The organism is Arthrobacter sp. NPDC092385 (assembly GCF_044755105.1).
Classification (GTDB): Bacteria; Actinomycetota; Actinomycetes; order Actinomycetales; family Micrococcaceae; genus Arthrobacter_D.
This window is the reverse complement of the sequence record NZ_JBIVQL010000011.1, coordinates 1-45,703: the sequence shown is the minus strand read 5'-3', so window position 1 is coordinate 45,703 and position 45,703 is coordinate 1. Positions and strand designations below refer to the sequence as shown.

The following is a 45,703-nucleotide window of genomic DNA, read 5'->3' as shown; positions in this document are numbered from 1 at the left end:
AATCCCCGATCACCGACACCGAGTTCCCCGACACGTTCACCGGCACCACAACCTCAGGCGAGACCACGTTGCCGTCCAGGATGCCGCCGTTGAGCAGCCCGCCATCCGTCGTGCCACCGGTGCTGCCACCCGTGCTGCCACCGACCGTTGATCCGGTCGAACCGGCATCACCGGTCGAGGACGAATCCCCGATCACCGACACCGAGTTCCCCGACACGTTCACCGGCACCGCGGCTTCTGGACCGATGACGTTCCCGTTGAGGATTCCTGCATCGGTGTGGGCCGGCGCGATACCGCTCGTCGTAGCACCGGTCGTACCGGTGGTGACCGATTCTCCGGTCGAGGAGGAGTCCCCGATGAGTGACACCGAGTTCCCCGACACGTTCACCGGGACGACCATCTCAGGTACGACCAGGTTGCCGTTCGCGATTCCGCCCTCGAGCAGTCCGCTGTTGCCGGCACCAAGGTTCAGGTCGAGTGAACCCTCCAGGGCCACCGCGGCCTCCTGGATGATCGAGCCGCTCGTCGTGCCGGGCTGGAGGGGCGCCGTGATCACGGCGCTGAGGCTCGTATCGGCCCCGGAGCTTCCTGTTGACAGGTCCGCGGCTGTCGCTGTTCCTGCTCCGAGGACGACGACGCCCCCGGCTAGGAGGACTCCGTAAAGCCCTCGCTGCACGCATGTACGCATGATGTTCTCCTGTGGATCAAAGTGGATTGGAAAGTGCCCTTGGCACCATGAGCCGTCAGCCGCGCAAGAAGCACGGCGAGGCCACCACTAATCAGGAGATGAGCCGGGATCGAAGCTGGGGCTCGACGGTAGGACGGACCCGGCCGAGTGCCGACCGACGCCGGTGAGGAGCAGGAAGATCAGGAACGCCGCGCCGCTGAGGGCGACGAGGGGCGCTGCGGACCCGGTGCCCGTCATGGAAGACAGGACGCCGGCCGCGGACAGAGGGACCCCTGGCAAGCCCGGAATCTCCTGAACGGCCTGGGCCGCTTCGACCAACGCCGGAAGGACGGCGGCATCGAAGATCCCGGCCGGAACAGCGGCGCTGAAGGAATCCGCCGTCGGCAGGAATGCCCGCAGCACCGCGACGCCGTCCGCCTCGACACCCGTGCCTGAGCTGCCTGCTGCGGCAGAGCTGCTGGAGGTTCCGATGCTGGGCTCAGCAGGCAGGGGGTCGACGTCGGCGCCTGATACTTCCGAGGACGCCGGCGGAGAAGCCGAGGTCGGGACGGAGGGCGACTGGTCGAGGTCGGGAAGGACGTTCGTTATCGGAGCTGGACCAGGCACCACCGGAGCAGGCGAGGCAAGCTCCGGGACCGGCAGGGCGACGTCGACGACGGGATCGATGACGTCCACCACGGGTGCCACCACGTTCATCACGGGCTGGGTGACACCGCCGACCACACTGTCCACGGCACCTACGACGGGAGCGGTAACCCCTGTGACCGTTTCGGCGGGTATCACCGACTGGACGATGGGGACCTCTGCGACCACTCCGTCGACAAGGCGGGTAACCGGTGTGAGAACGGTCCCCGCCGGCTGGGAGGCGAGCTGGGGCACCAGCGCTGCGACGTCGGGCAGCACGGGGAGGTCCTGCAGCAGCGGCTGCGAGCCGGCGGAGGCAGGAAAGGCACGAGCCGAAGCCTCCTGCAGCGGGGCCGTCAGTGCCGACAGTGTGCTTGTGGCAGGTGCGGCGGCCGACTCGACTGCGCCGGTGACCGAGCCGAGGAGCCCGGAATCGGCAGGCAGTGCAGCAGCCGAGGCACCGGTGGCTCCGATGGCCATCCAGCCGAGGGCTCCGGCTCCTGCCAGGAGCGAAAAGCGCACAGTGGAGGCGAGAGACCGACGCTTTCGCATCTTCATCGCACTTCCACCCCCCGGCTGAGACCTGAGGCAACCATAGACCGGCACGGCGCGCGCTGTAAACACTTCTGGCTTAGAGACATCAGCCGATGCACCGCAGGAGCGGTGCATCGGCTGATGGATCAGGTGCGGAAAGCTACTTCGCGAGGATCGCGAGGACCTCGGACAGCTTCGCCGACGGACGCATCACCTCGGTGACCTTGGTGACGTCGGGGTGGTAGTAGCCCCCGATGTCGACGGGCGAGCCCTGCACGGCGAGCAGCTCGGACACGATGGTGTCCTCGTTGCCCGTCAGCGCCTCGGCCACGCGTGAGAAGCTCTCTGCCAGATCCCTGTCCTGCTCCTGCTTGGCCAGCTCTTCGGCCCAGTAGCGGGCGAGGAAGTAGTGGCTGCCGCGGTTGTCGATCTCGCCGACGCGACGGCTGGGCGACTTGTTCTCGAGCAGGAAGGTGCCGGTCGCCCGGTCGAGGGTGTCGGCGAGGATCTGCGCGCGCGCATTACCGGTCGACGTCGCCAGGTGCTCGAAGCTCACGGCGAGGGCGAGGAACTCTCCCAGGCTGTCCCAGCGGAGGTGGTTCTCCTTCACGAGCTGCTGCACGTGCTTGGGAGCGGACCCGCCGGCACCGGTCTCGAAGAGCCCGCCGCCGTTCATCAGCGGAACCACCGAGAGCATCTTGGCGCTGGTACCGAGTTCGAGGATGGGGAACAGGTCGGTCAGGTAATCACGGAGCACGTTGCCCGTCACCGAGATGGTGTCTTCACCCTTGCGGATGCGCTCGAGCGTGAAGGCGGTGGCGTCGACGGGCGTCATGATCTCGAGCGTGACGTCGTCGGTCCCGTGCTCCGTCAGGTACTCCGTGACCTTAGCGATGAGGTTGGCGTCGTGGGCCCGGCCCTGGTCCAGCCAGAAGACGGCCGGCGTCGCGGAGGCGCGTGCGCGGGTCACGGCGAGCTTCACCCAGTCACGGATGGCGGCGTCCTTGGTCTGGCAGGCGCGCCAGATGTCGCCCGGTGCGACGTCGTGCTCGATCAGCACCGTGCCCTCGGCGTCGATGACCTGGACCTTGCCGGCTGCCGGGATCTCGAAGGTCTTGTCGTGGCTGCCGTACTCCTCGGCCGCCTGGGCCATGAGGCCGACGTTCGGCACGGTACCCATGGTGGTCGGGTCGAAGGCGCCGTTGGCGCGGCAGTCGTCCAGGACCACCTGGTAGATGCCGGCGTAGCTGCTGTCGGGAATGACGGCCAGCGTGTCCGCTTCCTTGCCGTCCGGTCCCCACATGTGGCCGGACGAGCGGATCATCGCCGGCATGGATGCGTCGACGATGACGTCGCTCGGCACGTGCAGGTTGGTGATGCCCTTGTCGGAATCGACCATGGCGATCGCGGGGCCGTCCTCCATGCCCTTCGAGATGGCCTGCTGCACTCCTTCGCGCACGTCCTCGGGAAGCTTGTCGAGTCCGCCGAGGATCGAGGCCAGGCCGTTGTTCGGGCTCAGGCCGGCGGCCGTCAGCTGCTCACCGTACGTCTCGAAGAGCTCGGGCAGGAAGGCACGGACCACGTGGCCGAAGATGATGGGGTCGGAGACCTTCATCATGGTGGCCTTGAGGTGGGCCGAGAAGAGCACGCCCTCCTCCTTGGCGCGGGCGACCTGCGCCTTGAGGAAGCTGTTGAGCGCGTCGGCCCGCATGACCGTTCCGTCGACGACCTCGCCGGCCAGCACGGGGAAGGCACCCTTGAGCTCGGTCACCGTGCCGTCGGCGGCGACGTGCTGGATCGAGATGGTGCCCTCCGCGGGCAGAACGACGGACTGCTCGTTGGAGCGGAAATCGTCGCTCGTCATGTGCGCGACGTTCGTCTTCGACTCGGGAGTCCAGGCGCCCATGCTGTGCGGGTTCTGGCGCGCGTAGTTCTTCACCGACGCGGGAGCGCGACGGTCCGAGTTGCCCTCGCGGAGGACGGGGTTCACGGCACTGCCCTTGACCTTGTCGTAGCGGGCGCGGACATCCTTCTCCTCGTCCGTGGAGGGGTGATCGGGGTAGTCCGGAAGGGCGTAGCCCTGGGACTGGAGCTCCGCGATGGCCGCCTTGAGCTGCGGGATGGACGCGCTGATGTTGGGCAGCTTGATGATGTTCGCTTCCGGCGTCTTCGCCAGTGCGCCGAGTTCGGCGAGCGCATCCGCCATCCGCTGGTCCTCGGTGAGGTGGTCACCGAAGAGCGCGATGATGCGTCCCGAGAGCGAGATGTCGCGGGTCTCCACCTCGACGCCGGCCGTGGACGCGAACGCCTCGATGATCGGCAGGAACGAATAGGTGGCCAGCATCGGCGCTTCGTCGGTATGGGTGTAGATGATCTTGGCCATGGGTTGGCTCTCCCTGGTGCTCTTGCGTTGTGCGGTCGGGTTGGGGGTTGCCCATCGGCTCTAACTTACCGAGGTCTCCAGGCTGCGCCTAACGGCGGGCAGGCAGGGGACGACGGCGTTGACGGGCGGGTTTCGCAGGTCACCGGCCGTAGCAGCCGCCGGCGTCCTGCGGGAATCATCAGTGGAAGAAGTGCCGCGCCCCGGTCAGGTACAGGGTCACGCCGGCGGCATTCGCCGCGTCGATCACTTCCTGGTCGCGCACCGATCCGCCCGGCTGGACGACGGCGCGGACACCGGCGTCGAGCAGGATCTGCAGTCCGTCCGCGAAGGGGAAGAAGGCGTCGGACGCCGCGACGGAGCCACGCGCGCGCTCGGTCCCGGCGAGGGTGTTCGCCCGCTCGACGGCGAGCCGGCACGAGTCCACGCGGTTGACCTGCCCCATGCCCACGCCGACCGACGCGCCGTCGCGCGCCAGCAGGATCGCGTTGGACTTCGCAGCGCGGCAGGCCTTCCAGGCGAAGCTGAGGTCGGCGAGGGTGGCGTCGTCGGCCGCCTCACCGGCGGCGAGGGTCCAGCCGGCCGGGTCGTCGCCGTCGGCGTCGAGGGTATCCGCGACCTGCATGAGGACGCCACCGGAGACCTGGCGGAACTCCACCGGGTTCCGGCCGTAGCCCTCCGGCAGGGTCAGCAGCCGGATGTTCTTCTTCTGCGAGAGGATCTCGACGGCTTCCTCGGAGAACGAGGGGGCGATCACGACCTCCGTGAAGATGTCCTTGACGGTCCGGGCCATCCCGGCGGTGACCTCGCGGTTCGCGGCGATCACCCCGCCGAACGCGGAGACCGGATCGCACGCGTGCGCCTTGGCGTGGGCGTCGGCGATGGGATCGTCCGCATCGGCCGAACCGACGGCGACACCGCAGGGGTTGGCGTGCTTGATGATCGCGACGGCGGGCTCGGCGAAGTCGAAGGCGGCGCGGAGGGCTGCGTCCGCGTCGACGAAGTTGTTGTAGCTCATGGCCTTGCCGTGGAGCTGGTCCGCCTGGGCGATGCCCGGGGTCGCACCCTTCTCCACGTAGAGCGCGGCCTGCTGGTGGGGGTTCTCGCCGTAGCGGAGCACCTCCGAGCGCTCGAGCGCCAGGCCCGCGTAGCCGGGCCAGGTGAAGGCGTCGTCGTCCGTGTCGAACTGCTCCGCCGTCCAGGACGCGACGGCGGTGTCATACGCGGCCGTGTGCGCGAAGGCGAGCGCCGCCAGCCGACGTCGGGCCCTGAGGTCGAAGCCTCCTTCGGCGGCGGCGGTGACCACGTCGCCGTAGCGGGCGGGGTCGACGACGACGGCGACCGACGGGTGGTTCTTGGCCGCCGAGCGGACCATGGCGGGGCCGCCGATGTCGATCTGCTCCACGACGTCGTCGGGCGCCGCACCCGAGCGCACCGTCTCGACGAACGGGTAGAGGTTCACGACGACGAGGTCGAACGCCTCGATGTCGAGTTCCGCGAGCTGGTCGACGTGCTCCTGGCGGCGGCGGTCGGCGAGGATGCCCGCGTGGACCTTGGGATGCAGTGTCTTGACGCGTCCGTCGAGGGTCTCGGAGAAGCCCGTCACCTCGGACACCTCCATGACCGGGACACCCGCGGCGGCGATCCGCTGTGCGGTGGAGCCGGTGGAGACGATCGAGACGCCCGCGCGGTGGAGGCCCTGCGCCAGCTCCTCCAGGCCTGTCTTGTCGAACACCGAGATGAGTGCTCGACGGATGGGGACACGGTCAAGGTGGGTCAGGCTCACGCAGATCTCCGTCAGTAACGTCGCTTGGGGGTCGCCCCAAGTCTATAGGTGCGGCCCTGCGTGGTCGCGAGGTGGCGGCACAGGGACCCGGGTGCCTGGCGGTACAGTTCTGGCAGAACAGCACCCTCTCCGAAGGCATCATGAACGTCAATACACAGCTCCCCACCGGCGACCAGGTGGTACAGGACCTCCCCTGGCGCTGGAAGGTCCAGGGGAAGATCTTCCTCATCGGCGGCCTCGGCTTCATGTTCGACGCCTGGGACGTGACCCTCAACGCGTATCTGATCCCCCTGCTGATCGGGGACTGGGGCCTCGTCCCCGGCCAGGCGGCGTGGATCGCGACGTCGAACCTGATCGGCATGGCCGTCGGCGCCTTCGCCTGGGGGTCCGTCGCGGACATCATCGGGCGCAAGAGGGCCTTCACCCTCACCCTGCTCGTCTTCTCCGTCTTCACCGTGCTCGGGGCGTTCTCCCCCGACATCGTCTGGTTCTGCGTCTTCCGCTTCCTGGCCGGCTTCGGCCTCGGCGGCTGCATCCCCGTGGACTACGCGCTCGTGGGCGAGTTCACACCGCGCCGCCAACGCGGGCGGGTCCTCACCGCGATGGACGCCTGGTGGCCCGTCGGCGCCTTCCTCTGCGGCGTGGTGACGACGGCGGTCGTCGCGCAGTTCGGCGACTGGCGCTACGCGATGCTCGTCATGGTGCTTCCCGCGCTCCTCGTGTTCTGGGTGCGGCGCGGCGTGCCCGAGTCCCCTCTCTACCTCGTCCAGCGCGGCCGGCGCGAGGAGGCCCGGGCCGTCATCGACGACCTCGTCGCCCGTACCGGAGGCAAGCAGCAGGAGTGGCGCCTGCCGGACCCCGAGGAGACGCCGCGGCTCTCGCTGGGCAGCATCTCGGGTCAGCTGACCGGGCTGTGGCGCTACAACTGGCGCATCACCCTCACGGCCTGGAGCCTCTTCCTGACCATCCTCCTCGTCTACTACGGGGCGCTGACCTGGATGCCGCGCATCCTCATCGCCTCCGGCTACGCGCAGTCGGTCGCGTTCATCACGACCACGTTCATGACGGGCGTCGGCTTCCTCGGAGTTATCGCCGCCGCCCTCCTCGTCGAGCGCGTGGGCCGCAAGTGGCTCCTCGCCATCACGGGGCCGGGTTCCGCCGCGCTCCTCGTGGCCTTCGCGCTGACCCTCGACCTGCCGGCCGTCGCGACGGCCTGGCTGCTGGGCTTCGGCTTCGTGGTGCAGGTGGCCATCCCGGTGCTGTACACGTACGTCTCGGAGCTGTACCCGACGGAGCTCAGGGGCAGCGGCTTCGGCTGGGCGTCGACGATCTCGAGGATCGGCGCGGGCCTCGTGCCGCTGATCTTCGGCACGCTCCTGTGGCCCTACCTCGGGCTGCCGCTGACCTTCGCGCTCATCGGGGGCCTCGTGGTCCTCGCCGTCGTGTTCATGGCGTTCAACGCCCCCGAGACGCGGAGTGCGACGCTGCGCTGACCGGGGCAGGACCGCGAAAGGGGTGCCTCCGCGACCGCGGTGGCACCCCTTCGTCATCAGCCGGAACCAGGCCTCCGCTGGAGCCAGGCCTCCGCTGGAACTAGGCCTCTGCTGGAACTAGGCCTCCGGTAGCTCCGCATCGGGGGTCTCCTCGAAGGAGGTCACCTTCCACGCGCCGTCGGCGAAGCGGACGGTCGCACTGTAGATGGTGCCCTCAGGCGTGAACGGGCGCTGCTCCGTGACGGAACCGTCCTCGGCGAACTCGGTGTACGCGTCCGGGTTGACGGGAACCAGGGCGGAGACGTCCGTGCCCTCCGCGACCTGCTCCTCGGGTGTGACGAGGTAGACGTTCTCCGCCTTGGGCTGGCCGCCGAGCACCCATCCCCCGGCGTCGTACACGTCCTGCAGCCGCTGCGCCTCGGCCTGCTCGCCCGCGGCGCCGTCGATGAGCTCCAGCATCGCGGCGGCATCGCCGGTCTGCAGGACGTACGCCTTCTGGTCGAAGTAGTAGTAGAGGAACGCGCGGGCTCCCCCGGGCGTCGCCTCCCCGACGAGGTCGTTGCTCGCCGGCCGCTCGATGTTCGCTGCGGCGGCTGAGGAGCTCGCGGGCGAGGGCGTGGTGTCGGCCGGGGTCGCCGGCGTGGTCTCCGTGGTGCCGGCACAGGCGGTGAGTGCCAGCAGGGTGAGTGCGGCGGTGGCCGCGAGGCGGGGGAAGGTCATGGGTCCCTCTGGTGTTCGGCGGATGAGTTAGTGGCCCGAGGCCACCACTACCCTATCGTCGCATGAAATAGTTTTCGCTTAATTTGCGCCCGACGATTGACTCTTTCGTGTGAGCTGGGACACGCTGGTGCTTTCCCACGAAGGAGACCCCGTGAAACCCCGCCACGCCACCGTCGTCGTGCTGACCGCCCTTGTCGCCGGTTCCGTCACGTCGCTGCCCGCCACCGCCGCCCCCAAGACTCCCGACACCTCCCCCGCGACCGCACAGCACTCGCTGCGTTCCGCCGTCACCGACGAGAACTTCTACTTCGTCATGGCCGACCGGTTCCGGAACGGCAGCACCGCGAACGACGACGGCGGCCTCGGCCCCGACGCGTCGGTGTCCGGCTTCGACCCCACCCGCAAGGGCTACTACAACGGCGGCGACCTCAAGGGCCTGCTGCAGGAACTCGACTACATCCAGGGCATGGGCACCACGTCCATCTGGCTCACCCCGAGCTTCAAGAACCGCGCCGTGCAGCCGGAGGACAACTCGGCGGGCTACCACGGCTACTGGATCACCGACTTCACCCAGATCGACCCTCACCTCGGCACGAACGACGACCTCAAGGCCCTCATCGACGCAGCCCACGCGCGCGGCATGAAGGTGTACTTCGACATCATCACCAACCACACGGCCGACGTCATCGGCTACGACGCCGGAGAGCGCGCGCCCTACATCTCGAAGGACGAGGAGCCGTACCGCGACGCCGCCGGCAAGGAATTCGACGACCGCGACTACGCCGGCACCGGGACGTTCCCCGCACTCGACGCCGGGACCTCCTTCCCGTACGTCCCGGTGGTGCCGGAGGCCGACAGGAACCTCAAGGTCCCGGAGTGGCTGAACGACCCGACGCTCTACCACAACCGCGGCGACACGACGTTCGCCGGCGAGGACTCCTTCTACGGCGACTTCTTCGGCCTGGACGACCTCTCCACCGAGCACCCCCGCGTGGTGGACGGCATGATCGACATCTACAAGACCTGGATCGCGGACTTCGGCGTGGACGGCTTCCGGATCGACACCATGAAGCACGTCAACGACGAGTTCTGGCAGGCCTTCGGGCCCGAGGTCCTCTCCTACGCCCAGGAGCAGGGCAAGGACGAGTTCTTCATGTTCGGCGAGGTCTTCGACACCACGAAGTCCTTCACGTCGCAGTTCACCACGCGCAACAGGATGCAGTCCGTGCTCGATTTCCCGTTCCAGGCCGCCGCGCGCGGATATGCGTCGCAGGGAACGCCGGCGACGGGCTTGGAGGCCTTCTTCGCCGGTGACGACTGGTACACCGATGCGGACTCCAACGCGTACAGCCTCCCGACGTTCCTCGGGAACCACGACATGGGCCGGATCGGCAGCTTCATCGCCTCGGACAACCCGGGCGCCCCCGAGGACGAACTGCTGGCCCGCGACACCCTCGCGCACGAACTCATGTACTTCTCGCGCGGCAACCCCGTGATCTACTACGGCGACGAGCAGGGCTTCACCGGCCCCGGCGGCGACCAGGACGCGCGGCAGACGATGTTCGCGAGCCAGGTGCCCGAGTACCTCGACGACGACCTGCTCGGCACCGCCGCGACGCACGCCACGGACAACTTCGACGCCGGGCACCCGCTCTACCAGGGAATCGCGGCGCTGGCACAGGTCACGGCCGAGCACCCTGCCCTGCGGAACGGCGCCCACCAGCACCGGTACGCCTCCGACGGCCCCGGCATCTACGCGTTCTCCCGCACCGACGCCGAGGACCAGCGCGAGTACGTCGTGGCGCTGAACAACAGCACCGAGCCGCAGACGGCGGCCATCCCCACCTACGCCGCCAAGCGCAGCTTCGGACTGGTCTACGGAGACGCGCCGGAGCGCGCGAAGTCGGCCGCCGACGGCACCCTCAGCGTCACGGTCCCCGCGCTGTCCTCCGTGGTCTACGAGCTCTCGGGGAAGATCCCGAACTCCAAGGCCGCGCCGGCCGTCAGCCTGCAGCAGCCGGCGCCGGCCGCCGAGGACAACGGCCGCCTGAAGGTGGCCGCCGACGTCGCCGGCTCCTCGTTCTACGAGGTCACCTTCGAGGCCCGCACCCCGGGCTCCCCCTGGACGAGCATCGGCACGGATGACAACGCGCCGTACAGCGTCTACCACGACACGAGCGCCCTGCCCGCAGGATCGGCCGTCGAGTACCGCGCGGTGGTCCTCGACAACGCCCGCCACACGCGGACCTCGACGACGGCGTCCGCCACGGTGCCGCAGCCGCGCCTGACGATGGGCCTCCCCGCCGAGGGGACCCAGGTGCAGGGCGACGTCGAGGTCACCGCCACCGCGAGCCCGGAGAATTCCGAGTACGCCGTGACCCTCGAGCGCAGCATCGCCGGTGGTGCCTGGACGGCCATCGGCACCGATGATTCGTCGCCGACCTACACGGCCGTCGATGATCTCGCGGCCCTTGACCTCGCCGAGGGCACCCAGGTGCGGTACCGGGCCCTGCTCGGCACGTCGGTGAGCGACATCAGGACCGTGACGGTCGGCTCGGTCGTCGAGCAGCCCGGCACCGTGGCCGTGGCTGGCAGCCTCGACTCCGAGCTGGGCTGCGGCGGGGACTGGGATCCGGCGTGCGACCAGGCGCAGATGACCTTCGACGCCGCGTCGCAGACCTGGCTCCTCGAGGTCGCGGACCTGCCCGCCGGCAGCTATGAGTACAAGGCGGCCCTCAACCGCAGCTGGACCGAGAACTACGGTGCCGGCGGCGGTCGCGACGGCAGCAACATCGTGCTCGTGCACGCGGGCGGACCGGTGACCTTCGTGTACGACCACCGGACCCACGTGATCAGCACGCGCTAGCTGGACGGCGACCGGGACGACGGCCGGGATCCTCGGATCCCGGCCGTCGTCGTGTCCGGGGTGTCGGCACCGTGATCGCGGAACGGCGCCGGTGGGCGCTACAGCCAGTCGTTGCGCTTGAAGGCCCAGTACAGGCCGCTTCCCATGCCGACCATGAGGACGAGGGCGAACGGATAGCCCAGCGTCCAGTGCAGCTCGGGCATCACGTCGAAGTTCATGCCGTAGATGGAGGCGATCAGGGTGGGCGCGAAGAGGATCGCGGCCCACGAGGAGATGCGCTTCACTTCCTCGCCCTGCCTCAGCGACGTCTCCATCAGCCGCGTCATCTCCTCGTTCTGCCGTTGCGCCACGAGCGTGGACTGGACGGTCAGGGCATTCTGCAGCAGCGCCCGGAAGGTGTTCACGCGTTCGACGACGCGGATCACATGGTCCTGGACGTCACGCAGGTTGCGCCCGAGCTCGGAGTCGATCTGGTACTTGTCGGATCCACGCAGCAGCGCATCCATCATGGCCTGCAGGGGTTGCGTGGCGCGCTGGAACTCGATGACCTCGCGGTGCAGTTCGTAGATCCGGCGCGAGACATCCGGTGCGCCCCCGAACAGCTCGTCCTCGATCTCGTCGACGTCGTTCTCGAGCCCCCTCACCACGGGTTCGTACTCGTCGACCACCTGGTCGAGCAGGGCGTAGAGGACGGCCTGCGGCCCGGCACCGAGCAGTGCCGGGTCCCCCTCGAGCCTGCGCCGCACGATGCCGAGGTCCGGTGACTCGGCGTGCCGGATGGTCACGACGAAGTCGTGCCCGACGAAGAGGTGCAGTTCCCCGAACTCCACCTTCTCCTCGACGTCGAGGTAGCGCGCCGGGCGCAGCACCAGGAAGAGGGTGTCCCCGTAGCGCTCGAGCTTCGCGCGCTGGTGTCCGTTCGTGGCGTCCTCGACGGCGAGGGGGTGCAGGCCGAACTCGGCCTCGACCGCGTGGATCTCCTCGCGCTGCGGACGGTACAGGCCGATCCAGCCCATGCCGCCGCTCTCACGCATGATCTCGAAGGTCTGGTCGAGGGTCTCGGGGTTGATGCGCTTCGTCCCGCCGACATACACGGCGTTGGCGACCACCGGCACCTCAGGCCCTGCCCGCGGTGGCGCCGCCGGCCGCGAGCCCGGCGAGGGTCTCGATCAGCAGCCTGCGCTCCTCGACCTTGATGCGCTCGTGCAGGGTGTCCTTCGTGTCGTCGGGCAGGACGGCGACGGGGGCCTGGGCGAGGATGGGGCCCGTGTCCACGCCGGCGTCGGCGATCATCACGGTGCAGCCCGTCACCTTCACCCCGTAGGCCAGGGCATCGCGCACGCCGTGGGCGCCCGGGAAGCTCGGCAGGAGGGCCGGATGGGTGTTGAGGTAGCGGTTCGGGAACCTGTCCAGGAAGTGCTGGTCGACGATCCGCATGAAGCCCGAGGAGACGACGTAGTCCGGCTCGTGCGCGGCGACGGCCTCGGTGAGCGCGCGGTTCCAGTCCGCGCGGTCCGCGTACTGCCGGAAGTCGACCTCGAAGGTCGCGATCCCCGCATCGGCTGCGCGCCGGACGCCGCCGGTACCGGTCCGGTCGGCTCCGACGGCGGCGATGGTCACGGGCAGGCTGCCGTCGGCGACGGCGTCGATCACGGACTGGAGGTTCGATCCGGTTCCGGAGACGAGGACTACGATGCGCATGGCTCAACCTTAGGTCGCTGCTCGCCTAGGGTTGAACCATGGCGAGGGATGAACGATGACGCACCAGGGCACCGGACAGGGCCGGCGGGGTAGTACCGGGTCCGGGCGGAAGGGCCCCGACGACGCACGCTCCGCGCAGGCCGCGTCCGCGGGCCTGTGGCTGCGCCTGTTCCTCGCGGCGCTGCTCGGCGGCGTGCTGACGAGCGGCCTGGTGCTCCCCTGGAAGGTCCTCGCGCTCGTGCTGTCGGTCCTCGCACTGGCATCCGGCGTCGTCGCGCTCGTCAAGGCGATCAGCGCGAAGCTCCCCCGGCTCGTCGTGCTCGCGACGGCCCTGGGCCTCGCGGCAGCCCTCTTCCTCGCGGCGGGTACCGGAGCGTCGGTGCTCCTCTGGCCCGTCACCCAGAACTACGAGGACTGCATGTCCCGTGCCCTGACGCTGCACGCACAGAAGGAGTGCGAGGAAGGCCTGCGGAACCTCGACGGCTTCGGCCGGTAGTCCAGGCCGGGCAGGAAGGCTCAGCGCCGCCTCGGCTCCCGCTCGAGCAGGGGCCCGACGGCGTGGCCGAGGACGGCTCCGACCGCCACTTCGGCGGCGAGCCAGAGGCCGACGGCCAGGGGATCGGGCCCGAGGTCGGTGAAGCGCCCGAGGCCGAGCGAGGCGCGGGAGGCGAGGGCGACGACGGCGCCGCACAGTCCCGCCGTGATGCCGATGAGGCCGGCGAGCGCCAGGGTCGAGGCCGTCGAGGTCAGCCAGCGCTGGCTGCTGTGGAGGACGAGCCACTCGTCGAAGTGGTTCTCCCCCTCCCGGAAGAACCACCAGCCCGCGAGGAGCCCGGCGAGGACGGGTATGGCCAGCGCGGCGTAGCCGTACTCGAGCGTGCCTGCCGGCAGTGCTCCGAGGATGGGCAGGGCGGGCAGCGGACCCACGGTACTGGCGAGCGGCGTGAGGGAGCTTCCCGTGCCGAGGGCGAATCCCGCTCCTGTGGACCAGGCCATGGTCCAGAGGGCGAGGTTGGGCAGGAGCCCGAGCTGCAGGAGCGTCACCACGGTGGCGCCGGCGATGCCCCCGTCGATCCGCTCGTAGATCGCGGCGATCCCGGCCCAGTTGAGCCCTATCGCGACCGCGAGCAACGCGGCCGACAGGCTGGCTGCGACCATCACGGCGAGGAAGCCCGAGCGGAGGATCGACCACACGTAGGACCCCGCCCAGCGGGAGTGCTGGCTGGTACGGCCCACCCACGCGGCGAAGTCGACGCCGACCAGCCGGCTCCACGCCCCCGCTTCACGGTAGGCGCCCGTGATCAGGCCGATCCCGGCGGACACCGGCGGGATCAGGGCCCCCGCGACGAGGGACGCCGACGCGTCCGGGGTCGTGGATACGTATGCCACGCCCGCACCGATCGCGGCGTAGGTGAGCAGGGCCCCGAGGAGCGCCTGCCACAACTGGTCCGTATAGGAGGCCCGCGCGAGGCGCCGTCCGGCGCGCCAGGCCAGGAGCAACGGCACGAGGACCAGGCCGAGGGGGATCACGTGGAGCAGTCCCGATACGGCATCGGCTCCGGCTACTCCCGCCGGGAACCGGAGGACGAGCGGGACCCCGTGCATCACCAGCCATCCCTGGCCTGCCAGGCGGGCCGCCGACTCGGGCGAGCGGTCCGCGAATCCGCCGGTGAGCCAGACCGCGGCGATCGGGAGGACCACGAGCAGCGCCGAGATCACGGCGGCCTGGCCGAGTTCGAGGACCCCCTGCAGCCACAGGGGCATGGGAAGGGCACGGGGTTTGGTGGGGAGTCTCATCCCTTCCATGGTGCCATCGGCGGGGGCCGCGGACACCGAGCGACGCGGGGCGGACGGCGCTTGCCGCGGGGTGTCGCCGGTCACCCCAGCAGGTCCGCGAGGCCCTTGACGACGGCGAAGGCCGCGCCCACGAACGCGATCACGATCACGAACAGCCGCGCCTGGTCGTCGCGGACGAAGCGCCCGAGCTTCTCGCCGGCGACGATGCCACCCACGATGGCCAGCCCGATCGCGCCCCACATCCACGGCGCCAGGACCGGGGCCTGCGACGGGTCGAGCAGCAGCTTCGCGATCAGCGTGACGCTGCCGATGCAGACGAAGAAGGGCTGCAGCGTCGCCGCGAACGGGCGCTGCGGCCACCGGGAGAGGACGGCGTAGGCGCTCACGGCCGGGCCACCCACGCCGGCCATCGAGTTGGTGAGGCCCGCCGTGAAGCCCGCGACGACCTTCGGCGCGTTCCCGCGCAGGACGACATCCGAGCGCTGGAGCACCAGGGAGACGGTCAGGGCGACGAGGACGACGGCGCCGACGGTCACCGACAGCGGCGCGGACGGGATGGCCACCGCGAGGAAGGACCCCGGGATGGACCCGAACAGGGAGGGGACCACCAGCCAGCGGAACATGCTCCAGTCGATGTCCTTCCAGACCCTGCCGACGATGATCGCGGAGGAGACGACCCCGCAGATGTTGACGAGCAGCACGCCTGCATGGGGCCCGAGGATGATCACCAGGAACGGCGCGATCAGCAGGGCGAACCCGAGCCCGGCGATACGCTGCGCGACCGCCCCGACGAGGACGGAGGCCAGCACGATGCAGAAGATGCCGAGGGTCACCCCGCTACAGTACGCCGGGGCAACCACTTCCCTGCCCTCCCTCCGGCATCATGACGGGGCCGCCGGCGGTAGCCTGACACGATGACCGCTCTTAGCACAGCACTGGCCACCGCCGACTGGCGACGGCGGGTCTTCGGCCTGTACGACGACGTGCGCGGGCGGGCGGTGTCCGACTCGCCGGAGGCGGCCCATGCCCTGTGGCGGACGGGCCGCGACGGCCTGTTCCGCGACCATCCGGCGTCCGCGCTCGGCGACCGCGCGAAGGCGGCCTTCGCCGGGCTCGCCGTCGCGCCCTACGATCCGGCGTTCCGCTTCGAGGCACTCGTGGACGACGACGGCGCGGGCGAGGTGATGGACGTCGCGACCGGGACGGACGGCGTCGTACCCTTCCGCCGCCTCGGCACCGTCCTGCTGCCGGGGCTGGGGAAGCTGGCGCTCTGGAAGCTCGCGTCCTACGGCGGCGGACTCTTCCTGCCCCTGCACGACGGCACGGCGGGGAAGCCCGGCGGCACCTACGGGGGCGGACGCTACGTCCTGGACACCATCAAGGGCGCCCACCTCGGGGAGGGGCGCCCCGCGGGCAGCCTCGTGGTCGACCTGAACTTCGCCTACAACCCCTCCTGCGCCTACGACGAGGAGTGGGCCTGCCCCCTCCCCGGTCCGGGGAACCGGCTGAAGGACGAGGTGCCGGTCGGCGAGCTCTATCGGCAGTACTGACTGCACGGACGCCCGCCACTCCGTAGGCTTGTGGATTCCGGCGCGGAAGCGACCCGGGCAGCCGCAGCCGATCGAGGAGCACCGCGAGATGAGCAGAGTCCGATGACGCAGGGGCCGAGGACACAGGGTCCGCTGACGCAGGCACAGTGGCGGCGACGCACGGAGGTGCCCCTGATCATCGCCGCGGTGATGTATCTCGCGGCGTACTCCATCCAGGTCACGGCGGATCCCCCGCCCTCCGTCGGCCGTGCCCTCGAAGGTGTCATCTGGGCCACCTGGGCCCTGTTCCTCGTGGACTACGTGGCGAGCCTCGTGCTCGCCGACGCTCGCGGCCGGTGGTTCGTCCGCCACCTCCACGAGATCGTCATCCTCCTGCTCCCCATGCTGCGGCCCCTCCGCCTCCTGCGGCTCCTCCCCCTGCTGCGCGTGCTCAACCGCTCGGGCGGGGACGCCCTGCGCGGGCACATCGTCCTCTACGTCGTCTCGGCCATGACGGTCCTGGGATATGCCGGGGCGCTCGCGGTGCTCGACGTCGAACAGGATGCTCCCGGCGCGACCATCCTCACGCTGCCCGATGCCCTCTGGTGGGCGCTCACGACGGTCACCTCCGTGGGCTACGGCGACTACTACCCGGTCACGGGCGCAGGACGCCTCGTCGCGGCAGGCCTCATGATCGGCGGCATCGGCGTGCTCAGCGCCGTCACCGCAGCCTTCGCGTCCTGGCTCGTGGAGAACGTCGCGACGACGCGCGCAGCGGAGGCGAGGACAGCCGAATCGGACGCGCAGGTCCAGGACCAGCTCAAGAGCGTCAGCCTGCAGATCGACACCCTCACCCGGCAGCTCGCCCACGGCTCGCATCAGGGACGCGCCGACCGGGAGTAGCGCCCGGCCGGATTTCGCCGGACGTTCACCCGGCCTCCATCCCCCGGTGGCCGCCCCTCCGCCCGTGCCTGCGAGGGTTGGAGCGTGAGGATCGCCGTTGTCGCAGAATCTTTCCTGCCCCACATGAACGGGGTCACGCACTCGCTGCTGAAGGTGCTCGCCCACCTGCGCCGCCGCGGCGACGAGGTCCTGGTGATCGCGCCGTCGTCGTCCTGGCTCGACGACGAGGCGCCTGCCTCGGTGGAGGGCTACCCCGTCCACTCGCTGCCCTCCGTCCCCCTGTCCGGCTATGCGAACGTGCGCCTCGCCGCGGGCACCGTGGCCCGGGTGCGCCGCGTCCTCGCCGAGTTCGGGCCCGACGTCGTCCACGTCGCCTCACCCTTCGTCCTCGGCTGGCGCGCCGTGCAGGCGTGCGAGCAGCTCGGCATCCCCACGGTCGCCGTCTACCAGACGGAGGTTCCCGCATACGCCGCGCGCTACGGGTTCCCCTGGCTCGAGTCCCTCCTGTGGCAGCGCGTCGAGAACATCCACGCCGCCTCGACCCTGACCCTCGTGCCGTCCTCCTTCGCGCATGAACAGCTGCGGTCCCGCGGGGTGCAGCGGCTCAACCTGTGGCGGCGCGGCGTCGACACCGACCGGTTCTCCCCCGCGCGGCACGACGCCGCATGGCGTGCGGCCGTCGCCGAGCCGCACGAGCGCGTCATCGGCTACGTGGGACGGCTCGCGCCGGAGAAGCAGGTCGAGGATCTCGCCGTCCTGGACTCCATGCCCGGGACGCGGCTGGTCGTCATCGGTTCCGGTCCCCAGAAGGAGGCCCTCCGTGCGCGGCTGCCGCGCGCCCACTTCGCGGGCTTCCAGGGCGGCCTCGACCTGGCACGCATGGTCGCGACCTTCGACCTCTTCGTCCACCCCGGGGAGTCCGAGACCTTCTGCCAGACCATCCAGGAGGCCATGGCGTCCGGCGTCCCGGTCGTCGCCGTGGGCAGGGGCGGACCACTCGACCTCGTGGACCCGTCACGCACGGGGTGGACCTACGAACCCGGCGACCTGCAGGGCCTCCGTGCCGCCGTCGCCGACCTGCTCGGGGACGATGCCAAGCGCCGCGCCTTCGGCCGGGCGGCACACGCCTCGGTCCAGGGACGCACCTGGCCCGTGCTCTGCGAACAGCTCGTCACCTACTACGAGAAGGCCATCGCCGTGCAGCTGAGGCGGGCCGCGGTGGCGGACAGGGTGCGCAGGGTGCCGTAGCAACCCCGGATCGGCCGGCCGGGACTCTGGACTCCTCCAGTCCGAAGCGGTATGGTGCCCGCTCGCATCGGGGCCACCCCCACAGGCCCTATCATGGGGAACAAACCCACCTACTCTCCGGAGGTTCCGATTACAGACACGGCTGCCCAACACGACATTTATTTCGGTGCACCAGAACCGGAGAATGAAGCCGAGATCCTGGAATCGGCGTCTCGCGCAGCGGTAGCCCGTTTCGACGGCCGCTCGGACATCACCACGATCAAGCGACGCTTCACGCTGATCAACCAGGACCGCACCCCGCACCAGGCGATGGTCGAGGACCTGCTGTTCATCCGCGCGGCCCTCGACAGGGCCGGAGTCGAGTTCCTCCTGGTGCGCGGGAACGACCAGCGCCCCGTCATCGCCGTCGACCTGAACGACCGCGAGAAGCTCCGCGCCGCGCTGGTCGACGCCTGCCGGGACGAGCCGTTCTACTCGCGCACGGTCGACACGAAGCGCCGCACCACGCTCCTGGTCAGTGACGGTGAGCTCTCCAAGAGCAGGAAGGCCCGGATCTTCCGGCTCTTCCGCCCGCGCATCGAACCCCTCGGGGGCCTTGCCTACGGCCCTTCGGCAGGAGTGCAGATCGAGCTGTGGGCCCTCGGCGAGACGGCCATCGAACTGCCCGTCGAGAACTCCCTGACGCGGCGCACCCTGCCGGGCGCCGAAGTGGTGCGCGGCGAGGTGGAACGCCACGGCCTGGTCTGGCCCACGATCGACAACATGTTCGCGGACCACGCCACGGACATCGATTTCGACATCGACCTCGTCTTCTCCTGGGTGGACGGCAGCAGCCCCGAGTACCGGGCAGCCCGAGCGGCCCGCATGCAGGGCGTGGTCGTCGGCGAGGGCGACGACCACGAAGCGCGTTTCCGCCAGATCGACGAGCTGAAGTACGCGCTGCGCTCCGTCTACATGTTCGCGCCCTGGATCCGCCGCATCTTCATCGCCACGGACTCGGAGCGCCCCGCCTGGCTCGCCGACCACCCGTCGGTGACGCTGGTGCGCTCGGAGGAGCACTTCAAGGACCCCTCCGTGCTGCCGACGCACAACTCGCAGGCCGTCGAGTCCCAGCTCCAGCACATCCCGGGACTCTCCGAGTACTTCCTCTACTCCAACGACGACATGTTCTTCGGGCGCCCCGTCGCCCCGGACATGTTCTTCTCCCCCGGTGGCATCACCAAGTTCATCGAAGCGGACACGCGGATCGGGCTCGGCGAGAACGACACCGAGCGCAGCGGATTCGAGAACGCCGCGCGCGTCAACCGGCGGCTCCTGCACGAGCGCTTCGGCCGCATCACCACCCGGCACCTGGAGCACACCGCGGCTCCCCTGCGCAAGAGCGTACTGCTCGAGATGGAGGCGGAATTCGCCGCTGAGTTCGAGGCCACGGCCGCTTCCCGCTTCCGCGCCAAGGACAACATCTCCGTCACCAACTCGCTCTACCACTACTACGCCCTGCTGACCGGCAGGGCCGTGACGCAGGAGATGGCACGCGTCAAGTACGTCGACACCACGATGCGCTCCGGCCTCAAGAGCCTCAGCAAGATGCTGGACAAGCGCAGCCAGGACTTCTTCTGCCTCAACGACGGCAGCTTCCCGGAAGTCCCGGCCGAGGAACGCGCCTACCTGGTGACGGAGTTCCTCGAGAAGTACTTCCCGGTCAAGGCGCCCTGGGAGATCTAGGAGGCCCGGCAGGGCGTCACCGGCGCGTGCGAGACTGGCGCCATGCAGACCTTCCTGCCCTATCCCGACTTCGCCGCGAGCGCACGAGTACTGGACCAGGCGAGGCTCGGGAAGCAGCGCGTCGAGACACTGCAGGCCCTGCGCGCCCTCGTGATCCCGGACTACGGCTGGCGGCAGCACCCCGCCATCCGCATGTGGATGGGCTACGTGCCGGCCCTGACGGTGTACGGACTGGCGATGGTCGCGGAGTGGGTGTCCCGCGGCCACGCTGATTCGACGCACCGCCAGATCCTCGAGTTCGCACCCCACGTCCTGGAGGATCCGGACGTGCCGATGCCGCCCTGGCTCGGTGACCCCGCCTTCCACGTGAGCCATCAGTCCAACCTGATCCAGAAGGCCCCCGAGGTCTACCGCAGCAGGTTCCCCGGCGTGCCCGAGGACCTCCCGTACTACTGGCCCGAGCCCGAGGAGGTGCGGATCCCCAGCGAACCGGAGGGCCGGCGGCTGTGGGTCTGGCGGGCGGCCTCGCACCCGCCGGAGGGTGAGGCGACGCTGCTCATGCCGCCCGAGCCACCCGGCGGGCGGGCGGCGCCGAAGTGGGAACGCCAACTGCACAGGTTCGAGGAATCGATCGAGGACGGTGACGCCGTGGCGATCGCCGACCCCGACGGCGAACACTTCCGCACGGGGCACGTGGGCCCCGTACTGATGCACGAGGACGGGCTGCTGCGCCCGGCGCGCCTGCACGGCTGGCTGGATCGCTCGGACTTCGACCCGCCGGCCCTGCTGCAGGATCCGCGGACCCTCTTCAGCGTGCGGCTGCCCGAGGCGCTGGACGCCTGACGGCCCGCGTCTCCTGGACGCCTGTGGCAGGGCGCGCCCCGGTTACACGGGCACCGACGCGAGCCGCCGGGCGCGGGAACCCTCGGCGATGGTCACACCGTGGGCCTCGAGCCTGCGCCGGGTCTCCTCCCGCGGCACCACCTCGCCCACCGAGCCGTGCCGGCCGGCCGGTACCACCGAGTGGACGATCGTCTCCTCGTAGACGTGCACGAGGTTGTAGGACTGCGCGCCGTCCCGTCCGCGACTGCCGCCGCCGTCGAACAGCAGGTCCTGGGTGTAGCAGGTGGCACTCGCCACCGAGACCGGGACGCCCGCGAACATCGCCGTCGTCGAGTAGTGGAGGTGCCCGGCGAGGATGGTGCGCACGTCCGAGCCGCGGACGACGTCGGCGAGCGAGCGCTGGTCGCGCAGTTCCACGAGCACCGCGAGATCCTGGACGCTGGGAACGGGCGGGTGGTGCAGGGCGAGGATGGTCCCGTAGGGTGCCGGCACTTCGAGTTCGGCGGCGAGCCACTGGAGTTGCCGGCTCGTGAACTCGCCGTGGTGGTGGCCGGGAACGGTCGAGTCCAGGGTGATGATCCGCAGGCCGTCGACGAAGTGGACTACATCCACCGGAGCGTCGAGCTGCCCGGCGGCCGGTGCCTCGCCGAGGAGACCCGCCCGGAAGGCCGCGCGGTCGTCGTGGTTGCCCATGGCCCAGATGACGTCCGCTCCGAGCCGGGCCGCCGCTGGATCGACGATGGCGCGGAGCTTCGCATAGGCGCCGGGCTCCCCCTTGTCCGCGAGGTCGCCGGTGAACACGATCGCCTGCGGCCGGGCGCCGGACGCCTCGAGGTCGTCGAACACCTCCCGCAGCCGTTGCTCGCTGTCCACGGCCCCGTACAGGGGGCCGTCCCCTGCGAGGAGGTGCGTGTCGCTCATGTGCAGGAGAAAGTGCTGGGGCCGAGGGTGTTCTGCTGTCCGGGGGACCATGAAACCTACTCCGATAGCCGATGGGTCTTCGCTAGCCTGCCTGCCATACAAGCAGAGGTGCACGGTGAACTCCGTGAACTCCCCACGGCAGGTCGAGAAACTTTGGAGGAACACCGTGCGCGATCCGGGCCGGACGTGATCTGCAAGGAGTCCCAGCGGACGTGCAGCAGGGCTGGCGGGGCGGCATCACGGGCCGTAGGCTCACACACGAACCACCATCCCCGCAGCGAAAGGCACCACCATGGGATTCCGCCCCACCCACATTCCCCTCCGCCTCACGACGGGCGCCTTCATCCTGAATTCCGGCCTCGGGAAGACGAACCTCGACGAGGGCTCCGCAGGCTACATGCAGGCCATGGCATCCAAGGCCTTCCCCCAGCTCAGCCAGCTCGAGGCGCAGAAGTTCGGCAAGGCCCTCGCAGCGGCGGAGATCGCGCTCGGCTCGGCACTGCTCGCGCCCTTCATCCCGAGCAGGCTGGCAGGCCTCGGCCTCCTGGCGTTCTCGGCGGGCATGATGGCGATGTACGTCAAGACGCCCGGGCTCACGCAGGAGGACGGCATACGTCCCACGCAGGACGGCACGTCCGTGGCGAAGGACATCTGGATGGTGGGCATCGCACTGTCCCTGATCCTCGACCGCAAGAAGAAGTAGCCCACCCGGCACTGTGGCCCCGCCGACGGCGGGGCCACAGTGCTCTTCCCGCCGAACACACAGGAGACCCGGGCCATGTGCGGACGTTTCGTCATCGCAGGCAGCAAGGCGGACCTCATCGACGCCTTCGAGGTGGACGAGGCGATCGTGGACGAGGTGGAGCCGTCCTGGAACGTGGCGCCCACCGACACCGTGCAGCTCGTCGTCGAGCGGCTCGACCCGGAGACGGGCGAGCTGACGCGCCGGCTCGAACCGGCGCGCTGGGGCCTCATCCCGTCCTGGTCGAAGACGGCCGCCGTCGGTGCCCGGATGATCAACGCACGCAGCGAGACGGTCCTGGAGAAGCCCTCGTTCCGAAGCGCAGCACTCAAGCGCCGCGGGATCGTCCCGGCCGACGGGTACTACGAGTGGCGCAGGAACGCCGACGGTTCGAAGACCCCCGTCTACCTCCACGGTGCCGACGGGGCCCGCCTGGGATTCGCCGGGCTGTACGAGTTCTGGCGGGACCCCGCGACGGTCACCGAGGAACACCCGCACGGGTCCTGGGTGGTGAGCTGCACCATCATCACGCGCCCTGCCGGCGACGCCCTCGGGGAGATCCATGACCGCACCCCGGTGATCGTCCCGCCCGCGCTGCGCGGCGACTGGCTCGATCCGCGGAACGACTCGCGTCCGGCCGTCCAGGAACTCCTCGACGCGATCCCGGAGCCGCACCTCGTCCCCCGCACCGTGGGGAACCGCGTGGGCTCGGTGCGGAACAACGGTCCCGACCTGATCGAGCCCCTCCCGGGGGACGTCACCGCGGACGGCGAGCAGCAGACGCTCCTCTAGCCGTGTGGCCGCTCGGTACCGCTGTACGGAGCGCGGGGAGCCGGCGGCAGGTCCGCGATGTACTCGTTCACGGCGAGCGCCAGGATGTCGCGTTCGAAAGGAGGGAGCAGGAGCGAGCTGTAGAGGTAGGCGTCGATCTCCTCCTCACCGACGTTCCCGCCGAGGCCGAAGTACCGGAGCCAGAGCTCGTAGGTGGACAGGCTCGTCGAGCGGAACGCAGCGCACGTACGGCGCTGCTGCTCGTGCTCCCCCATGCCCGTGGTCATTCCCGTATCCTCCTGGAACCGCCGCCGGACGCGCCCGCAGCCGCACCGTGATCGTGCCTTCTCCGGTCGGTTTCCAACGTAGCGAGGGACGCCGGATATGGGAACCCCGCACCGGTGCCGCTTCTTCGCTTGTTGCCGGGAGCCGGCGTGCCTAGGGTCGGAGGAGGCCGCGAGCGAAGGAGACGCATGATCAGGACGGACATGGCCCCGGGGATCCATTACCTCGAGCATGCCAGGACGAACGTCTACCTCGTGGAGGACGACGACGGCGTGCTCCTGGTGGACACCGGCCTGCCCCGCTCGAAGGGCGTGCTCGTGGAAGCCCTCAACCGGATCGGCCGTCCGGTGCAGGACATCCGGGCGGTCGTCCTGACCCACGGGCACTTCGACCATGTCGGGACGGCGGAACACCTGCGGTCGCGGTACGGCATCCCCGTGTACTGCCATCCCGACGACGCCCACATCGCCGCGCACCCCTACAGCTACCAGCGGGAGCGCTCGCCGTTCCTCTACCCGCTGAGCTACCCGCGGGCCATCCCGGGCCTGCTCCGCATGACCGCCGCGGGAGCCGTCACGGTCAAGGGCATACGCGATACCCTGCCCCTCACCCCCGAAGCCGCGGCGGCGCTCCCGGGCTCGCCGCTCGTGGTCCCGACGCCGGGCCACACCAAGGGACACTGTGCCCTGCACTTCCCGGACCGGGACGCTGTCATCAGCGGCGACGCCCTCGTGACCCTCGACCCGTACACGGGCCGCCCCGGTCCGCAGGTCGTGGCGAGGGCCGCCACGGCGGACACCGCGACGGCGCTGCGGTCGCTCGAGGCCCTGCGCTCGACCGCGGCGAGGACGGTCCTGCCGGGGCACGGCTTCCCGTGGCTGGCCGGGGTGGAGTCCGCCGTGTCACAGGCACTCGAGGTCGGGGGCCACTAGGACCGCCACCCGACGCCGTCGCCCCGGTGAGGCGATACGCTGGGCCCATGGGTTGGTTGAAGCGTCGGACGATTCTGGGGTTCGCAGGCGGCACGGCGAAACGGGCGGCGGTCGCGCTGTTCTCCGCGCAGGCCGTGGTCATCGCCGGGATCGTCGGCGTGGACGCCTACCAGAAGCGCCAGCGCACCAAGCGCCCGGTGTTCCCCCAGCCCGGAACGTTCCACACCACCATCGGCGACACCGAGACCACGGTCTACACCTATGGCGAGGACCTGTTCGACGCCATGATCGGGGCGATCGACAAGGCCGAGCACCAGGTACTGCTCGAGACCTACATCTGGAAGGGCGACGAGGTCGGCGCCCGGTTCCGCGACGCCGTCAACCGCGCCGCCGAGCGCGGAGTGAACGTCTACCTCATCTACGACGGTTTCGCGAACCTGGTGGTCAACCCCTTCTTCTACAAGTTCCACCCCCTCGTCAACACCTACCGCTTCCCGGTCCTCCGCCCGTCCATCATCTTCACCAACATCCGTGGAACCGGTTTCGACCACCGCAAGGTACTCGTGGTCGACGACGAGGTGGGATTCGTGGGCGGGTACAACCTCGGCTCGGACTACGCGACGAAATGGCGCGACACGCACCTCGAGGTCCGGGGGCCCTCGGTGTGGGAGCTCCGGGAGGCGTTCGTCAGCTTCTGGAACATCCGCGCCATCCCGCGCCGCCCCGAACTACCCGACCTCAGCGCCTCGTTCTGGGAGCCGCGCATCCGGGCGGTCAACAACAACCCGGCGTTCCTGGTGTTCCCGATCCGCGGCGTCTACCTGGATGCGATCAACCGCGCGGAGAAGCACATCTTCATCACGACGGCGTACTTCATCCCGGACCGGCAGATCCTCGACGCCCTGCTGCGGGCGAGCCGCCGCGGGGTGGACGTGCGCGTGATCCTCCCGGAGGACTCCAACCATGTGGTCTCGGACTGGCTGTCGCGCGGGTTCTACTCCTCAATGATCGGCGCCGGGGTGCAGGTCCTGCTGTACCAGAACTCCATGATCCATGCGAAGACGGCGACGATCGACGGCGAGTGGAGCACGGTCGGCACGGCCAATATCGACCGCCTCAGCCTGACCGGCAACTACGAGATCAACCTCGAGATCTTCGACCGGGCACTGGCTGCGACCATGGAGAAGATCTTCGAGGTGGACTCCTCCAACAGCCGCGTGCTGACGAAGGAGGAGTGGGACAGCCGGCACGTGGTGGCCCGCGCCAGCGAACTCATCCTCGCTCCCCTGCGTCCGTTCCTGTAACCCGCGCCCGATCCGCGGCCGCCCGATCCGGGGCCGAGAACCGCTCCAGGTACCCGTGCTGCGAGGATTCCACGTGGCCGGCCATCAGCCGCTCCGCCTCGACCTCGTTCCCCGCATCGATCGCCGCGATGATCAGCCGGTGCTCGCCCCACGACTGCTTCCCGCGGTTGTCGACGTCGGCGGCGTAGAGCCACTCGATCTTCCCCGAGATCTGCCGCAGCAGGGCGGTCAGCGACGCGCTGCCGCTGAGCTCGGCGACCCCGAGGTGGAAGCGGATGTTCAGTTCGGGCAGGTCCGCGAGGGCGTCGGCCGCAACGGCGCGGTCGCCGTCGTCGAGGATGTCCGTGAGCGCCCGCCTCGCGGAGAACCACTCCGTGCTCGGGGCGTCGGCCGCGAACTGCGCTGCCGCCCGGCGCGCTGCGCGCCGGGCGATCGTCGCCTCGATGACCCGCCGGACGGCGAAGAGGTCCTCGGCGTCGTCGATCGGGATCTCCGCCACCGTGGAGCCCGCGTAGGGCTTCGATTCCACGAAACCCTCGGCCTCCAGCGCACGCAGCGCCTCCCGCACGGGTACGCGTGACACCCCGTACTTGGCGGCCAGGGCGGCCTCCGTGACCCGGACGCCGGGATGCAGCGCGCCGAAGATGATGTCGCGGCGGATGGCGTCGAGGACGCGCTGCGGCGCAGCGGCGTCCTGCTCAGGCCGCAAACGCCGCGCCCGGGATGGCTCCAAGAAGCTCCTTCGTGTAGTCCGCCCGCGGCCGGTTGAACACGTCGTCCATCGAGCCGCTCTCGACGACGTCGCCCGATCTCATGACCACCACGTCGGTGGCGATCTGCCGAACCACCGAGAGGTCGTGCGTGATGAAGAGGTAGGTGAGTCCGAGCCTATCCTGCAGGTCGGCGAGCAGCGCCAGGATCTGGTCCTGCACGAGCACGTCGAGGGCCGAGACCGCCTCGTCGCAGATGAGCAGCTCCGGCTCGAGGGCGAGCGCCCGGGCGATGGCGACGCGCTGCCGCTGGCCCCCGGAGAGCTCGTTGGGTCGGCGCTGGGCGACGGCGCGCGGCAGGGCCACCTGGTCGAGGAGCTCGGCGACCCGTGCCTGGCGTCCTCCGCGGTCACCGACGCCGAAGATGCGCAGCGGCTCGTCGATCAGGCGCTCGATGCTGTACGTGGGGTCCAGGGAGCCGTAGGGGTCCTGGAAGACGGGCTGCACCTTGCGGCGGAGCGCCCGCCGCTGGGCGCCTCGGGTGGTCGTGAGCGATTCGCCGTCGATCAGGGCCTCCCCCGACGACGCCGTCTCCAGGCCGAGGATGATGCGCGCCACCGTCGTCTTGCCGGACCCGGATTCGCCGACCACCGCCGTCGTGGTCCCGCGTGCCACCTCGAAGGACACGTTGTTGACCGCGCGGACGGTGCTGCCGCGCTGGCCGCGGAGGGCGAACTCCTTGACGAGGTTGTCGACCACGAGGATCGACGGCGCCTTTCCCGCCGCGGGCTGGACGTCGACGAGCGGCTCGGCGTCGAGCACCGCCGCCACCGAGGGCGCCGCCGCGACGAGCTGCCTGGTGTACTCCTCCTGGGGATCGAGCAGGATCTGGCGGGGGGTCCCCACCTCGACGATCCGGCCCTCCGACATCACGATGATGCGGTCCGTGCGATCCGCCGCCAGCCCGAGGTCGTGCGTGATGAACAGCAGCGACGTTCCTCGGGCGTCGACGAGCGACTGCAGGTGGTTCAGGATCTGCCGCTGCACGGTGACGTCGAGCGCCGACGTCGGCTCGTCCGCGATCAGCAGTTCCGGCTCCCCGGCCAGGGCGATGGCGATGAGCACCCGCTGGCGCATGCCGCCGGAGAACTCGTGCGGGTACTGCCCGTAGCGGCGCTCGGCGTCGGGGATGCCGGCCTCGGTGAGCAGCGCGACCGCCCGCTTCCTCACCTCCGCGCGGTCCGGTCGCGCCACGTCCCGCCGGCTCGCGACGATCGCGTCCGCGACCTGGGGGCCGATCTTCATGGCCGGGTTCAGGTTGGACATCGGATCCTGCGGCACCAGGCCCACGCGCTGGCCTCGGATGCTGCGCAGGACCGGTTCGGTGGCGGTGGCGAGGTCCACGACGTCGCCCCTGGTGCGGCCTGCGCCGAGCACGATGGATCCGTGGGTGATCCGCCCGCTGCCGGGCAGCAGGCGGAGGATGGCGCCGATGGCCGTGGATTTTCCGGAGCCGGACTGGCCCACGATCGCCACCCGCTCACCGCGCCGCATGGAGAAGCCGATCCGGTGCAGGACGGGTGTCCCGCCGAAGGCGACCTCCAGCTCGGTGACTTCGAGGATGTTCTCAGCGTCCTGCAGCATAGCCCTGTGCTCCTCGCGGATTGGCGGCGGCGGAGAGCACGCCGGTTTCATGGTCCTGGGTGACGGAGGAGAGCCGGCCGAGCGCCCAGTCCCCCGCCCGGGTGATGGCGTGGCCCCGGCGTTCGAGGTCCGCGATGACGTCCTCGCCCAGCCGGTCCTCGACGACGGCGCCGCCCGGTTCCCACGTGCGCGGCCAGAAGGAGCCGGGGATGGACGTGGTGTGGAGGGACGGTGCGTCGATGGCCTGCTGCGGCGTGTAGCCTCCGACGACGGTGCGGAGGATGTAGAGCAGCTGCCACTGGTCCTGCTGGTCGCCACCGGGCGAGCCGAGGGCGACGACGGGCTTGCCGTCCTTGAGGATGAGCGTGGGCGTGAGGGTGGTGCGGGGGCGCTTGCCGGCCTGCAGCGTCGACGGCGCGCCCTCCTCCAGCCAGGTCATCTGCAGCCGGGAGCCGAGGCAGAACCCGAGCTCCGGGATGGCGGGCGAGGACTGCAGCCAGCCCCCGCTCGGCGTCGCCGAGACCATGTTGCCGGCAGAGTCGACGACGTCGATGTGGCAGGTGTCCCCGCGCGTCTCGCCGCTGCGCGAGACCGTGGGCTCGCCGACCCCCGCGAAGCCGCTGCCGCCGACCAGGGCGGGGGGCGTGTAGTCGGTGCGCAGCGGCGGGGTGAACGGCGTCAGGCCGGGGACGGTCCCGGGCCGGAACTCGACGGACGCCTCGTCGCCGATGAGGGCGCGCCGCTCGGCGGCGTAGTCCGGGGAGAGCAGATACTCCATCGGCACGTCCGCGTCGCCGTAGTAGGCCTCACGGTCGGCGATCGCGAGCTTCTGCGCCTCGAGGATGGTGTGCGCGCCGATGGCCGTGGACGGGTCCAGCAGCTCGTCGTCGAACCCGTCGAGGATGGCGAGGGTCTGCAGCAGGGCCGGTCCCTGGCCCCAGGGGCCGGTCTTGGCGATGGTGTGGCCGCGGAACTCGAAGGTGGTCGCCTCCTCGTAGCCGGCTTCGAACCCGGCGAAGTCCTCGACCGTGATCACGCCGGCGTGGTCCAGCCCGGACGAGTGCCGGTGGGGCGTGCGGACGAATTCCGCGGCGGCCTGCGCCACGAGCCCGGTGCGCCACTCGAGGCGGGCGGCGTCGATCCGCTCGGTCCGGGTGGCGCCGTCCGCCGCCGCGCCCACGAGGGACCCGAGGACGCGGGCGTAGGCCTCGTTCCGGATGACCTCGCCCTCCCGCGGGGGCCTGCCGTCCGGCATCCAGAGGGCGGCCGACGTCGGCCAGTGCTCGGTGAAGAGGTCCGCCACGGCCGCGATGGTCGCTCCCACGCGGCCCACGATGGGGTGGCCGTCGCGCGCGTAGCCGATCGCGAAGGCCAGCACGTCCTCGAGCTCCCACGTGCCGTGGTCGCGCAGCAGGATCAGCCAGGCGTCGACGGCGGCGGGCACCGCCGCGGCGAGGGCCCCTGCGCCCGGGACGAGCTCGAGGCCCTCTGCGAGGTAGTGCTCGCGGGTCGCGGCGGCCGGTGCCGGGCCCTGGCCCATGAGCACGACGGGCCGGTCCGGCTCCTCGGCCGTGGCGAAGACGCCGGTCATGTCCCCGCCGGGACCGTTGAGGTGCGGCTCGACGACGTGCAGGACGAAGGCCCCGGCGACGGCGGCGTCGAACGCGTTGCCGCCGCGCTCCAGCACGGCCTGGGCGGAGGCGGTGGCGAGCCAGTGCGTCGAGGCGCTCATGCCGAAGGTGCCCTGGAGGGTCGGCCTGGTGGTGAAGGAGGGAGGGGGCGTGTACGTCATCGTTGTCACTTTCGGGTGGAGTTCGTCGGGTCGAAGGCGTCGCGCAGGGCGTCCCCGAACAGGTTGAAGGCCAAGCAGATCACGGCGATCGCGATGCCCGGGAAGATCGCCGCACTGGGTGCACGGAAGATGTACTGCTGGGCGTCGGAAAGCATGATCCCGAGGCTCGGCGTGGGTGGCTGGATGCCGAGCCCGAGGAAGGACAGCAGTGCCTCGCCGATCACCGCGACGGGCATGATGACCGTGGCCTGGACGATGATGGCCGACGTGGCGTTCGGCAGCACGTGCCGCATCATGATCCACGTCGGCGAGGCGTCCATGGTGCGGGCGCCGAGCACGAAGTCGCTCTCCTTGATGCGCAGCGTCTCGCCGCGCACCACCCGGATCATGGTGGGGATCTGGGCTATGCCGAGCGCGACGGCCGCGTTGCCGAGGCTGGGCCCGCTGATCGCGGCGAGCCCGACGGCGATGATGAGGAAGGGGAAGGCCAGGGTGACGTCCGTGAGGCGGGAGATGACGGCGTCGAACCCCCGCGAGTAGCCGGCCAGCAGGCCGAGCGGTGTCCCGATGACGACGGCGAGGAGCACGGAGAGCACACCGACCTGCAGCGAGGTCTGGATGCCGAACAGCAGGCGGGAGAGGACATCCCGCCCGAGGTCGTCCGTCCCCAGGGGGAAACCCTCGGTGAAGGGCCGCTGGAACGGCGTGTCGAAGTGCACCTCGGTGGGCGGGTAGGGCGCGAGGAGCGGGGCGAGGAGCGCAGCCAGGACGACGGCGACGAGCAGTATGCCTCCGGTGATCCCGAGCGGATTGGAGCGCAGCGAGGACCAGATGCGGCCACGGCCGGAGCCGAGCCCGGCGCCACCCACTCCGGGGGGCAGTGTTTCGACGGCCATCAGTTGGCTCCTCCGACGCGGATCTTGGGATTGACCACCGAGTACAGGATGTCCACGGCGAGGTTGATCAGGATGTAGCTGACGGTGATGATGAGCACCACCGCCTGGATGACGGGGTAGTCGCGGGTGAAGACGGCGTCGAGGGTCAGCTTGCCGAAACCCGGCAGCGCGAAGATGCGCTCGGTGACCACCGCGCCCGAGATGAGTCCGCCGAGCTGGAGGCCCACGATGGTGACGACGACGATGAGCGAGTTTCGCAGTCCGTAGCGCATCAGCACGCGTCCCCGGCCCAGGCCCTTGGCGCGGGCGGTCCGCACGTAGTCGGTGGTCATGGTCTCGATCATCGACGCCCTGGTCTGCCGCATGATGACGGCGGCGAGTCCGGTGCCCAGGATCAGGGCCGGCAGCGTGAGGTAGTAGAGCCCGCGGAGCGGATCCGAGAGGACGTCCACGTACCCCGAGGCGGGGAACCAGCCGAGCGTCACCGCCAGGTAGAGGATGGCGAGGATGCCGAGCCAGAAGTTGGGGACGGAGAGTCCGATGAGGGCGAACGCGTTCGCGACCCACTCGGGCCAGCGTCCACGGAACCGCTCCGCGATGACCCCGAAGAGGATCCCGACGACGATGGCCACGACGATCGCGTAGGCGGAGAGCCAGAGCGTGACCGGCAGCGTGGTGGCGATCAGCTCGGTCACCGGGGTGCCCGTGCGGGTGGACTCGCCGAAGTCGCCCCGGAACATGTTGCGGACGAAGGCGAAGTACTGCGCCACGAGTGGCTGGTCGAGGCCCAGCTCCGCGCGCACCGCGGCGAGCTGTTCCGGCGTCGCCTCCTCCCCCGCCATCGCGAGCGCGGGATCGCCCGGGAGCTGGCGCACACCGATGAACACGACGATCGAGGCGAGGACCAGGGTGACGGCCGACTGCCAGAGCCGGGTGAAGAGGTAGCGGCCCATGTCAGTTCTCCGTCTCGATGAATGCGGCGTTGCTGAGGTGGACGACGCCGTCGGCGAACGTCTCCACGCCCGCGATGTCGGTGCTGTAGGCGGTGAGGTTGCGCTGCCGGTACAGGTAGATCAGGGGGTTGTCCTGCTGGACCAGTTCCACGGCCTGCCCGTAGATGGCCGCACGCTCCCCGACGTCGTTGATCTGTGCCGCGCTGGTGAGCAGCCGGTCCACCTCGGGGTTCCCGTAGCCGGAGTAGTTGTTGCCGCCGCCCGTCGACAGGAAGTTGAACATGTTGCCGTGCGGGTCGATGCGCCCGGACCAGCCGAGCTGCAGCGCCTCGAAGTCACCGCGTGACTGCACGTCGAGGAGGGTGGAGTACTCCACCGGCACCACGGTGAGGTCGAACCCGCCGTCGGCGACCGCAGCCTGCAGCGCCTGGCCGTAGCGCAGCGTGTCCGGGGTGTTGGTGACCTGCATCCGGATGGGGTAGGGCGTCTCGACTCCCGCATCCTGGAGCATCTTCTTCGCACCCTCGGGATCGAAGGGTGGGCAGGCCTCGCTCAGTTCGGAGGCGTAGGGGCTGGCCGGTGAGATGGGTGAGCACGCCGGCTCGAACCAGCTGTTGAAGACGGTGTTCACGAGGGCCTCGCGGTCGATCGACATGGACAGCGCCATGCGGATCGCCTTCTCCTGCGCGATCGGGGTGTCGATGGTGCCCGGTGGTTCCCCGACGCCGTCGGTGTTGCCGACGTTCACCGTGAGTCCCTGGTAGCCCAGCGAGCCGACCTGCAGGACACCCACGCCGTCCTCCTTGAGCAGGGCGTCGACGTCCTGCGGGGAGATGGTGTCCGCCACCTGGACGTCCCCGGAGCGGAGGTTCGCGGCACGGATGTTCGCGTCGGTGATGATGCGGTAGGTGATGGTGTCCAGGTGGACGCTGTCCGCGTCGTAGAAGAGCGGATCACGCTCGACGGTGATCGACGTCTGCGGTACGCGGTCGACGAACTTGAAGGGCCCGACGCAGACGGGGCTGTTGCCGAACTCCGCCCCCTTCTCCTCGATGGCCCTGGGTGAGAGCATCATCCCTGCACGGTCCGCGAGCGCAGCGGCGAGCGGCGCGAAGGGCTTCTCGTAGCTGATCTGGACGCGGTCCGGACTGACGGCGCGGATGTCGGCGATCGGTCCGAGCTCACTCTTGCGCGTGGATCCCTCGAGCGTGAGGTGGCGCTCGAGGGTCGCCCGGACGGCATCGGCGTCGAACGGCACGCCGTCCGCGAAGACGGCGTCGGTGCGCACGGGGATGGTGACGGTCAGGCCGTCCTCGGAGATCTCCGGCAGGGCCGTGGCCAGTTGCGGGACGAGCTCGCCCTCGGCGTCGATGTCGTAGAGCTTCTGGCACATGGTCTGCATGACGTAGCGCGTATAGAGGGACGACGACGTCGTGGGGTCGAGGCGGTCCGGCTCGGCCGAGAGTGCCATGACGAGGTCGCCTCCCTCGCGGATCGTCGCCTCCCCGATGGGCACGCCCGTGCTGTCCTCCCGGACGGGTGTGGCCGGCAACGGCTGGATCGGCTGGCAGGCGGTCAGGGCCGTCACGGCGACGGCGGCTGCGGCCAGCAACCCGGCGGCCCTGCCGGGCCGTGTGCGGCGTAAGGGATGTCGGGACAGGGGCTGCGTGGGGTGCTGCATGGGGTTCCTCACGAAGGGACGGGATGGAACTGCGTTCGGCACAGCGTTTGGATTGAATACAATCGCCAGTACGACGATAAGCTTCGTATACATTCGTTTCAAGGTTGTTACCGGAGGAAAACATCGTGAAGAAGAACCGGGTGGCGACGGACCGCCTCCATCTGTGGCTCATGCTGGTCCTGACGTTCTCCACGGGCGTGATCGACGCCGTCGGCTACCTCGGCCTCGACCGCGTCTTCACGGGCAACATGACCGGCAACGTCGTCCTCCTCGGCATGGCCTTCGCCGGCGGCGCCGACCTGCCGATCCTCCGCCCCGCGCTCGCCCTCGTCTTCTTCATGGTGGGCGCCGCCCTCGCGGGGCGCGTACTGCGCAAGGGACCGGAGGGGTGGTCGGGCCGGACCTCGAGCGCCCTCCTCACGGTGACGGCGGGCCTGACCGCGCTCGCGGTCTATGTCGCGCTGGTCGACGTGCACGCCGAGGAGGTGCTGGGCAGCATCACGACGTCGGTGCTCGCCGCCATGATGGGCATCCAGGCCGCGACGGCGAAGCGGCTCAAGGTCGCCGAGATCACCACCGTGGTGGTCACCTCCACGATCACGGGCCTCGCCTCGGACTCCCGGCTGGCCGGCGGGAAGAGCCCCTTCTGGGCTCGCCGCTCCGCCGCGATCGCGCTCATCATGGCCGGCGCCGTCGTGGGTGCCCTGACCCTGAAGGTGGACCTGTGGCTCGGCGTCGCCGTGTCCGCGCTGCTCTCCGCCGTCGTCACCCTCCTCGGGCACCTCCGCCACCGGCGGGACAGCCAGGAACACACCGCAGGGAACACCAAGGAATCCGCACTACGGTAGAAGCATGGAACTGGTCGACCGGCAGTACGCATTCCACCGCCTCTCCCGCTCGTGGCCCCAGCACCGCTGGTGGAAACCGCTCCTCACGGCGCTGCTCGGCCTCGCCTTCTACCTGGTCTTCACGATCGCCCTCCTGGTGGTCGGGGCGATCGTGGCGCTCGCCACCTCGGCGGACATCGAGCACTACATGGATGCCGCCGCGTCCATCGACCTCAGCGACCCGGTGATCTTCGCCTTCACCCTGGTCTCGCTGATCCTCATGATCCCGGCCCTCGTGCTCGCCGCACTCATCACGGGACCGCGGCCCGTCGGCCTGTTCTCCTCGGTGGCCGGCCACATCCGCTGGCGGTGGCTGGCGGTCTGCACGGCGGCCGCCCTGGCCGTGTTCCTCGTGAGCCTCGCCGTCTCCACGCTGATCGGCTTCTTCTTCCCGGAGGAAGCCACCACAGCACCCGTGCAGCAGGACACTTCCACCCTCCTGATCCTGCTCACCCTGTCCCTCCTCGCGGTCCCGTTCCAGGCCGCCGCGGAGGAGTACGTGTTCCGGGGCTTCCTGATGCAGGCCATCGGGAGCTGGCTGCGGCATCCCGCCTTCGCGATCCTGCTGCCCGTCCCGCTCTTCGTGCTCGGCCACACCTACGACCCCCTCGGCCAGACCGACGTCGCCATCTTCGCGATCTTCGCCGGCTGGATCACCTGGCGGACCGGCGGGCTGGAAGCGGCGATCGCAGTGCACGCGATCAACAACATGACCATCTTCGTGCTCGGAGCCTTCGGCCTCGTGGACGTGAACTCCAGTGAGGGCTCGGTGGGCGGGCTCATCGTCTCCGCGACGACCATGGCGGTGACCGCCGTGGTCATCGTCCGGCTCGCGGACCGGCGCGGTATCGAGCGGACGCGCGCCGTCACGCCGCAGCCGGCTCGGCCGCCGATGCTCCAGCCCGCGTACCCCCTCGCACCGGCATCCCCTGCACCGTACGCCGCCGGCCCGGACGGCCGGGTGCCGGTCGGTGCCCGGGTTCTTCCGGCGCACGATCCCTGGGGGCCGGCACCGGTACCGGCGTGGCCCGCGGCTCCGCCCGCCTACGACGCGTCGCAGTACGACTCCTCCCGCTACCATGCTCCGCCCGCTTCCGGACCATCCCGTCCCGAGAGCGGGCAGCCGGCGGGCTCCCTGCCGTCGTCGTCGCACGCCCGCCCTGCACCGCCGGCCGCCTCCGTGCCGCCGGTCACGCCGGCACCCCCTGCTCCTGCGGCACCTGCCACTGCCGCCCGGGACCACACTGCGGACAGGCATCCTGCCGGTCCCGGCCACCCTTCGGGACCGGGCTACCCGACGGGCCCCTCCCACCCCGCGGGACCGGGCTACCCCGGCGTCCGCGAGACCGCCGAGGACCCGGCGTGACGTCCTAGGCGTCGGGTCGAAGGCCGGCTGGAGCAGGACGGCCAGCCGCAGGGAAGGGGGGGCTTCCGCCCCGCAGGAGCCCGGCGACGTGACCGAGCTAACGGCTCGCCAGTTTTGTATCGATCAAAACAACACCTAGGCTGGTGGCATGGCGATTTCCACTGATCCGCACTCCCGGGTGGAGACGCTCCGCGAGTCGATCCGGATGTCCGGCCTGAAGGTCACCGCGCCACGCCTCGCGGTCCTGCAGGCGCTGAAGGACAACCCCCATTCCAGCGTGGAGCAGGTGACGGCTGCGGTGCGGACCGCTCTGAGCGGCTCGTCCACCCAGGCCGTGTACGGCATTCTCGCTGCCTTCACCGGCGCGGGGCTCGTCCGCCGTTTCGATCCTCCGGGATCGCCCGCACTCTTCGAGTGCAGGGTGGGCGACAACCACCACCACCTCGTCTGCATCCGGTGCAGTGCCATCAGGGATGTCGACTGCGTCATCGGGGAGGCTCCCTGCCTCACACCATCCGATGCGTCCGGCTTCGCCGTCCTCACGGCCGAAGTCACGTTCAACGGCCTCTGCCAGGAGTGCCAGGACACACCGCCGGAGGAAAGTCCCGCCTAGCCCCTGGCAGGCGGCCTGGCCTACCGGACCGGGCTCTCAGCTCCGCCGCGCCCGGGAACAGGCGCGGCAGCGGGCACATGCCCGAACCTCTTCACCAGCGGGCGCGGCAGCCGATGCATGCTCGCGCCTGCCTCCACCATGCCCAACGCACCCATAGAAGGAACCACCATGACACTGCTCGATCGCACCACCCGCCGTTCAGCGAAGACCACCGCCGCCCGCGCCATCTCACCGGCACCCCTCGGGGGCCGCTACGTGACGGGCCGCCCGCTCCAGCCGGGCACTGAGGGAACCTATGTCACCCAGGGTGCGTTCGCGCGCCCGACCAGCCGCGGGACCTACGTCACGACGTCGACCCCGTTCCGGGCCGCGCCCGGAGGCCGGTACACCTTCTCGGCGTGATCCGTCGCCCACCGGAATGATCCGGGCCACCGCGGTCCGCGCCGCGGACGGGCACGTGCTCAGCCCTCGATCCGCAGGCCCATGCTCTCCGCGAGGAACGGTGCCAGGAGCTGCAACTGGTATTCGTCGATGGTGGCGCCGCGCAGGCCGTCGAGGCCGTGGATGCCCCGGAAACTGCTGGTGCGCAGGTCGACGTCCTTCAGCTGGGCGCCGTCCAGGGTGAGGGTGCCGATGGTGCAGTCCTGCAGGGCGAGCCGGGTTGCCCGCGCACCGGTCAGGTCGAGTTCGCCGATGATGCAGCCGCTCACGAGGACATCGGTCAGTCGGGAGCTGCGGAGGTTCACGTAGTCGAGCTTGCCGCCGTCGAGATGCACGGCGTCGAACGTGCTGTCGTAGAGCTCCGCCGATCCCCACCGCGTTCCCTGCAGGGACGTCTCCCGCCAGCTGCTGCGCGGCGCCCGGAAGACCGGCGCGAAGAGCTCCCTGAACGTGCACTCGAGGAAGCGGGCGCCCCGCAGCTCGGTGTCGCTGAGGGAGACTCCCTCGAGCAGGCATTCCTGCAGCGTGATGCCCGCGAGTTCCTCCCCGTCCAGCGCCACCCGTTCGTAGTGCTCACCCTCGCGGTGGTCGCCGTCGAGCAGGCGTGGTTCCGCCACGGGTGTCACGCCCCTCGACGCCTGCAGCGACAGGCGTGGGGCGTTGGTCGTGCTGCGCGTGGACCGCGGTGGCATCGCTACATCCGATCGTCGTCCGTGCCGCACTCGTTACGGTCACATCCTCATCCAATCACCCGCCGCCGCCACAACGGTTCCCGCAGCGGCACCGATCCCCTACAGTGGATCACCCCGAGCACAACGCCGGACGCCAGGGCCCGCCGACAGCATGGCCCCCGGCACACCCCGGGGGCCGGTGACACGAGGATGGAGCGGCCATGACACCCGACAGCACAGCAGGCGCGACGAGCGGGCAGGATGCCTCGCTCCTGAAGGTCCTGGGGAACTGGGACGCACTGGCCCTGGGCTTCGGGGCGATGATCGGCTTCGGCTGGGTCGTCCTCACCGGGGGGTGGATCTCCTCGGCGGGCACGGGCGGAGCAGTGCTCGCGATGGTGGCGGGAGGCGTCATCATGGGCGTGGTGGGCCTGACGTACGCCGAACTCACCGCCGCCATGCCGAAGGCCGGAGGTGAGCACAACTTCCTCCTCAGGGGGATGGGTCCGCGCTGGTCCTTCGTGGGTTCGTGGGCCATCACCGGCGGTTATGTCACCATCGTCGCCTTCGAGGCCGTGGCCCTCCCCCGGACCGCCGAGTACATCTTCCCTGACCTGAGCCGCATCCCCCTCTGGACGGTGGCCGGCGACGAGGTCCACCTGACGTGGGCCCTCGTGGGCGCCGTCGCCGCCGTGGTCATCACCCTGGTCAACATCCGCGGCGTGAAGATCGCGGGCGCGGCGCAGACCTTCGTCGTCGTGTTCCTCCTCGTCATCGGGCTGGTCCTGGTCTTCGGCAGCTTCACCGGCGGGTCGGCGACGAACATGCAGCCCTTCTTCACCGGCGGATCCGCGGGGTTCTTCGCCGTCCTGGTGGTCGTGCCCTTCCTGTTCGTGGGCTTCGACGTCATCCCGCAGTCCGCCGAGGAGGTCGACATCCCTGCCCGTCAGATCGGTCGGCTCGTGGTCGTCGCCGTCATCCTTGCGACCATCTGGTACGTGATGACCATCCTGACGACGTCGTCGGCGATGCCGGCTGGAGAGCTGGCCACCGCGGACATCGCGACGGCGGACGCGATGGGCGCGATGTTCGGCTCGGACATCATGGCGAAGGTGCTGATCGCAGGCGGCATCGCGGGTATCCTCACCTCCTGGAACTCGCTGCTGCTGGGCGCGTCACGCCTCATGTACTCGATGTCGCGCTCCGGCATGCTCCCCCGGTGGTTCGGCGTGCTCCATCCGCGCTACCGGACGCCGGTCAACGCCCTCGTCTTCATCGGTGCGCTGTCCTTCGCGGCGCCCTTCTTCGGCACGCAGATGCTCGGCTGGCTCGTCGATTCCGGTGCGCCCAGCATCGTCCTCGCCTACATCCTCGTGGCGCTGGTCTTCGTGATCCTGCGCCGGAAGGAACCCGCGATGGATCGGCCGCTGCGGATCGGTGGAGCCGGCAATGGCGGCACCGTGATCGGCTGGATCGCCGTGGTCCTCTGCGTGGGGCTGCTCAGCCTGTACCTGCCGGGCATGCCGGCAGCGCTCACCCCACCGCCGTGGATCCTGTTCGGCCTGTGGTGGGTCCTCGGTCTCGTCTTCCTGCTCCGGATCCCGCGGGGAATCGCGCCGGGACACGACGCCGAGGAACGACTCCTCGAGCGCCTCGGCGACCGCAACTGAGCTCACCGGGACCGTTCACCGCAGCCGGGCACCGTGCTTTACTGGGGGCATTCGTCAGTCCAGGGGGAGGAATACCGATGAGCGATCGCATGCAGGAGACCAACGACCCGCGCTACGACGGCATCTACCAGCGCGGCGGCGCAGCCGGGATGGCAGACCGTGTCACGTCTCCTGCGCCGCTCGCGCCGACCCTGCTGCACGCCGCGGAGCGCCCAGCCGACCCGTCGCTGATTCGCGAGGTGGGACCGGAAGCGGCCGGGACGCCGATTGCCGACTCCCGCCGCAACCCCTTCGACGTATGGATCTGGGTGGTGGCGGCGGTCCTCACGACCCTCGGGGTCTACCTCATCTCGGCACCCATGGTGTACGAGCGGCAGTACGCGGAGAGCCTCGGCCAGATGACCTCGCAGTACTCGATGCCGTGGTTCAACTACACGTCGATGGCCGCGCCGCCCCTGATCCTTCTCGGCGTCGCGACCGCCGTCGTCCAGCTCTTCGTGCTCTCCATCAGGCATACACTGCGTAGCCGCTGACCCCGGCCGGGTCAGGCTGCCCGGCCCCGTAGGGTGGACTGCATGGAATCGCCGATCGAAAGCTACCTGAGGACCATCCACCGGGAGATCTCCGATCTGCGGGACGGCAAGCCGTACAGCACCATCCCCGCGATGGCGAACGTGGATCCGGACAACTTCGGGATCTGCCTGACCACGGTGGACGGCTACATGTACGAGGTGGGTGACACGCGCGAGGAATTCACCATCCAGTCCATCTCGAAGCCGTTCACCTACGGGCTGGCCCTCGCCGACCTCGGGATGGAAGCCGTGGACGCGAAGGTGGATGTGGAACCCTCGGGCGACTCCTTCAACGAGATCTCGCTGGCGCCCGGAAGCGGCCGCCCCTCCAACGCCATGATCAACGCCGGCGCCCTCACGGCGACGTCGCTCGTGCAGTCCCGCGGCGGCAACAAGCGCTTCAAGCGCATCCTCCGGACGTACTCGGAATTCGCGGGCCGCCAGCTGGGCGTGAACGAGGAGATCTTCCGGTCCGAGCTCGAACACGGCCACCGGAACCGCGCCCTGGCCTACCTCCTGCGCTCGTTCGACATCATCGAGGACGATCCGACGCCGGTCATCGAGGACTACTTCCGCCAGTGCTCCGTGATGGTCAACTGCATGGACCTCTCCGTCATGGCCGCGACCCTGGCCAACTCCGGGCGGAACCCGCTCACCGGCGTCGAAGCCATGGACCTGCTGGCCGTCGAGCGGGTCCTGTCCGTGATGACCACGTGCGGCATGTACGACGACGCCGGTTCGTGGATCAGCACGGTCGGCATGCCGGCCAAGAGCGGCGTGGGCGGCGGGACCATCGCCGTGCTGCCCGGACAGGTGGGTCTGGCTGTCTACTCCCCACCGCTCGACGAACACGGCAGCAGCGTGCGCGGCATGGCGACGAGCCAGCGCCTGTCCCGCGACATGGAACTCCACTTCGTGCGGGCGGCGCGGGCCGGCCGTTCGGCCATCCGGGCCACCTACGACATCACGGCCTCGCCCTCGGGCATCCGGCGGGCCGACGAGGCCATGGATGTCCTGCGGGAGCACGGCCACCGTGCCATGGTCATCGAGCTCAACGGCGACCTCCTCTTCGCGGGCACGGAATCCATGGTGCGCGAGCTCAGCAGCCTGGACGACGACGTCGACTTCGTGATCCTCGACCTGCGCCGCGTGGACGAGGTCGCGGACGTCTCCCTCAGGCTGCTCGGACAGGTCCGGGAGAACCTCGCGAAGGTGGACCGCGAACTGGTCCTGATCGACGCCGAGGGCACGCTCGCGGAGACGTTCAAGGACGTGGACAGGGCGGTGCCGACCTTCGACACCCGGACCGCCGCCGTCGAGTGGTGCGAGAACGAGCTCATCACGCGGTACGGCGGGGACCTCGTCCTGCCGTCCGAGGTCGAGGTGTCCCAGTGCCCGGCGCTGAGCCCGCTCAGCGAGGAGGACGTCGAAGCGCTGACCCGCTGGATGGAGGACCGCACCTACGAGCGGGGGCACGTCGTGCGGCGCGTCGGGCAGACCTTCGGCGGCGTGTTCTTCATCCTCTCCGGCAAGATCGTGACCTCCGTACCCGGCCCCTCCGGCCAGCGCCTCAAACTGACCACGCTGAGCGCCGGCATGACCTTCGGTGAACTGGCCCTCGGCAGCGACGACCGCCAGGAGACCACGGTGAAGGCGCTCGAGGACGTGCATGTGAAGGTCCTCACGGCCCAGGCCATCCGGGACATCGAGGAGGAGGACCCGCGGCTCGCCGTCGCGCTCTGGAAGGCGCTGACGCGCGATGCCTACACACGGGTGGACCTGTACCTGAGGGAGACCGCGGTGCGTATCCGCGACTAGGACGACGGCGGTGCCGGCGTCCTCGCCCGCCCTAGACTGGCGACATGCGCGGCCGCCGCGAGGGCGGCCGTCAGGAAGGATGTCGGGATGACGGTGCTGATCGCGGGTTGCGGAGACCTCGGGACCGAGGTGGGGCTGCGGCTGGCCGCCCGGGGAGAGCGCGTCGTCGGCCTGCGACGCTCGGCCGAGCGGATCCCCGCAGGGATCGAGGGAGTCGCCGCGGACCTGACACAACCCCTGCCCCCGCTCCCGCCGGACACCGACGTCGTGGTCATCGCGACCGCCGCCGGGGACCGGAGCGAGGCCGCGTACCGCAGCGCGTACGTGGAGTCGACGCGGAACGTGCTGGATGCGCTCGAGCGCGACGGACTGCATCCCCGGCGCATCCTGTTCGTGTCCTCCACCGCGGTGTACGGGGACTTCGACGGCGGCCTGGTCACCGAGGAGTCGCCGGCGGAGAGTGCCGCACCCACGGCGCGCCTGATCCGGGAGGCCGAACAGGTGCTCCTCGGGCGTTCGGACCGCGGGACGGTGCTCCGGCTCTCGGGCATCTACGGTCCCGGCCGGACGCGCCTGATCGACCAGGTGAAGGGCGGGACGGCCGTCCTGCCGGCGGAACCGCAGTGGACCAACCGCATCCACCGCGACGACGCCGCAGCCGCGATCGTGCACCTGGTCATGGACGTCGACTCCCCCGCGCCGGTCTACCTCGGCAGCGACGAACTACCGGTGGACCTCGGCGAGGTACTGCTGTTCCTGGCCGGCGAACTCGGCCTGCCGCACCCGCCGCGTGGCGAGGCCACGTCGAACCGGGGTGGTGCGCGCCGCGTGGACAGCTCCCTGCTGCGCTCCAGCGGCTTCTCCTTCACCTACCCGACGTACCGCGAAGGCTACCGGGCGGTCCTCGCCGGGCACGGCGTCAGGCACCCGTAGGCGAACCGGCACCCTCGGCGACGCGTGCGCGGGCGGTGAGCCGACCGAGCCGTACGAGCGACCAGACGAAGATGCTCACCACCAGCAGGTTGCGGAGCGTGAGCAGGACGGCCACCGCCGGGTTGAGCTCGTAGCGCAGGGCGTCGTAGAACACCGGGTACACGAGGGTGGTCAGGCCTGCGGTGGCCAGCATCGCGATCGCGGGGTATCGCCATTCGTCCGCGTGGTCGAGCACCAGCCCTGCGGCGATCACGGCCGCGATCCACAGCATGAACTGCGGGGATCCCACCTTGTTGAACACCACCAGGGTGCTCACGAGCGCGAGCGACCCCGTTGCGAGGAGGGCCCCGGGCTGCGCGCCGCGGTGCAGGGCGATGGCCAGGAACGCGGCGACCAGGACCACGGTCAGGGCCAGCAGCGGCGTCATCAGGTCACCGACGACGCCGCTCAGGGCGCCCCGTACCTCCATGGTGTTGATGACCTCGTCCTCGAAGAAGTACGCGCCCGAGGTCCCCGTGATCGCCTGCCACACCCCGGGCGTGCTGAGCGGCGCCTCGAGTTGCATGCCACGGGCTCCCTGGGCGCTCAGGAACCCGGTGAGGTTCCGGATGTCGCCGAACACCGCGACCACGGCGGCGATCCCCGCGGTGAGCGCCAGCCCTGCGCCGAGGATGCGGAGCCGCGCGTGCCGGACGACGACGAGGGATGCGAGGACGACGGCGGCCGGCCACACCTTCATCCAGGTCGCCGCGCTGAGCACGAGTGCTGCGACGAAGGGGCGTGACGCGACGATGAGCAGCGCCGCGACGACCAGCGGCGCCGTCAGGCCGTCGATCCTGCCCACGGCGACCGGGCCGAGGAGCGCCGTGGCGGTGAGCCACCAGTAGGCGGCCGTGAACGACGGCGGCGTCCCCCGGCGGATCAGTGCTGCGGTCCCCACGGCGTTGAGTCCGGCGAAGAGGAGGAACCAGGCGAGCTGGTAGAGGTAGGGGCCGAACACGGTGGCGACCACCATGGGCGCGAGGGCCCCCACGGGGTAGACCCACGCCGTGTCGATGCCCTCCCAGACGCCGTCGCCCAGTGCCTGGTACGCCCACTCCCGGTAGAAGCGGACGTCGCTGAGCACTCCTCCGCCGATGATGAAGGGCAGCAGCCGCGCGAGGAAGCCGACATGGATCAGGGTGAAGAACAGCCAGACCGAGCGGGCGCTGTTGCGGGTCTCCGGTCGGGGCAGGCGGATGCGCACGAAGGGCTCCTGGTCGGCGGGGTGGCGGCAGCCGCAAGTCTCTCATTCAGGGCACGGCCCGCGCTAATTGCTGGCTCCCGGCGCGCAGCTCACACTCGGCCCGGGTCCAGGCCCAACTGCCGGGCGAGACGGCGCACGGTGTAGCGGAACAGGGCGTCGAGGTCGGCGAAGCTGCCGGCCCCGTACTGCCCGAAGACCTCGAACGAGACGGCGCCGAACAGGGCGGACCAGGCCTGCACGGTCGCCGCGAGGACACCGTCCGGTGCAGCCAGGGACAGCTCCTCGCGGATGGCCCGGTAGTCGCCCGCGAGTTCGGCCGGCGCCATCTCGTTCCCGCCGCCCCGGTTCCCGCCGCCCCTGCTCCCGGCGTCCGGGCCACCGTCGTCCAGCTCGCCTGAACGCCAGGCGTCGTCCATGATGCGGGCGAGCAGCGTGACGACGCGCGTGCCCTGCGCCGTGGTCCGCTCGGCGGGAGCCGCGTAGCCCGGTACGGGGCTGCCGTAGAGCAGTGCGTACCGCGAGGGCTCCCGCACGGCCCACGACCGAACCGCCAGGGCGAGTGCCGTGAAGCGGTCGGCGGCGGCGGGCCCTGCTGCCGCGACGGCGGCGTCCACCTCGTCCCCGAGCTCTGTGTAGGCGTCGACGACGAGGAGTGTCAGCAGCTCGTCGCGATTGGCGACGTAGCGGTAGACCGCCGAGGAGACGACGCCGAGCTCGCGGGCCACGGCGCGGAGGGAGAGGGCGGCGGCGCCCACCTCCGTCAGCTGGAGGCGCCCGATGCGGGTGATGTCGTCGAGTGTCTGCTCGCGCGCGCGTTCCCGTGGTGTTCCTGGCATGGAGCCACTCTGGCATTCAAGAGAGAGCAGCGTCAACTAATGAGAGCAGTGCTCTTGACATTGACGATCCGCGGGGTCACGCTTGCTGGTGAGAGCACTGCTCTCGCTTTTATCCGATCTTCCACGAGAGGCATCCTCATGACCCTGTACGTCGTCACCGGAGCAGGACCCGTCGGCTGGACCGTCGCCGGGCAGCTCGCCGAGCGCGGGGACTCCGTGCGCATCCTCACCCGGTCCGGAAGCGGCCCGGACCATCCCCTCATCGAGAAGCGGCGAGTCGATGCCTCGGATGCGGCGGCGCTCACGGCTGCCGTGGCCGGATCGGAAGCCGTGTTCCACTGCATCCACGGAAGTGCCTACACCGCGGCGGCGTGGCAGCGCGAACTACCGGCGGCCGAGGCCGCGGTGCTCGACGCCGCGGGCCGGCACGGCGCCGTCGTCGTCTTCCCGGAGAGCCTGTACTCCTACAGCCGTCCGGAGCAGGTGATGGCAGAGGACAGCGAGCGCGCAGCCGACGGCGGAAAGCGCGGCGTCCGCACCGCACTGCTCGCCGCGCGGGCCGCCTCCGCCACCGACACCGTCTCCGTGGTCGCCGCGGACTTCTTCGGCCCCCGGGTGCGCCTGTCCCATGCCGGAGAGCGCATGGTGCCGGCTGTCCTGCGCGGACGGCGGATCCAGGTGATCGGAGGCCCCGATGTGCCCCACTCGTTCACCTACGTGCCGGACCTCGCGGCCGCCATGATCGCGGCCGTCGCCCTGGCACGGAAACGGGACCGGGTGCTGCATGCCCCGACGTTGCCCGCCCTCACGCAGCGCAGGCTCGCGGAGGCATTCGCGGAGGAGGCCGGTGTCGCCGCCCCGCGGCTCACCGGGACCCCTGGCCGCCTGGTCCGCGCGCTCGGCGTTGTTCTGCCCTCGATGCGCGAGATCGGCGAGATGTCCTACCAGTTCGAGCGGCCGTTCGTCATGGACTCCGCGGCGTCGGAGGAGGTGCTCGCGCTGGCGCCCACCCCGCTCGCGGACGCCGTCGCCGAGACCCTGCGCTGGTGGCGCGGGGAGCTCGGCGCACCGGCCTCGCCCGCCTCCGCCTAGGTGTACTGAGACAGGACGTTGGTTGCAGGGTGAAAGGGTGAAGACCTCTTAGGTTGGTGGTTACCACACACGCCAACGACTAAGAGGTCT

41 protein-coding genes are annotated in these 45,703 nt (G+C 70.0%); 21 read left to right on the top strand and 20 right to left on the bottom strand.

The genetic code is table 11. From position 1 onward, the window contains the following. The 4 genes from ACIQCY_RS14070 to purH form a co-directional block, all read right to left on the bottom strand. A partial coding sequence (locus ACIQCY_RS14070; RefSeq protein WP_400484522.1) for a hypothetical protein occupies nt 1-688 on the bottom strand: 688 nt, incomplete at its 3' end. An 87-nt stretch (nt 689-775) separates the two neighbouring features. Beyond that, complete coding sequence (locus ACIQCY_RS14065) at nt 776-1,834, bottom strand: hypothetical protein (protein ID WP_400484521.1); 1,059 nt, start codon at nt 1,832-1,834, stop codon at nt 776-778. 172 nt (nt 1,835-2,006) lie between these two features. Then, nucleotides 2,007-4,229, bottom strand: a complete 2,223-nt coding sequence (locus ACIQCY_RS14060; RefSeq protein WP_400484520.1) for an NADP-dependent isocitrate dehydrogenase — start codon at nt 4,227-4,229, stop codon at nt 2,007-2,009. Between the two features lie 178 nt (nt 4,230-4,407). Next, entirely contained in the window at nt 4,408-6,012 is a 1,605-nt protein-coding gene (purH, locus tag ACIQCY_RS14055; protein ID WP_400484519.1) for a bifunctional phosphoribosylaminoimidazolecarboxamide formyltransferase/IMP cyclohydrolase, read from the bottom strand. A 140-nt stretch (nt 6,013-6,152) separates the two neighbouring features. On the opposite strand from purH, the gene ACIQCY_RS14050 reads away from it, so the two are divergent. Beyond that, nucleotides 6,153-7,505 carry an MFS transporter gene (locus ACIQCY_RS14050; protein WP_400484518.1) on the top strand — a complete coding sequence of 451 codons (1,353 nt, stop codon included), beginning with the start codon at nt 6,153-6,155 and terminating at the stop codon, nt 7,503-7,505. A 117-nt stretch (nt 7,506-7,622) separates the two neighbouring features. Here the strand turns inward: ACIQCY_RS14050 and ACIQCY_RS14045 are convergent, their stop codons facing one another. Beyond that, complete coding sequence (locus ACIQCY_RS14045; RefSeq protein WP_400484517.1) at nt 7,623-8,225, bottom strand: DUF6318 family protein; 603 nt, start codon at nt 8,223-8,225, stop codon at nt 7,623-7,625. Between the two features lie 151 nt (nt 8,226-8,376). Between ACIQCY_RS14045 and ACIQCY_RS14040 the strand changes: the two genes are divergently transcribed. Beyond that, nucleotides 8,377-11,091 (top strand): alpha-amylase family glycosyl hydrolase, encoded by a 2,715-nt coding sequence (locus ACIQCY_RS14040; protein WP_400484516.1) that lies wholly within the window; start codon nt 8,377-8,379, stop codon nt 11,089-11,091. A 98-nt stretch (nt 11,092-11,189) separates the two neighbouring features. Here the strand turns inward: ACIQCY_RS14040 and ACIQCY_RS14035 are convergent, their stop codons facing one another. After that, entirely contained in the window at nt 11,190-12,206 is a 1,017-nt protein-coding gene (locus ACIQCY_RS14035) for a magnesium and cobalt transport protein CorA (RefSeq protein WP_400484515.1), read from the bottom strand. 1 nt (nt 12,207) lies between these two features. Beyond that, on the bottom strand, nt 12,208-12,792 hold the full coding sequence (gene purN / locus ACIQCY_RS14030) for a phosphoribosylglycinamide formyltransferase (protein WP_400484514.1): 585 nt from the start codon (nt 12,790-12,792) through the stop codon (nt 12,208-12,210). Between the two features lie 55 nt (nt 12,793-12,847). On the opposite strand from purN, the gene ACIQCY_RS14025 reads away from it, so the two are divergent. Further along, nucleotides 12,848-13,288 (top strand): hypothetical protein, encoded by a 441-nt coding sequence (locus ACIQCY_RS14025; protein WP_400484513.1) that lies wholly within the window; start codon nt 12,848-12,850, stop codon nt 13,286-13,288. A gap of 20 nt (nt 13,289-13,308) precedes the next feature. Here ACIQCY_RS14025 and ACIQCY_RS14020 read toward each other — a convergent pair whose 3' ends face one another. Both ACIQCY_RS14020 and ACIQCY_RS14015 read right to left on the bottom strand, forming a co-directional pair. Beyond that, nucleotides 13,309-14,589 (bottom strand): DUF6350 family protein, encoded by a 1,281-nt coding sequence (locus tag ACIQCY_RS14020; RefSeq protein WP_400484512.1) that lies wholly within the window; start codon nt 14,587-14,589, stop codon nt 13,309-13,311. Between the two features lie 80 nt (nt 14,590-14,669). After that, entirely contained in the window at nt 14,670-15,422 is a 753-nt protein-coding gene (locus tag ACIQCY_RS14015) for a TSUP family transporter (RefSeq protein WP_400484511.1), read from the bottom strand. Between the two features lie 81 nt (nt 15,423-15,503). Here ACIQCY_RS14015 and ACIQCY_RS14010 point away from each other — a divergent pair, with 81 nt between their 5' ends. The 5 genes from ACIQCY_RS14010 (at nt 15,504) to ACIQCY_RS13990 (ending at nt 20,837) form a co-directional block, all read left to right on the top strand. After that, nucleotides 15,504-16,139, top strand: coding sequence for a DUF1684 domain-containing protein (locus tag ACIQCY_RS14010; protein WP_400484510.1), 636 nt, complete (start codon nt 15,504-15,506; stop codon nt 16,137-16,139). A gap of 102 nt (nt 16,140-16,241) precedes the next feature. Next, nucleotides 16,242-17,021, top strand: coding sequence for a potassium channel family protein (locus ACIQCY_RS14005; RefSeq protein ID WP_400484509.1), 780 nt, complete (start codon nt 16,242-16,244; stop codon nt 17,019-17,021). A gap of 84 nt (nt 17,022-17,105) precedes the next feature. Further along, on the top strand, nt 17,106-18,269 hold the full coding sequence (locus ACIQCY_RS14000) for a glycosyltransferase family 4 protein (protein WP_400484508.1): 1,164 nt from the start codon (nt 17,106-17,108) through the stop codon (nt 18,267-18,269). A 93-nt stretch (nt 18,270-18,362) separates the two neighbouring features. After that, nucleotides 18,363-19,994 (top strand): stealth family protein, encoded by a 1,632-nt coding sequence (locus tag ACIQCY_RS13995; protein ID WP_400484507.1) that lies wholly within the window; start codon nt 18,363-18,365, stop codon nt 19,992-19,994. Between the two features lie 42 nt (nt 19,995-20,036). Further along, nucleotides 20,037-20,837, top strand: coding sequence for an MSMEG_6728 family protein (locus ACIQCY_RS13990; RefSeq protein ID WP_400484506.1), 801 nt, complete (start codon nt 20,037-20,039; stop codon nt 20,835-20,837). Between the two features lie 42 nt (nt 20,838-20,879). Here the strand turns inward: ACIQCY_RS13990 and ACIQCY_RS13985 are convergent, their stop codons facing one another. Further along, a complete protein-coding gene (locus ACIQCY_RS13985) occupies nt 20,880-21,758 on the bottom strand; it encodes a phosphodiesterase (RefSeq protein WP_400484505.1) in 879 nt (292 codons plus the stop codon). 292 nt (nt 21,759-22,050) lie between these two features. On the opposite strand from ACIQCY_RS13985, the gene ACIQCY_RS13980 reads away from it, so the two are divergent. Together ACIQCY_RS13980 and ACIQCY_RS13975 are read left to right on the top strand one after the other, a co-directional pair. Then, nucleotides 22,051-22,461: a hypothetical protein gene (locus tag ACIQCY_RS13980; protein ID WP_400484504.1), complete on the top strand. Its 411-nt coding sequence runs from the start codon at nt 22,051-22,053 to the stop codon at nt 22,459-22,461. 75 nt (nt 22,462-22,536) lie between these two features. Then, entirely contained in the window at nt 22,537-23,292 is a 756-nt protein-coding gene (locus ACIQCY_RS13975) for an SOS response-associated peptidase (protein ID WP_400484503.1), read from the top strand. Here the strand turns inward: ACIQCY_RS13975 and ACIQCY_RS13970 are convergent. Beyond that, the gene (locus ACIQCY_RS13970; protein WP_400484502.1) at nt 23,289-23,558 is read right to left on the bottom strand and encodes a hypothetical protein; all 270 of its coding nucleotides are present in this window, start codon (nt 23,556-23,558) and stop codon (nt 23,289-23,291) included. The two genes, ACIQCY_RS13975 and ACIQCY_RS13970, sit on opposite strands and share 4 nt — an antisense overlap. A 186-nt stretch (nt 23,559-23,744) precedes the next feature. Here ACIQCY_RS13970 and ACIQCY_RS13965 point away from each other — a divergent pair, with 186 nt between their 5' ends. Together ACIQCY_RS13965 and ACIQCY_RS13960 are read left to right on the top strand one after the other, a co-directional pair. Then, nucleotides 23,745-24,488 carry an MBL fold metallo-hydrolase gene (locus ACIQCY_RS13965; protein WP_400484501.1) on the top strand — a complete coding sequence of 248 codons (744 nt, stop codon included), beginning with the start codon at nt 23,745-23,747 and terminating at the stop codon, nt 24,486-24,488. Between the two features lie 47 nt (nt 24,489-24,535). Continuing rightward, nucleotides 24,536-25,792 carry a phosphatidylserine/phosphatidylglycerophosphate/cardiolipin synthase family protein gene (locus ACIQCY_RS13960; RefSeq protein ID WP_400484500.1) on the top strand — a complete coding sequence of 419 codons (1,257 nt, stop codon included), beginning with the start codon at nt 24,536-24,538 and terminating at the stop codon, nt 25,790-25,792. On the opposite strand, the gene ACIQCY_RS13955 is transcribed toward ACIQCY_RS13960, so the two are convergent. The 6 genes from ACIQCY_RS13955 to ACIQCY_RS13930 are packed head-to-tail and all read right to left on the bottom strand — an operon-like array spanning nt 25,761 to nt 33,468. Next, nucleotides 25,761-26,525 (bottom strand): GntR family transcriptional regulator, encoded by a 765-nt coding sequence (locus ACIQCY_RS13955; protein WP_400484499.1) that lies wholly within the window; start codon nt 26,523-26,525, stop codon nt 25,761-25,763. The genes ACIQCY_RS13960 and ACIQCY_RS13955 overlap by 32 nt on opposite strands. Next, nucleotides 26,491-28,146 (bottom strand): dipeptide ABC transporter ATP-binding protein, encoded by a 1,656-nt coding sequence (locus ACIQCY_RS13950; protein WP_400484498.1) that lies wholly within the window; start codon nt 28,144-28,146, stop codon nt 26,491-26,493. Before ACIQCY_RS13950 ends, ACIQCY_RS13955 begins: the two co-directional genes overlap by 35 nt. Beyond that, nucleotides 28,130-29,938, bottom strand: a complete 1,809-nt coding sequence (locus tag ACIQCY_RS13945; RefSeq protein ID WP_400484497.1) for a gamma-glutamyltransferase family protein — start codon at nt 29,936-29,938, stop codon at nt 28,130-28,132. The genes ACIQCY_RS13950 and ACIQCY_RS13945 overlap by 17 nt, the downstream gene beginning before the upstream one ends. A 5-nt stretch (nt 29,939-29,943) precedes the next feature. Beyond that, nucleotides 29,944-30,834: an ABC transporter permease gene (locus ACIQCY_RS13940; protein ID WP_400484496.1), complete on the bottom strand. Its 891-nt coding sequence runs from the start codon at nt 30,832-30,834 to the stop codon at nt 29,944-29,946. Continuing rightward, on the bottom strand, nt 30,834-31,787 hold the full coding sequence (locus tag ACIQCY_RS13935; RefSeq protein WP_400484495.1) for an ABC transporter permease: 954 nt from the start codon (nt 31,785-31,787) through the stop codon (nt 30,834-30,836). Before ACIQCY_RS13935 ends, ACIQCY_RS13940 begins: the two co-directional genes overlap by 1 nt. Nucleotide 31,788: 1 nt before the next feature. After that, entirely contained in the window at nt 31,789-33,468 is a 1,680-nt protein-coding gene (locus tag ACIQCY_RS13930; protein WP_400484494.1) for an ABC transporter substrate-binding protein, read from the bottom strand. A gap of 125 nt (nt 33,469-33,593) precedes the next feature. On the opposite strand from ACIQCY_RS13930, the gene ACIQCY_RS13925 reads away from it, so the two are divergent. The 4 genes from ACIQCY_RS13925 to ACIQCY_RS13910 all read left to right on the top strand — a co-directional run bounded on the left by ACIQCY_RS13925 (nt 33,594) and on the right by ACIQCY_RS13910 (nt 36,736). After that, the gene (locus ACIQCY_RS13925; protein ID WP_400484493.1) at nt 33,594-34,316 is read left to right on the top strand and encodes a YoaK family protein; all 723 of its coding nucleotides are present in this window, start codon (nt 33,594-33,596) and stop codon (nt 34,314-34,316) included. A gap of 4 nt (nt 34,317-34,320) precedes the next feature. Further along, nucleotides 34,321-35,721, top strand: a complete 1,401-nt coding sequence (locus tag ACIQCY_RS13920) for a lysostaphin resistance A-like protein (protein ID WP_400484492.1) — start codon at nt 34,321-34,323, stop codon at nt 35,719-35,721. A gap of 148 nt (nt 35,722-35,869) precedes the next feature. Next, nucleotides 35,870-36,334, top strand: coding sequence for a Fur family transcriptional regulator (locus ACIQCY_RS13915; RefSeq protein ID WP_400484491.1), 465 nt, complete (start codon nt 35,870-35,872; stop codon nt 36,332-36,334). A 168-nt stretch (nt 36,335-36,502) separates the two neighbouring features. Then, nucleotides 36,503-36,736, top strand: a complete 234-nt coding sequence (locus ACIQCY_RS13910; RefSeq protein ID WP_400484490.1) for a hypothetical protein — start codon at nt 36,503-36,505, stop codon at nt 36,734-36,736. Between the two features lie 59 nt (nt 36,737-36,795). Here the strand turns inward: ACIQCY_RS13910 and ACIQCY_RS13905 are convergent, their stop codons facing one another. Beyond that, complete coding sequence (locus ACIQCY_RS13905) at nt 36,796-37,467, bottom strand: pentapeptide repeat-containing protein (RefSeq protein WP_400484489.1); 672 nt, start codon at nt 37,465-37,467, stop codon at nt 36,796-36,798. A 200-nt stretch (nt 37,468-37,667) separates the two neighbouring features. Between ACIQCY_RS13905 and ACIQCY_RS13900 the strand changes: the two genes are divergently transcribed. The 4 genes from ACIQCY_RS13900 to ACIQCY_RS13885 all read left to right on the top strand — a co-directional run bounded on the left by ACIQCY_RS13900 (nt 37,668) and on the right by ACIQCY_RS13885 (nt 42,439). Next, a complete protein-coding gene (locus ACIQCY_RS13900; RefSeq protein WP_400484488.1) occupies nt 37,668-39,116 on the top strand; it encodes an APC family permease in 1,449 nt (482 codons plus the stop codon). Between the two features lie 77 nt (nt 39,117-39,193). Further along, nucleotides 39,194-39,649 (top strand): hypothetical protein, encoded by a 456-nt coding sequence (locus ACIQCY_RS13895; RefSeq protein WP_400484487.1) that lies wholly within the window; start codon nt 39,194-39,196, stop codon nt 39,647-39,649. A gap of 42 nt (nt 39,650-39,691) precedes the next feature. Next, on the top strand, nt 39,692-41,506 hold the full coding sequence (glsA, locus tag ACIQCY_RS13890; RefSeq protein WP_400484486.1) for a glutaminase A: 1,815 nt from the start codon (nt 39,692-39,694) through the stop codon (nt 41,504-41,506). 87 nt (nt 41,507-41,593) lie between these two features. Continuing rightward, the gene (locus tag ACIQCY_RS13885) at nt 41,594-42,439 is read left to right on the top strand and encodes an NAD-dependent epimerase/dehydratase family protein (protein ID WP_400484485.1); all 846 of its coding nucleotides are present in this window, start codon (nt 41,594-41,596) and stop codon (nt 42,437-42,439) included. Here ACIQCY_RS13885 and ACIQCY_RS13880 read toward each other — a convergent pair. Further along, entirely contained in the window at nt 42,426-43,685 is a 1,260-nt protein-coding gene (locus ACIQCY_RS13880; RefSeq protein ID WP_400484484.1) for a glycosyltransferase 87 family protein, read from the bottom strand. The genes ACIQCY_RS13885 and ACIQCY_RS13880 overlap by 14 nt on opposite strands. An 89-nt stretch (nt 43,686-43,774) precedes the next feature. Next, nucleotides 43,775-44,521, bottom strand: a complete 747-nt coding sequence (locus ACIQCY_RS13875; RefSeq protein WP_400484483.1) for a TetR/AcrR family transcriptional regulator — start codon at nt 44,519-44,521, stop codon at nt 43,775-43,777. A gap of 138 nt (nt 44,522-44,659) precedes the next feature. Here ACIQCY_RS13875 and ACIQCY_RS13870 point away from each other — a divergent pair, with 138 nt between their 5' ends. Beyond that, nucleotides 44,660-45,613 (top strand): NAD-dependent epimerase/dehydratase family protein, encoded by a 954-nt coding sequence (locus tag ACIQCY_RS13870; protein WP_400484482.1) that lies wholly within the window; start codon nt 44,660-44,662, stop codon nt 45,611-45,613. Nucleotides 45,614-45,703: the final 90 nt, after the last annotated feature.

Bases quoted from the DNA above. Each gene is read 5' to 3' on its own strand.
- ACIQCY_RS13895 (WP_400484487.1), top strand. From the start codon at position 39,194: ATGAGCGATCGCATGCAGGAGACCAACGACCCGCGCTACGACGGCATC.
- ACIQCY_RS13915 (WP_400484491.1), top strand. From the start codon at position 35,870: ATGGCGATTTCCACTGATCCGCACTCCCGGGTGGAGACGCTCCGCGAG.
- ACIQCY_RS13980 (WP_400484504.1), top strand. From the start codon at position 22,051: ATGGGATTCCGCCCCACCCACATTCCCCTCCGCCTCACGACGGGCGCC.
- ACIQCY_RS13965 (WP_400484501.1), top strand. From the start codon at position 23,745: ATGATCAGGACGGACATGGCCCCGGGGATCCATTACCTCGAGCATGCC.
- ACIQCY_RS14020 (WP_400484512.1), bottom strand. From the start codon at position 14,589: ATGAGACTCCCCACCAAACCCCGTGCCCTTCCCATGCCCCTGTGGCTG.
- ACIQCY_RS13905 (WP_400484489.1), bottom strand. From the start codon at position 37,467: ATGCCACCGCGGTCCACGCGCAGCACGACCAACGCCCCACGCCTGTCG.
- purN (WP_400484514.1), bottom strand. From the start codon at position 12,792: ATGCGCATCGTAGTCCTCGTCTCCGGAACCGGATCGAACCTCCAGTCC.
- ACIQCY_RS13930 (WP_400484494.1), bottom strand. From the start codon at position 33,468: ATGCAGCACCCCACGCAGCCCCTGTCCCGACATCCCTTACGCCGCACA.
- ACIQCY_RS13935 (WP_400484495.1), bottom strand. From the start codon at position 31,787: ATGGGCCGCTACCTCTTCACCCGGCTCTGGCAGTCGGCCGTCACCCTG.
- ACIQCY_RS14050 (WP_400484518.1), top strand. From the start codon at position 6,153: ATGAACGTCAATACACAGCTCCCCACCGGCGACCAGGTGGTACAGGAC.
- ACIQCY_RS13875 (WP_400484483.1), bottom strand. From the start codon at position 44,521: ATGCCAGGAACACCACGGGAACGCGCGCGCGAGCAGACACTCGACGAC.
- glsA (WP_400484486.1), top strand. From the start codon at position 39,692: ATGGAATCGCCGATCGAAAGCTACCTGAGGACCATCCACCGGGAGATC.
- ACIQCY_RS13900 (WP_400484488.1), top strand. From the start codon at position 37,668: ATGACACCCGACAGCACAGCAGGCGCGACGAGCGGGCAGGATGCCTCG.
- ACIQCY_RS13950 (WP_400484498.1), bottom strand. From the start codon at position 28,146: ATGCTGCAGGACGCTGAGAACATCCTCGAAGTCACCGAGCTGGAGGTC.
- ACIQCY_RS13940 (WP_400484496.1), bottom strand. From the start codon at position 30,834: ATGGCCGTCGAAACACTGCCCCCCGGAGTGGGTGGCGCCGGGCTCGGC.
- ACIQCY_RS13990 (WP_400484506.1), top strand. From the start codon at position 20,037: ATGCAGACCTTCCTGCCCTATCCCGACTTCGCCGCGAGCGCACGAGTA.
- ACIQCY_RS13910 (WP_400484490.1), top strand. From the start codon at position 36,503: ATGACACTGCTCGATCGCACCACCCGCCGTTCAGCGAAGACCACCGCC.
- ACIQCY_RS13995 (WP_400484507.1), top strand. From the start codon at position 18,363: ATGGGGAACAAACCCACCTACTCTCCGGAGGTTCCGATTACAGACACG.
- ACIQCY_RS13970 (WP_400484502.1), bottom strand. From the start codon at position 23,558: ATGACCACGGGCATGGGGGAGCACGAGCAGCAGCGCCGTACGTGCGCT.
- ACIQCY_RS14060 (WP_400484520.1), bottom strand. From the start codon at position 4,229: ATGGCCAAGATCATCTACACCCATACCGACGAAGCGCCGATGCTGGCC.
- ACIQCY_RS13975 (WP_400484503.1), top strand. From the start codon at position 22,537: ATGTGCGGACGTTTCGTCATCGCAGGCAGCAAGGCGGACCTCATCGAC.
- ACIQCY_RS13960 (WP_400484500.1), top strand. From the start codon at position 24,536: ATGGGTTGGTTGAAGCGTCGGACGATTCTGGGGTTCGCAGGCGGCACG.
- ACIQCY_RS14010 (WP_400484510.1), top strand. From the start codon at position 15,504: ATGACCGCTCTTAGCACAGCACTGGCCACCGCCGACTGGCGACGGCGG.
- ACIQCY_RS14025 (WP_400484513.1), top strand. From the start codon at position 12,848: ATGACGCACCAGGGCACCGGACAGGGCCGGCGGGGTAGTACCGGGTCC.
- ACIQCY_RS13920 (WP_400484492.1), top strand. From the start codon at position 34,321: ATGGAACTGGTCGACCGGCAGTACGCATTCCACCGCCTCTCCCGCTCG.
- ACIQCY_RS13985 (WP_400484505.1), bottom strand. From the start codon at position 21,758: ATGAGCGACACGCACCTCCTCGCAGGGGACGGCCCCCTGTACGGGGCC.
- ACIQCY_RS13885 (WP_400484485.1), top strand. From the start codon at position 41,594: ATGACGGTGCTGATCGCGGGTTGCGGAGACCTCGGGACCGAGGTGGGG.
- ACIQCY_RS13945 (WP_400484497.1), bottom strand. From the start codon at position 29,938: ATGACGTACACGCCCCCTCCCTCCTTCACCACCAGGCCGACCCTCCAG.
- ACIQCY_RS13870 (WP_400484482.1), top strand. From the start codon at position 44,660: ATGACCCTGTACGTCGTCACCGGAGCAGGACCCGTCGGCTGGACCGTC.
- ACIQCY_RS14005 (WP_400484509.1), top strand. From the start codon at position 16,242: ATGACGCAGGGGCCGAGGACACAGGGTCCGCTGACGCAGGCACAGTGG.
- ACIQCY_RS14045 (WP_400484517.1), bottom strand. From the start codon at position 8,225: ATGACCTTCCCCCGCCTCGCGGCCACCGCCGCACTCACCCTGCTGGCA.